Annotated in this window: 51 protein-coding genes and 1 pseudogene (1 of these 52 only partly in view); 28 read left to right on the top strand and 24 right to left on the bottom strand. The window is 54.5% G+C overall.

Going from position 1 to position 57275, the window contains the following annotated elements; translation table 11 throughout:
* Positions 1–94: 94 nt before the first annotated feature.
* Both TU92_RS09405 and ompC read right to left on the bottom strand, forming a co-directional pair.
* On the bottom strand, positions 95–901 hold the full coding sequence (locus TU92_RS09405) for a 5'-nucleotidase, lipoprotein e(P4) family (RefSeq protein ID WP_112166505.1): 807 nt from the start codon (positions 899–901) through the stop codon (positions 95–97).
* Positions 902–1113: 212 nt separating this feature from the next.
* Entirely contained in the window at positions 1114–2223 is a 1110-nt protein-coding gene (gene ompC / locus TU92_RS09400) for a porin OmpC (RefSeq protein WP_112166503.1), read from the bottom strand.
* Between the two features lie 323 nt (positions 2224–2546).
* Here ompC and dinG point away from each other — a divergent pair, with 323 nt between their 5' ends.
* The gene (gene dinG / locus TU92_RS09395; protein ID WP_112166501.1) at positions 2547–4721 is read left to right on the top strand and encodes an ATP-dependent DNA helicase DinG; all 2175 of its coding nucleotides are present in this window, start codon (positions 2547–2549) and stop codon (positions 4719–4721) included.
* Positions 4722–4749: 28 nt separating this feature from the next.
* Positions 4750–5712, top strand: coding sequence for a DNA-binding protein YbiB (gene ybiB / locus TU92_RS09390; protein ID WP_112166499.1), 963 nt, complete (start codon positions 4750–4752; stop codon positions 5710–5712).
* A 139-nt stretch (positions 5713–5851) separates the two neighbouring features.
* Here ybiB and nfo read toward each other — a convergent pair whose 3' ends face one another.
* Both nfo and TU92_RS09380 read right to left on the bottom strand, forming a co-directional pair.
* Positions 5852–6718, bottom strand: coding sequence for a deoxyribonuclease IV (nfo, locus tag TU92_RS09385; protein WP_112166498.1), 867 nt, complete (start codon positions 6716–6718; stop codon positions 5852–5854).
* An 89-nt stretch (positions 6719–6807) separates the two neighbouring features.
* On the bottom strand, positions 6808–7908 hold the full coding sequence (locus tag TU92_RS09380) for a YeiH family protein (protein ID WP_112166495.1): 1101 nt from the start codon (positions 7906–7908) through the stop codon (positions 6808–6810).
* A 203-nt stretch (positions 7909–8111) separates the two neighbouring features.
* On the opposite strand from TU92_RS09380, the gene yieE reads away from it, so the two are divergent.
* The 6 genes from yieE to cirA all read left to right on the top strand — a co-directional run bounded on the left by yieE (position 8112) and on the right by cirA (position 16135).
* Positions 8112–8984, top strand: coding sequence for a DNA-binding transcriptional regulator YeiE (yieE, locus tag TU92_RS09375; RefSeq protein ID WP_112166493.1), 873 nt, complete (start codon positions 8112–8114; stop codon positions 8982–8984).
* A 131-nt stretch (positions 8985–9115) separates the two neighbouring features.
* A complete protein-coding gene (locus TU92_RS09370) occupies positions 9116–10606 on the top strand; it encodes an amino acid permease (protein ID WP_112166491.1) in 1491 nt (496 codons plus the stop codon).
* A 232-nt stretch (positions 10607–10838) separates the two neighbouring features.
* Positions 10839–12002, top strand: a complete 1164-nt coding sequence (locus tag TU92_RS09365) for an ABC transporter substrate-binding protein (RefSeq protein ID WP_112166489.1) — start codon at positions 10839–10841, stop codon at positions 12000–12002.
* A gap of 45 nt (positions 12003–12047) precedes the next feature.
* Positions 12048–13130: a FecCD family ABC transporter permease gene (locus TU92_RS09360; protein ID WP_112166487.1), complete on the top strand. Its 1083-nt coding sequence runs from the start codon at positions 12048–12050 to the stop codon at positions 13128–13130.
* Positions 13130–13966, top strand: coding sequence for an ABC transporter ATP-binding protein (locus TU92_RS09355; RefSeq protein WP_112166485.1), 837 nt, complete (start codon positions 13130–13132; stop codon positions 13964–13966). The genes TU92_RS09360 and TU92_RS09355 overlap by 1 nt, the downstream gene beginning before the upstream one ends.
* A gap of 195 nt (positions 13967–14161) precedes the next feature.
* Entirely contained in the window at positions 14162–16135 is a 1974-nt protein-coding gene (gene cirA, locus TU92_RS09350) for a catecholate siderophore receptor CirA (protein ID WP_112166483.1), read from the top strand.
* Between the two features lie 85 nt (positions 16136–16220).
* Here cirA and TU92_RS09345 read toward each other — a convergent pair whose 3' ends face one another.
* Entirely contained in the window at positions 16221–17153 is a 933-nt protein-coding gene (locus TU92_RS09345; RefSeq protein ID WP_112166667.1) for a LysR family transcriptional regulator, read from the bottom strand.
* Between the two features lie 102 nt (positions 17154–17255).
* Here TU92_RS09345 and TU92_RS09340 point away from each other — a divergent pair.
* Both TU92_RS09340 and TU92_RS09335 read left to right on the top strand, forming a co-directional pair.
* A pseudogene (locus tag TU92_RS09340) lies at positions 17256–17691 on the top strand (DMT family transporter).
* A gap of 3 nt (positions 17692–17694) precedes the next feature.
* Positions 17695–18147 (top strand): DMT family transporter, encoded by a 453-nt coding sequence (locus tag TU92_RS09335; RefSeq protein ID WP_112166481.1) that lies wholly within the window; start codon positions 17695–17697, stop codon positions 18145–18147.
* Positions 18148–18164: 17 nt separating this feature from the next.
* Here TU92_RS09335 and TU92_RS09330 read toward each other — a convergent pair whose 3' ends face one another.
* Together TU92_RS09330 and parS are read right to left on the bottom strand one after the other, a co-directional pair.
* A complete protein-coding gene (locus TU92_RS09330; protein ID WP_112166479.1) occupies positions 18165–18623 on the bottom strand; it encodes an RES family NAD+ phosphorylase in 459 nt (152 codons plus the stop codon).
* Positions 18620–19084, bottom strand: coding sequence for a type II RES/Xre toxin-antitoxin system antitoxin (gene parS / locus TU92_RS09325; protein WP_244207738.1), 465 nt, complete (start codon positions 19082–19084; stop codon positions 18620–18622). Before parS ends, TU92_RS09330 begins: the two co-directional genes overlap by 4 nt.
* 347 nt (positions 19085–19431) lie before the next feature.
* Here parS and TU92_RS09320 point away from each other — a divergent pair, with 347 nt between their 5' ends.
* Positions 19432–20319: a nucleoside-specific channel-forming protein Tsx gene (locus TU92_RS09320; protein ID WP_112166477.1), complete on the top strand. Its 888-nt coding sequence runs from the start codon at positions 19432–19434 to the stop codon at positions 20317–20319.
* A gap of 187 nt (positions 20320–20506) precedes the next feature.
* On the top strand, positions 20507–22102 hold the full coding sequence (locus TU92_RS09315) for an ABC-F family ATPase (protein WP_072158016.1): 1596 nt from the start codon (positions 20507–20509) through the stop codon (positions 22100–22102).
* A gap of 66 nt (positions 22103–22168) precedes the next feature.
* Here TU92_RS09315 and moeB read toward each other — a convergent pair whose 3' ends face one another.
* Positions 22169–22930, bottom strand: a complete 762-nt coding sequence (moeB, locus tag TU92_RS09310; RefSeq protein WP_112166474.1) for a molybdopterin-synthase adenylyltransferase MoeB — start codon at positions 22928–22930, stop codon at positions 22169–22171.
* A 2-nt stretch (positions 22931–22932) separates the two neighbouring features.
* Positions 22933–24174 carry a molybdopterin molybdotransferase MoeA gene (moeA, locus tag TU92_RS09305; protein ID WP_112166472.1) on the bottom strand — a complete coding sequence of 414 codons (1242 nt, stop codon included), beginning with the start codon at positions 24172–24174 and terminating at the stop codon, positions 22933–22935.
* A 247-nt stretch (positions 24175–24421) separates the two neighbouring features.
* Between moeA and TU92_RS09300 the strand changes: the two genes are divergently transcribed.
* On the top strand, positions 24422–24655 hold the full coding sequence (locus TU92_RS09300) for a DeoR family transcriptional regulator (RefSeq protein WP_056769160.1): 234 nt from the start codon (positions 24422–24424) through the stop codon (positions 24653–24655).
* Positions 24656–24725: 70 nt separating this feature from the next.
* Here the strand turns inward: TU92_RS09300 and tsgA (TU92_RS09295) are convergent, their stop codons facing one another.
* Positions 24726–25922: an MFS transporter TsgA gene (gene tsgA, locus TU92_RS09295; protein ID WP_112166470.1), complete on the bottom strand. Its 1197-nt coding sequence runs from the start codon at positions 25920–25922 to the stop codon at positions 24726–24728.
* Between the two features lie 9 nt (positions 25923–25931).
* On the bottom strand, positions 25932–26765 hold the full coding sequence (gene xapA / locus TU92_RS09290) for a xanthosine phosphorylase (RefSeq protein ID WP_112166468.1): 834 nt from the start codon (positions 26763–26765) through the stop codon (positions 25932–25934).
* A gap of 159 nt (positions 26766–26924) precedes the next feature.
* Between xapA and TU92_RS09285 the strand changes: the two genes are divergently transcribed.
* Positions 26925–27845 (top strand): LysR family transcriptional regulator, encoded by a 921-nt coding sequence (locus TU92_RS09285; protein WP_112166466.1) that lies wholly within the window; start codon positions 26925–26927, stop codon positions 27843–27845.
* Positions 27846–27881: 36 nt separating this feature from the next.
* On the opposite strand, the gene tsgA (TU92_RS09280) is transcribed toward TU92_RS09285, so the two are convergent.
* Complete coding sequence (gene tsgA, locus TU92_RS09280) at positions 27882–29081, bottom strand: MFS transporter TsgA (protein ID WP_112166464.1); 1200 nt, start codon at positions 29079–29081, stop codon at positions 27882–27884.
* 279 nt (positions 29082–29360) lie between these two features.
* On the opposite strand from tsgA (TU92_RS09280), the gene TU92_RS09275 reads away from it, so the two are divergent.
* The 5 genes from TU92_RS09275 to gsiD all read left to right on the top strand — a co-directional run bounded on the left by TU92_RS09275 (position 29361) and on the right by gsiD (position 35813).
* Entirely contained in the window at positions 29361–30362 is a 1002-nt protein-coding gene (locus tag TU92_RS09275; protein WP_112166462.1) for an isoaspartyl peptidase/L-asparaginase family protein, read from the top strand.
* Positions 30363–30370: 8 nt separating this feature from the next.
* Positions 30371–32227 carry a glutathione ABC transporter ATP-binding protein GsiA gene (gene gsiA / locus TU92_RS09270; protein WP_425272529.1) on the top strand — a complete coding sequence of 619 codons (1857 nt, stop codon included), beginning with the start codon at positions 30371–30373 and terminating at the stop codon, positions 32225–32227.
* A gap of 70 nt (positions 32228–32297) precedes the next feature.
* Positions 32298–33854 carry a glutathione ABC transporter substrate-binding protein GsiB gene (gsiB, locus tag TU92_RS09265; protein WP_112166458.1) on the top strand — a complete coding sequence of 519 codons (1557 nt, stop codon included), beginning with the start codon at positions 32298–32300 and terminating at the stop codon, positions 33852–33854.
* Positions 33855–33963: 109 nt separating this feature from the next.
* Positions 33964–34884: a glutathione ABC transporter permease GsiC gene (gene gsiC, locus TU92_RS09260; RefSeq protein ID WP_112166456.1), complete on the top strand. Its 921-nt coding sequence runs from the start codon at positions 33964–33966 to the stop codon at positions 34882–34884.
* An 8-nt stretch (positions 34885–34892) separates the two neighbouring features.
* Positions 34893–35813 carry a glutathione ABC transporter permease GsiD gene (gsiD, locus tag TU92_RS09255; RefSeq protein WP_112166454.1) on the top strand — a complete coding sequence of 307 codons (921 nt, stop codon included), beginning with the start codon at positions 34893–34895 and terminating at the stop codon, positions 35811–35813.
* 161 nt (positions 35814–35974) lie between these two features.
* Here gsiD and fghA read toward each other — a convergent pair whose 3' ends face one another.
* Both fghA and ptrR read right to left on the bottom strand, forming a co-directional pair.
* Positions 35975–36832, bottom strand: coding sequence for an S-formylglutathione hydrolase (fghA, locus tag TU92_RS09250; protein ID WP_112166452.1), 858 nt, complete (start codon positions 36830–36832; stop codon positions 35975–35977).
* Positions 36833–36843: 11 nt separating this feature from the next.
* Positions 36844–37803 (bottom strand): putrescine utilization regulator PtrR, encoded by a 960-nt coding sequence (ptrR, locus tag TU92_RS09245; protein WP_244207737.1) that lies wholly within the window; start codon positions 37801–37803, stop codon positions 36844–36846.
* Positions 37804–37992: 189 nt separating this feature from the next.
* On the opposite strand from ptrR, the gene TU92_RS09240 reads away from it, so the two are divergent.
* The 7 genes from TU92_RS09240 (at position 37993) to mglC (ending at position 46530) form a co-directional block, all read left to right on the top strand.
* Positions 37993–39120, top strand: coding sequence for a YbfB/YjiJ family MFS transporter (locus TU92_RS09240; protein ID WP_112166450.1), 1128 nt, complete (start codon positions 37993–37995; stop codon positions 39118–39120).
* Between the two features lie 125 nt (positions 39121–39245).
* Complete coding sequence (gene folE / locus TU92_RS09235) at positions 39246–39911, top strand: GTP cyclohydrolase I FolE (RefSeq protein ID WP_112166448.1); 666 nt, start codon at positions 39246–39248, stop codon at positions 39909–39911.
* A gap of 113 nt (positions 39912–40024) precedes the next feature.
* A complete protein-coding gene (gene yeiB / locus TU92_RS09230) occupies positions 40025–41179 on the top strand; it encodes a DUF418 domain-containing protein YeiB (protein WP_112166446.1) in 1155 nt (384 codons plus the stop codon).
* 269 nt (positions 41180–41448) lie between these two features.
* Positions 41449–42492, top strand: a complete 1044-nt coding sequence (gene galS, locus TU92_RS09225) for an HTH-type transcriptional regulator GalS (protein ID WP_112166444.1) — start codon at positions 41449–41451, stop codon at positions 42490–42492.
* A 250-nt stretch (positions 42493–42742) separates the two neighbouring features.
* Entirely contained in the window at positions 42743–43741 is a 999-nt protein-coding gene (gene mglB / locus TU92_RS09220; protein ID WP_112166442.1) for a galactose/glucose ABC transporter substrate-binding protein MglB, read from the top strand.
* 227 nt (positions 43742–43968) lie between these two features.
* On the top strand, positions 43969–45501 hold the full coding sequence (gene mglA / locus TU92_RS09215) for a galactose/methyl galactoside ABC transporter ATP-binding protein MglA (RefSeq protein ID WP_112166440.1): 1533 nt from the start codon (positions 43969–43971) through the stop codon (positions 45499–45501).
* Between the two features lie 18 nt (positions 45502–45519).
* On the top strand, positions 45520–46530 hold the full coding sequence (mglC, locus tag TU92_RS09210) for a galactose/methyl galactoside ABC transporter permease MglC (RefSeq protein ID WP_112166438.1): 1011 nt from the start codon (positions 45520–45522) through the stop codon (positions 46528–46530).
* 134 nt (positions 46531–46664) lie between these two features.
* Here mglC and sanA read toward each other — a convergent pair whose 3' ends face one another.
* The 9 genes from sanA to TU92_RS09165 all read right to left on the bottom strand — a co-directional run bounded on the left by sanA (position 46665) and on the right by TU92_RS09165 (position 55504).
* On the bottom strand, positions 46665–47588 hold the full coding sequence (gene sanA, locus TU92_RS09205) for an outer membrane permeability protein SanA (protein WP_112166436.1): 924 nt from the start codon (positions 47586–47588) through the stop codon (positions 46665–46667).
* Between the two features lie 217 nt (positions 47589–47805).
* The gene (locus TU92_RS09200; protein ID WP_112166434.1) at positions 47806–49503 is read right to left on the bottom strand and encodes an NAD-dependent malic enzyme; all 1698 of its coding nucleotides are present in this window, start codon (positions 49501–49503) and stop codon (positions 47806–47808) included.
* 169 nt (positions 49504–49672) lie between these two features.
* Positions 49673–50557 (bottom strand): cytidine deaminase, encoded by an 885-nt coding sequence (cdd, locus tag TU92_RS09195; RefSeq protein WP_112166663.1) that lies wholly within the window; start codon positions 50555–50557, stop codon positions 49673–49675.
* Positions 50558–50827: 270 nt separating this feature from the next.
* The gene (locus TU92_RS09190; RefSeq protein WP_112166432.1) at positions 50828–51562 is read right to left on the bottom strand and encodes an arginine ABC transporter substrate-binding protein; all 735 of its coding nucleotides are present in this window, start codon (positions 51560–51562) and stop codon (positions 50828–50830) included.
* A gap of 234 nt (positions 51563–51796) precedes the next feature.
* Positions 51797–52465 (bottom strand): arginine ABC transporter permease ArtM, encoded by a 669-nt coding sequence (gene artM, locus TU92_RS09185; RefSeq protein ID WP_112166430.1) that lies wholly within the window; start codon positions 52463–52465, stop codon positions 51797–51799.
* Positions 52465–53181, bottom strand: coding sequence for an arginine ABC transporter permease ArtQ (gene artQ / locus TU92_RS09180; RefSeq protein ID WP_112166428.1), 717 nt, complete (start codon positions 53179–53181; stop codon positions 52465–52467). Before artQ ends, artM begins: the two co-directional genes overlap by 1 nt.
* Positions 53182–53193: 12 nt before the next feature.
* Complete coding sequence (gene artJ, locus TU92_RS09175; RefSeq protein ID WP_112166426.1) at positions 53194–53925, bottom strand: arginine ABC transporter substrate-binding protein; 732 nt, start codon at positions 53923–53925, stop codon at positions 53194–53196.
* Between the two features lie 48 nt (positions 53926–53973).
* Complete coding sequence (gene artP / locus TU92_RS09170; protein ID WP_112166661.1) at positions 53974–54702, bottom strand: arginine ABC transporter ATP-binding protein ArtP; 729 nt, start codon at positions 54700–54702, stop codon at positions 53974–53976.
* A 220-nt stretch (positions 54703–54922) separates the two neighbouring features.
* Positions 54923–55504 (bottom strand): lipoprotein, encoded by a 582-nt coding sequence (locus TU92_RS09165; RefSeq protein WP_112166424.1) that lies wholly within the window; start codon positions 55502–55504, stop codon positions 54923–54925.
* 176 nt (positions 55505–55680) lie between these two features.
* Between TU92_RS09165 and TU92_RS09160 the strand changes: the two genes are divergently transcribed.
* Positions 55681–56007 carry a heavy metal-binding domain-containing protein gene (locus TU92_RS09160; protein ID WP_112166422.1) on the top strand — a complete coding sequence of 109 codons (327 nt, stop codon included), beginning with the start codon at positions 55681–55683 and terminating at the stop codon, positions 56005–56007.
* Entirely contained in the window at positions 56004–56852 is an 849-nt protein-coding gene (locus tag TU92_RS09155; RefSeq protein ID WP_425272528.1) for an N-acetylmuramoyl-L-alanine amidase, read from the top strand. The genes TU92_RS09160 and TU92_RS09155 overlap by 4 nt, the downstream gene beginning before the upstream one ends.
* A gap of 18 nt (positions 56853–56870) precedes the next feature.
* On the opposite strand, the gene TU92_RS09150 is transcribed toward TU92_RS09155, so the two are convergent.
* Positions 56871–57275, bottom strand: the 3' end of a protein-coding gene (locus TU92_RS09150) for an NAD-dependent epimerase/dehydratase family protein (RefSeq protein ID WP_112166420.1). Its footprint extends 630 nt past the window's final position; only the last 405 of its 1035 coding nucleotides appear in the window; its start codon lies off the right edge, out of view — the gene reads right to left on this strand; the stop codon is at positions 56871–56873.

Here is a 57275-nt window from a genome sequence, read left to right as displayed (position 1 = left end):
CCTTCGCAGGGGGAGGAGCAAACCAGCTCGGTTTCGGCGCAGAAAGTGATGTGTTCACGGCAACCGGATAAATCTGCCAGCTTTCTAAAAGCGATTATTTCCCGCTCCACGCCTTCAAATTCTGATCCCTGACCGATAATTTCTGCTCCGGCGTCAACTTATTGTAGTCCTTCGCCAGTCCGCTCTCCCAGTCACCGTACAGCGGGTTAGGCAGAACGATGTATTGTGTGCCGAACTGCTGGTGATTCTGGTTCACGAAGGCGCGACGCTGGGCGTTATCTTTGTGATAAGTCGCAGCGCCGAAGTCGTTCAGGTTATCACCAACGAATAAGACGATGTGATAACCGGCGGCTTTGATGGAGTCAAAACGCACCTGCTTGTTTGAAGTATCAGAGCTCAGCAACATGGTTTGGTCATTCGCGCCGGTGAAGCCCAGACGGTTCATGTTGTCCAGCGTGGCGGCGTATTCACTGGTTTTACGGTTGGACACATAGAACATCGTGCCGCCGTGGGAGTTCACGTAATTAGCAAATTCCACTGCGCCAGGAATTGCGGTCGCCTGACGTGCTGCGGTCCACTCTGACCAGGTTTTGCTGTCGAATGGCTTGTTCGCTTTGACTTGCCACGCACTGTACGCGCTGTTATCAAGCATGGTTTCATCCAGATCCACCACCACGGCTTTCTTCTGGCCTGCCAGCGGCTGTGCCTGATCAAACGCCATTTTCGCGGTGTTGAATGCCTGATAGGTCAGCGCCTGATATTCACCTGACTGCTGGAACCAGTTCAGTGCCATCACCGACTGATCGTTCAGTTTTTGCTGAGCATCCGTTTTCTGCTGCGCACAGCCGCTCAGAGCCAGCATGATTAAGGCACTGGTGGTACAAAGCGAAACTTTATTCATTGGTTATCCCTGTTTTTGTTAAGAGAAGTTCTCATTCGTAAAATTCTCTGAAACTTTAGCAGATTCAGCGTGATGCGAAAGCGAAAAAGGCGAATTACGCGAGATGTGCCGTAAAACAACAAAAACAAAAAAGGCCGGAGGGTGAGTCCGGCCAAAAAAATCAAGACAGAGAATAAAACATCGAATAATAATGAGGTGTAATTTGACTTAAATCAGAACTGATAAACCAGGCCAACAGCGGTGACGTCGTCGTTATTCAGACCCAGTTTATTATCGTCATCCAGTTGGTTGATTTTATAATCAACATAGGCTGACATGTTTTTGTTGAAATAATAGGTTGCGCCCACGTCGAAATATTTAACCAGGTCAACGTCGCCGATGCCTTCAATATCTTTCCCTTTAGTCTGAACATAACCCAGAGAAGGGCGCAGACCGAAGTCGAACTGATATTGTGCTACTGCTTCAACGGTCTGGGTTTTATTAGCAAAACCGCTGCCTGCCGGTGCGCCTGCAATACCAGCCGGAACGGTAATAGCAATCATATTACGGGTTTCAGCATACATAGCGGCTAAATAAACACCGTTTGCATCGTATTTCATACCGCCAGTCCATGCGTCGGCTTTATCGCCTTTGCCATAGGCTGAGTTGCTCTGGCCGGTGGTGCGGTCAGAAGAAGCGTATGCGCCACCGAAGCTCACGCCGGTATCGCCCAGTGCGTAGGTGGTGGAAAGTGCATAACCGTCGCCGTTCGCCGTGCTGCTGCTGCGACCGTCGTTTTCGTTTTTACCCTGATACTGGAGCGCTACGTTCAGGCCATCAACCATGCCGAAGAAGCCACGGTTACGGTAAGTGGCCACGCCGTTGGTACGGCCGGTCATGAAGCGGTCAGCCTTGGTGTAACCGTCGCCGCCGAATTCAGGGAACATATCGGTCCATGCTTCGACGTCGTACAGTGCGCCGTAGTTACGGCCATAGTCGAAGGAACCGTACTGGCCGAATTTCAGACCCGCAAAGCCCAGACGGGTTTTGGTGCCGGTGGTGCTTGGGGATTTGCTGTCGGATTCGGCATGGTTGGCCATGACGTTATATTCCCACTGGCCGTAACCGGTGATCAGGTCGTTAATTTGCGTCTGACCTTTAAAACCGAAACGGACATAACTCTGGTCGCCATCGTTGCCCGGCGCATCAGAGAAATAATGCAGACCTTTTACTTTCCCGTACAGGTCGAGTTTATTGCCGTCTTTATTATAAATTTCTGCTGCGTGTGCGCCTGATGCAATCAATAAACCAGGAATTAAAAGTGCCAGAATATTACGTTTCATGAATTTTTACCCTGCATTCTTATTTAAAAGCTTTTGGTGGAAAGCTTTATATGAAGTCTTGTGGAAAGACGCTAATCATCATTTTTGCTATGCATTCCGTGTGAGCTCGGAATTTTCTCAGCGAAGGTTTTTTACCGTAGATTTGTGATCAATTTATGACAAACAGAAATGAACTTTTCTTTTTTTTACAAGTCCTCCATTTTTTAAACGGAAAGTGACAGGGGGAAAATAGTGCTGCCGGGCGATTTCGGGCTGCGTCTACAGCCGGTCTGTGGGACAATAGCCGCCACACTTCGGTCACGACCCCCAACAAAAAGAGATGCATGGCGCTTTCCCCCGCAGTAAAAAATCAGATCAGCCAGTGGTACAAAGCCCTGCAAGAACAAATCCCGGATTTCATTCCCCGTGCTCCGCAACGACAAATGATTGCAGAGGTGGCGAAGGCGTTCTCGGGGGATTCTGCAAGGCATCTGGCCATTGAGGCGCCGACCGGCGTCGGGAAAACGCTGTCCTATCTCATCCCCGGCATCGCCGTCAGCCGCGAAGAAGAAAAGCCGCTGATTGTCAGCACCGCCAACGTTGCGTTGCAGGATCAGATTTACAGCAAAGATTTACCGCTGCTGAAAAAAATCATTCCGGATCTGAAATTTACCGGCGCGTTTGGCCGTGGCCGCTATGTCTGCCCGCGTAATCTGGCGGCGATGAGCAATGAAAATGCGCAGGGCGATCTGGGCCTGTTTCTCGGCGACGAGCTGGCGCCTTCCAGTGGTGAAGAACAGAAGCTGTGCAAAACGCTGGAAACCGCGCTCTCGCGCTACGAGTGGGACGGGCTGCGCGATCATTACAAAAAAACCATCGACGATCCGCTGTGGATTAAAATCAGCACGGACAAAGCCAACTGCCTCAGCCGCAACTGCCATTATTTCCGTGAGTGCCCGTATTTCGTGGCACGCAAAGAGATAGAAAGTGCTGACGTGGTGGTCACCAACCACGCGTTAGTGATGGCCGCGCTGGAGTCCGAATCGGTGCTGCCACCGGCGAAAGATCTGCTTCTGGTGCTCGATGAAGGGCATCACCTGCCGGAAGTCGCGCGCGACGCGCTGGAAGTCGATGCCGAAATCACGGCGGTGTGGAACAACCTGCAACTGGATAATTTTGTGCGTCAGATTGAGCAATGTCTGTCGCTGTTCACCCCAAAAAATCCGCCGCCGCTGACCAACGCCGAGCGTCTGCACAATCACTGCGCAGAGATGCGTGAACTGCTGCTGCTTATTGAGCAATCGGTCAGTCAGTATCTGCCAGCGGATGAACCGGAAGCGGAATACCGCTTTGAGCTGGGCGCACTGCCGCCGGAGCTGACCGAACAGTGCAGCCGCCTGTTCAAACTCACCGACGGCCTGCGCAGTCTGGCGGAATACATGGTGAACGATCTCAGCGAGAAGACCGGTAAGCACGATATTATGCGTCTGCACCGCGCGATCCTGCACATGAGCCGTATGCAAAGCTATCTCGAAACCATGAGCAAACTGTGGCGGCTGGCGGCACTGGATAAAGCCTCCAATGCGCCGATTGGTAAATGGGTCACGCGGGCATATTTCGATAACCAGACGCATCTGGTGTTCCACTGTGCGGGCATCCGCGTCAGCGATCAGCTGGAAAAAATGCTGTGGCGCAAGGTGCCGCACGTGGTCATCACCTCCGCCACTTTGCGCTCTCTGAACAGCTTCTCCCGCCTGCAGGAAATGAGCGGCCTGAGCGAAAAAGCCGGTGATCGATTTGTCAGCCTGGATTCGCCGTTCAATCACGTCGTGCAGGGAAAAATTGTCATCCCGCAGATGACGCTTGAACCAGTGATGGCCAACGAAGCGGCGCATTTGCAGGAGATGGCTGATTTCTTTCGCACCGAGCTGGCGAAAGGGCTGCATACCGGCCAGCTGGTATTATTCGCCAGTAACCGCGCCCTGCAACAGTTTGTCTCCCTGCTGCCGGATTTGCGCCTGATGCTGCTGGTGCAGGGCGATCAGCCGCGCTACCGGCTGGTGGAAGAGCACCGCAAACGCGTTGGCGAAGGCACCACCAGCATACTGATTGGCCTGCAATCTTTCGCCGAAGGGTTGGATCTGAAAGGCGAATTGCTGACGCAGGTGCATATCCATAAAATCGCCTTTCCTCCGGTCGACAGTCCGGTGATCCTGACCGAAGGCGAATGGCTGAAAACGCTGAAACGCTATCCGTTTGAAGTGCAAAGCCTGCCGAGCGCATCGTTTAATCTGATCCAACAGGTTGGCCGATTAATTCGCAGCCACGAATGCACCGGTGAAATCGTGATTTACGATAAACGTTTACTGACCAAAAGCTACGGTTCGCGCCTGCTGGCTGCGTTGCCGGTGTTCCCCATTGAGCACCGCGAAATGCCTGAGCCGGGGTCAGTTAAGCGGCCAGATAGGCTCAAAACGGTAAAGAAAGATCCGGTTCGCCGCCGTGCGCGCCGCCGCTAATGATTTGGACAGATAAGGTAACGGTACGATGGATTACACCAAACTCATCAAAGAAGTCGGGCGCGGAAAAAATCACGCCCGTGATTTAGACCGGGATCAGTCGCTTGCGCTGTATCGCGAGATCCTCGCCGGTGACGTGCCGGATTTACAGCTCGGAGCTTTGCTGATCGCGTTTCGTATTAAAGGCGAAGCGGAAGAGGAAATGCTCGGTTTTTATCAGGCGATGGAAGAGCGCGTCATGCGCCTTCAGGCACCGGCGGATCGCCCGCTGCCGGTGGTGATCCCGACCTATAACGGTGCGCGCAAGCAGGCAAATCTCACCCCGCTGCTGGCCATTTTGCTCAGCCGCCTCGGCCTGCCGGTCGTGGTTCACGGCGTCGATGAAGATCCGACCCGCATTACCAGCGCCGAGATTTTCCGCGCGCTGGGTATCGAAGCCGCACACACCCAGGAACAGGCACAGCAGCAACTCGACGCAGGCACCGCGCCGGTATTTATCCCGGTTTCTGTACTGTGCCCGCCGATCGATAAACAACTTTCGCTGCGCTGGCAGATGGGTGTGCGAAACAGCAGCCACACGCTGGCGAAACTTATCACCCCGTTCATCGGGCAGGATTCCCTGCGATTATCGAGCGTTTCGCACCCGGAATATATTCAGCGTGTTTCTTCCTTCTTCCGCCAGATCGATGGCCGGGCCTTGCTGACGCAGGGCACCGAAGGGGAAGTGTATGCCAATCCACAGCGGTTCCCGCAGACTCATCTGATTGTTGCAGGCGAGCAGCAGGTGCTGGCTGAAAAGGAAGAAATATTCGGATCCGATACGCCGGGAACGAAAGATGTCGCGGCGACGGCGGCGTTTATTCAGGCATGTCTGAATGGCGAGCGGGATATCCCGACGGCGATTCTGACACAGGCAGCCTGCGTGCTGGTCGGTTGTGGTGTTTCAGGGGATATGATGGAAGCACGGCTGCTGGTTGATCAATTGTTTTAATCCCAGACCGGAGATTGGGGCGGGGTATTAAGGTCAAATGAATATGTTGAAGCGTGCTTTAACAAAGGTGTTGCCAGCCATACCTCTTCCCGCTCCCCCTTAGCAGGGGGAGGCCGGGAAGGTGCATTCTTTATTGCGATCACGCCGCGGCGTCATCCGCCTCAGCAGTCTGCTGCGCCTTCAACCACGCGATTTCATCCGCCCAAATTTCCGGGTTCACCGTCTCCAGAATCATTGGGATCCCATCAAATCTCGCATCCCTCATGATCCAGCCAAACACGGTATTCCCTATGTTGCCTTCGCCCAGACTGTGATGGCGGTCGACGCGGCTGTTAAATTCGCTTTTCGCATCGTTGAGATGCATCCCGCGCAGATACTCGAAACCGACCACGTCGCTGAAATGACGGAACGTGTTTTCACACTCTTCGACGGTGCGCAGGTCGTAGCCGGCGGCGAAAGCGTGACAGGTATCGATACAAACGCCGACGCGGCTTTTGTCTTCCACGCCGTCAATGATTTTTGCCAGATGCTCAAAGCGGAAGCCCAGGTTGCTGCCCTGACCGGCGGTGTTTTCGATGACCGCCGTGACGCCTTTGGTTTGTGACAGTGCGATATTCAGCGATTCGGAAATACGCTCGAGGCATTTATCTTCGTCGATCTGCATCAGATGGCTGCCCGGATGGAAGTTCAGCAACGAAAGCCCAAGCTGTTCGCAGCGTTGCAGTTCGTCGAGGAACGCCTCGCGGGATTTCTCCAGCGCTTCTGTGACCGGATGGCCGAGATTAATCAGATAGCTGTCGTGCGGCAAAATCTGGTTGCTCTGGTAACCGTATTTTTCACAGGCGGCTTTGAATTTTTCGATGACGTCTTCCGGCAACGGTGCGGCTTTCCACTGACGCTGGTTCTTGGTGAAAAGCGCAAAAGCCGTGGCTTCCAGCTCGTGCGCCCTCAGTACGGCCTGATCCACGCCGCCTGCCGCACTGACATGTGCTCCGACAAACTTCATTTTTGCTCCTCAGTTATTCATCGCGTTAATAGGTGGATGATAGCGCCTCCGCGAAGGAGGCGCAGCACTGAAGTGTAAAACCCGCAACATCAGCCAAAAAGATGTTGCACCAGTTGGTTGATCCCCGCGCCGCCGGCAATCAGCCAGACGAACAGAATCGCCGCCAGCAGCATCGGTTTCAGGCCTGCCTGACGCAGCGCGCTGATGTGTGTGGTCAGACCAAGCGCCGCCATTGCCATGGCCAGCAAAACGGTATCAAGCGTGATAAGCGCCGGGATCCAACTGTGCGGCAGAATATCCAGCGAGTTAAATGCCGTCACCAGAATAAACAACAGGGCAAACCATGGGATGGTGATGTTGCGCATCCCGGATGCCTGACCGTCTTCCTGTACACCTTTGCGACGGGCGATCCAGCCGGACAACAGCAGCAGGAACGGCGCCAGCATCATCACGCGGATCATCTTGGCGATCACCGCCGCGTTTTCCGCCTCGGGGCTGACACCCTGACCGGCGGCCACCACCTGCGCGACCTCATGCACCGTCGAACCGGTGTAAATCCCGAACTGTGACGCCGTGAAGTTCAGCCAGTGATAATGCGCGTTTAGCTGCCACAGCCACGGATAGAGGAAGATGGCCGCGGTGCCGAAAATGACCACCGTCGCGACGGCGACTGTCACTTTCTCAGCTTTCGCATTGAGCACCGGCTCGGTAGCCATCACCGCCGCAGCGCCACAAATACTGCTGCCCGCGCCGATTAACATCGACGTGTCGCGGTCTAACTTAAATACCCGCTGTCCGAGCCAGCAGGCGAGGGCGAAAGTGGAGCACAGCATGGTGGCGTCAATCAGGATACCGGTCGCACCGACATCGGCGATCTGCGCGAAAGTAAGGCGCAGGCCGTAAAGGATAATGCCCAGACGCAGCAGGCGTTGTTTCGCCAGCGTCACGCCTTCGTCACACCAGGGTTTCGCCGCCGGGTAGACCGTGTTACCAACCACCATGCCGATGACAATGGCCAGCGTCAGCGCGCTCAGACCCAGATGGTTCAGTGAGGGAAAATCGCTCAGCCAGACCGCCAGGGCGGTGATCGCGCCGGTCAGCACTAGGCCGGGCAGCAGGCGGCTGAGCCACGTTGTTTGCGGGCGGTCGTGTTTCGCCTCGCCAGGATGATTGAGCTGAAATGTCTTCATCGTCCGTTTCCTTGTGAGTGAGAGACAACAGGAGTGATGAGACAAGGCTACGCCGCCCTTATATAAAAATGAAATTGATTATAACTTTATAACCTATCACTAAAACTGGTATAAGAAGGAAGGTTGAAAAGGGCGGGCTGACCAAAGGTCTATACTGATAATAGAAAGCGCGCCGTCAGGCGTGTGAAGATAGCGGGACATTTATGCATATTACATTGCGACAACTTGAAGTCTTCGCCGAGGTGCTGAAAAGCGGTTCGACCACGCAGGCATCGGTTGTGCTTTCATTATCACAATCTGCCGTCAGCGCGTCGCTGGCCGACATCGAAAGCCAGCTCGGCGTGCAGCTGTTTGACCGCGTCGGAAAGCGGCTGGTGATCAACGAACATGGTCGCCTGCTGTATCCAAAAGCGCTGGCGCTGCTGGAGCAGGCGGGTGAAATCGAGCGTCTGTTCAATCACGATAACGGCTCGCTGCGCATAGGCGCGAGCAGCACCATCGGTAACTACATGCTGCCGGCGATGCTGGCGGAATATCGTCTGGATTTCCCCGACACGCCGCTCGAACTCAACGTCGGTAATACTAACGACGTGATTAACGCCGTCGCGGATTTCCGCGTCGATCTGGGTCTGATTGAAGGGCCGTGTCAGATGCCGGAGCTGATTACTCAACCCTGGCTGGATGATGAGCTGGTGGTATTTGTCGCACCCGAGAATCCGCTGGCCAGTCAGCCGGTAACGCTCGAAGCGCTGGCTCGCGAACCGTGGATTTTACGCGAGCGCGGATCCGGGACGCGCGAAGTGTTGGATCACCTATTGCTGCCGCAATTGCCGGATTTCAATCTGGTGATGGAGCTTGGGAATTCTGAAGCGATCAAACACGCAGTGCGCCACGGGATAGGTATCAGCTGCCTGTCACGGCGCGTCATTGCCGAGCAACTGAGCAGCGGATCCTTGGTGGAAATCCGCCTGCCGGTCCCGCCGCTGGTACGCAAACTGTACCTGATCCATCACCGCCAGAAACACATCTCCAGCGCGTTATCGCGGTTTTTAACCTACTGTCGGGAATCGCAATAACAGTCTTTCGCTAATGATCGGCGGCCAGTTATGAAGGTGTCTTATAACAGGTCGTTCCTGCTATTCAGAGCGGCAGGTTTTGCTACAATCCGCGCTTAAATTTTAGAATGACGAGCGGATATAGGGAAAACATGGCTCAACAACCTACAAAAACTACGCAGGTGGCACCCACACTGCGTCGCGAGCTGAAGGCACGTCACTTAACGATGATCGCCATTGGCGGCTCAATTGGTACAGGGTTATTCGTCGCCTCGGGCGCGACGGTGTCACAGGCAGGACCGGGCGGCGCGCTGCTGTCTTACGCACTGATCGGCATCATGGTGTACTTCCTGATGACCAGCCTCGGCGAACTGGCCGCGTTCATGCCGGTCTCCGGTTCCTTCTCCACCTATGGCTCCCGCTATGTAGAAGAAGGCTTTGGTTTCGCGCTGGGCTGGAACTACTGGTATAACTGGGCGGTGACCATTGCGGTGGATCTCGTGGCCTCGCAGCTGGTGATGAACTACTGGTTCCCGGACACGCCGGGCTGGATCTGGAGCGCCTTGTTCCTCAGTTTGATCTTCCTGCTGAACTACATTTCCGTTCGCGGTTTCGGTGAAGCCGAATACTGGTTCTCACTGATCAAAGTGGTCACTGTCATCATCTTTATCGCCGTCGGCGTGCTGATGATCACCGGTATTATGCGCGGTGGTGAAACGGCGGGCTGGCACAACTGGGCTATCGGCGATGCGCCGTTTGCAGGCGGGTTTGCCTCGATGATAGGCGTGGCGATGATCGTCGGATTCTCCTTTCAGGGGACTGAGCTTATCGGCGTCGCGGCGGGCGAATCTGAGAATCCGGCCAAGAATATTCCCCGCGCGGTGCGTCAGGTGTTCTGGCGTATCCTGCTGTTCTATATTCTGGCAATTCTGGTCATCAGTCTGATCATTCCTTACACCGACCCGAATTTGCTGCGTAACGAAGTCGGCGATATCTCCGTCAGCCCGTTCACGCTGGTCTTCCGCAACGCCGGTCTGCTGTCCGCCGCCGCGGTGATGAACGCCGTGATCCTGACCGCCGTGCTGTCCGCCGGTAACTCAGGCATGTACGCGTCCACCCGTATGCTGTTCACGCTGGCCAGCGAAGGCAAAGCGCCGCGTATGTTCGCCAAACTGTCGAAAGGCGGTGTGCCGCGTAACGCGCTTTATGCGACGACCGTCGTTGCCGCGCTGTGCTTCCTGAGCTCAACCTTCGGGAATCAGACCGTCTACCTGTGGCTGCTTAACACGTCAGGCATGACCGGCTTTATCGCCTGGCTCGGGATTGCTATCAGCCATTATCGTTTCCGTCGCGGCTACGTGTCTCAGGGACGTGATCTGAAAGACCTGCCGTATCTGTCTGGTTTCTTCCCGTTCGGTCCGGTATTCGCCTTTGTGTTGTGTCTGATTATTACACTCGGCCAGAACTATCAGGCCTTCCTGAAAGACACCATCGACTGGTACGGCGTCGCCGCGACCTATATCGGCCTGCCGCTGTTCCTGATCATCTGGTTCGGTTACAAGCTGACGAAAGGCACGAAAGTGGTGAAATACAGCGAAATGGAATTCCCAAAATACGTCGAAACCAAAAGTAACGACAAATAACGGAATTTGCGTTTTTCACGCGGTCATCAAGGCGGAGCTTCGGCTCCGCTTTTTTTATGCCTTTACTTCCTTTTCCTTCGCCCGGCAGCGTAATGCTTTGTTACCTCAGTCTTGTTTCACTGCGCGCCATCCATCTGTACCCTTTATGGGTTATGTAAACTGCATTGATAATCGTTATCATTTCTTTTATTGTTAGCGCCTCTTCAGGGAAACGTAAAGGAATCGGAAGAAGATGAATTATCAGCAGAATTTGGTAAGCACTCGCGTTGCAGGAGGCATTTTTGCACTGGCAATGGGCGTCATGAGTTTTGGTGCGCAGGCCGTCACGGTGACCGATATCGCCGGGCGAACCGTCACGGTGCCGGATGATGTTCAGCGTGTGGTGCTGGGAGAAGGGCGTTTGTTCTTCGCTGTTTCCCTGCTGGAAGGGCAGAAACCGTTCGACCGCATTGTTGGCTGGCAGGGCGATTTCCGCAAATTAGATCCGCAAACCTATGCCACCTATCAGGCTAAATTCCCGCAGATCGACAAAATCCCGCTGATTGGTAACACCAGCGCCGACAGCATCAGCCCTGAAAAAGTGCTGACGCTCAATCCGCAGCTGGCGATTTTTGGTTTGTCGGGGCACGGTCCGGGCAAAGAAAGTGCGCTGGTCACGCAGTTGCAAAAAGCCGGTGTGCCGGTCGTCTTTGTTGATTTCCGCACCTCACCGCTGAAAAATACCCTGCCGAGCATGGAATTGCTGGGCAAAGTCCTGAACCGCGAAAAGCAGGCGCAGGATTACATCGCGTTTTATAAAGACAACATCAAACGCGTTACCGATGTGACCCAAAACATACCCGAGCAGGATAAGCCAAAAGTGTTCATCGAACTGCGTGCGTCTACCGCTGATGAATGCTGCCGTTCTGCCGGAAAGGGCAACATGGGTGATTTTATCGATCAGGCGGGCGGTGTGAACATCGCCAAACCGCTGCTGCCGGGGCCGCTGGGACTGGTCAATCTTGAAAAAGTGATCGCCGCGCAGCCGGACGTTTATCTGGTCAGCGGTGGCGGCAAACCGGCGAAAGCGGGCGATTCGGCACCGACCGGTCTGGTGCTTGGCGCGCAGACCACGCCGGAGCAGGCCCGCGCCAGTCTGACACCGCTGTTGCAGCGTAAAGGCATCAGCACGCTGAAAGCGGTGGAAGAAGGCCGCAGTTTTGGCATCTGGCACAATTATTACAACTCGCCGTATAACGTGCTGGCGGTTCAGGTCTTTGCCAAAGCGTTTTATCCGCAGAAGTTTGCGGATCTCGATCCGCAGCAAACCCAGAACCAGCTCTATAAGCAGTTCCTCGCCGTGGAGCCGACGGGCACCTACTGGACGGACGCAGTTAAACCGGAAAGCGGGAAGTAAGTTATCCTGCTGTAAGTTTTTACGTTGATGAGATTGAAGCAAAACATGAGTGCAACCACCGAACCTGCGCTGACGGCGAAAGCCAATGCCGACAACAGCGTTATGGGGCAATACCAGAATATCGTACGCCGCCGTTTGTTCATCATGCTTGTCCTGGTGCTGGCGATTGTCGTCTCACTGGTGATTGATTTCGTGATGGGGCCTTCGGGGTTGTCACTCAGTACGCTGTGGAAAACCTTGTTTGATGCGGCCGCCGCCGATCCGGGCACGCGGGTAATCGTCTGGGATATTCGCCTGCCGTATGCGCTGATGGCGATTGCGGTGGGAATGTCTCTTGGCCTCGCCGGTGCCGAAATGCAGACCATCCTCAATAACCCGCTGGCCAGCCCGTTTACGCTCGGCGTGTCGTCCGCAGCCGCCTTTGGCGCCGCGCTGGCGATAGTCCTTGGCATCGGTATTCCGGGCGTGCCCGATCAGTGGTTTATCTCCGCTAACGCCTTTATCTTTGCTCTCCTCGCCGCGCTGATGCTCGATGGCATCACCCGCTGGACGCGCGTCGCCAGCTCAGGCGTGGTGTTGTTCGGTATCGCGCTGGTCTTTACCTTTAACGCACTGGTTTCGCTGATGCAGTTCATCGCCACCGAAGACACCCTGCAGGGTTTAGTCTTCTGGACGATGGGCAGTCTGGCGCGTGCATCATGGGTGAAACTCGGGGTAATGATGTTCGCTTTCCTCATTTTGCTGCCGTGGTCGATGATGAGCGCGTGGAAGCTGACGGCGCTGCGTCTGGGTGAAGACCGCGCAGTCAGTTTTGGTATTGACGTGCGCCGTCTGCGCCTCGGCACGCTGCTGCGCATCAGTATTCTTTCCGCACTGGCAGTGGCGTTCGTAGGGCCGATTGGCTTTATCGGTCTGGTCGCGCCGCACATAGCTCGCCTGATGTTTGGTGAAGATCACCGCTTTTACCTGCCGGCCAGTGCGCTGATCGGCGCGCTGGTGCTGTCGATGGCTTCTGTTGCGTCGAAAAATCTGGTGCCCGGCGTCATCATTCCGGTCGGTATTGTCACCTCGCTGGTCGGCGTGCCGTTCTTCCTGAGCATTATTCTTCGTCATCGGGGGAACGTCTGATGTCTGTTATGCTGGAAACCCCTTCTCAGGAACTCCTGAATGCCGCCACGCAAGGGCTGCAAATCCGCGATTTCAACGCCGGTTATCCGAAGCGCCGGGTTATTCGTGACCTCAATGTGCCGATGCTGCCGCGTGGCAAAATCACGGTACTGCTGGGACCGAATGGCAGCGGTAAATCGACGCTCCTGCGTTCGCTGGCGGGGCTAAACCGGGCGGAAGGGCAACTGATGCTCGATGGCCACGATTTGATGCCGATGCCGTTCGCCCGCCGTGCCGAGCAGGTGGTATATCTGCCGCAAACTCTGCCTGCCGGTGTGCATCTTCACGTATTGGAATCGATTATCGTTGCCCAGCGTGCGTCTGGTGGAAAAGGCAAAGCGGCGGAAGGTACCGATAAAGTGATGACGCTGCTGCGACAGCTCGGCATCGAACATCTGGCGCTGAGCTACCTCGACCAGCTCTCCGGCGGGCAGAAACAGCTGGTCGGTCTGGCGCAGTCTTTAATCCGCCAGCCCTCGTTGTTACTGCTCGACGAACCGCTCAGCGCGCTGGATCTGAATTATCAATTCCACGTGATGGATCTGGTGCGGCAGGAAACACAAAAACGCAATATCGTGACCGTGGTGGTGGTGCATGACATCAACATCGCGCTGCGCCACGGTGATCGTGTTTTGATGCTCAAAGACGGGCATCTGATCGCCGATGGCGAACCCGAGGCGGTGATCACCGCCGACAGTCTGGCGCGCGTTTACGGCGTGCGCGGACGTATTGAACGCTGCTCGCAGGGAACGCCGCAAATCCTCATCGACGGACTGGTAGGCGACCCTTCGATCTAAATCGTAGTCAGATGAAGTACTAAAAAACGGACGCAGCCAAAGTAGCAGCGTCCGCCTTTCACATTGTGAGCCTGAAACTAAAAACAAAATCCTGATCATCCGGGCGATTTCGTTCGCACTTTTTTTACCGGATTGACGGAAATGCATTGCAACGTCCCGCACTGACGGGGTTGTTTTATCTCATGGAGAGAAGAAATGGTTAAGGTTAAATTCACACCGGCAATCAAAGCCGGGTTAGTCGCACAGCTGTTTGCCGCCGCGTTTCCTGTGATGGCAGAAGACACAACCGAAGTAAAAGAAAAAGAAGATCAGATGGTGGTAACCGCCTCCGCCGTCGAACAAAACCTTAAAGACGCGCCGGCGAGTATCAGCGTGATCACCCGCGAAGATCTGCAAAAGAAGCCGGTGCAAAATCTCAAAGACGTCCTCAAAGATGTGCCGGGGGTGCAGATCACCAACGAAAGTGACAACCGACAGGGCGTCAGTATCCGTGGTCTGGGCAGCGGTTATACTCTGATTCTGGTGGATGGTAAGCGCGTGAACTCCCGCAACGCCGTCTTCCGTCATAACGATTTTGATTTAAGCTGGATCCCCGCCGAATCCATCGAGCGCATTGAAGTGGTGCGCGGGCCGATGTCCTCGCTGTATGGCTCCGACGCGCTGGGCGGCGTCGTCAACATCATTACCCGTAAAGTCGGCAAAGCCTGGCACGGAACGGTGAGCGCCGATACCACCGTGCAGGAACATCGCGATCGCGGCGATACGGGCAATGGCAACGTGTTCGCCAGCGGCCCGTTGATTGACGACCTGTTAGGCGTGAAGGTCTACGGCGCGCTGGGCAAACGTGAAAAAGATCAGGCCAGTTCCGCAAGCGGCAGCACCGGCCAGCCGCGCATCGAGGGTTACACTTCGCGCAACGCTAACGTCGAATTTTCACTGACGCCGGATAAAGATCAGGACATCACCTTTGGCTACGGCATGGACCGTCAGGACAGGGATTCCGATACGCTGGATAAAAACCGTATTGAGCGCGAAAACTACTCGCTCGGGCATAACGGGCGCTGGGGATTAGCCAATACCGAACTGCGTTTCTACGGTGAAAACATCGAGAACAAAAACGCCGAAACGATCACGTCGAAAAACAACTCTCTTGACGGCAAAGTGGTTATTCCGTTGGGCGAATACAATCAGCTGATGACGTTCGGCGGAGAATACCGCAACGATAAGCTGGAAGACGGCGTGAACATGAAAAACGGTGGCAGCACGCAGGCCAATCAGTACGCGCTGTTCCTTGAAGATGAATGGCGGATTTTCGAAAGTCTGGCGCTGACCGGCGGCGTGCGTATGGATGACCACGAAAATTACGGCGTTAACTGGAGCCCGCGTGCCTATCTGGTTTACAACGCCACTGACACCGTGACGCTCAAAGGCGGCTGGGCATCGGCTTTCAAAGCGCCATCGCTGTTACAGCTTAGCCCTGACTGGCAAAGTGCATCCTGCCGCGGCGGTTGTAACGTAGTCGGCAGTAAAGATCTGAAAGCGGAAACCAGCGAAAGCATCGAGTTCGGCCTTTACTACGCCGGGGAAGAAGGACTGCTGGAAGACGTTAACGCCAGCGCGACGGTGTTCCAGAACGACATTGATGACATGATCACCGTTATTCGCACCGCCAATAAAAACCTGGCACCGACTTACCAGAATTTCGTCGGCTTCGACGCCAGCGGCAATCCGATCTTCAAATATTACAACGTGAACAAAGCGCGAATTCGCGGTCTGGAAACGGAAGTCAGCCTGCCGGTCGCCGAGGCATGGAACCTGAAGCTGAACTACACCTACAACGACGCCCGCGATCTGAGCAACGGCGGCAACAAACCGTTATCCGATCTGCCGTTCCACACCACCAACGCCACGCTCGACTGGAAACCGTGGGACGCCTGGAGCTTCTACCTTTCTGCCAACTACAAAGGCAAAAGCCGCACCGTCACCGACGGCAACCCGACGCCGGGCGGCTACACTGTCTGGAACACCGGCGGGTCGTATCAGGTGAATAAGGCCGTGAAAATCCGGGCCGGGGTGTTGAACCTCGGCGATAAAGATCTGAATCGGGACGATTATAGTTATAACGAAGATGGACGGAGATATTTCGCCGCTGTCGATTATAGTTTCTGATTTGCAGGAAGCCGCTGTAAGGGCGGCTTAGTAAAACAGTGCTAGGACAGCTCCCTCTCCTGCGAAGGGGGGGGAGCTGTCACCTTCAATGTTCCCAATACGCTGGTGCGCCAAATTTCTCCACCAGAAAATCAATCACCGCCCGCACCTTAATCGATGTTCTCCGGCCATTCGGATACAACGCCGCGATCGTCTGTGGCTCCGGTGATGTCGACACCTGATACGATTTCATCACACTCACCAGCCTTCCCTCCCGCAGGGCATCGCCAATAAGCCATGTGGGAAATACCACCAGCCCCATGCCGTCGATGGCCGCCTGCGTCAGCGTTTCTGCGTTATTACTGGTAAGCACGCCACGCAAGCTGTAAGAGCGCCATTCCTGATCTGATTCGCGGAAGTACCAGCGCTGTGAACCGGCGAATCCTTTGAAGACCAGACAGCTGTGCGAAGCAAGGTCAGCAGGTGTGGCGGGTGTGCCCGCCCGTGCCAGATAGGCCGGGCTGGCGGCGAGGCGGAAATTCTGTTGCCCGAGCGTGCGTGCCTGCATCGTGGAATCGGCCATGACCCCGATGCGGATCAGCAAATCCACGCTGTCCTGCAAGGGATCAATAAAATCATCAGTTTGCATCAGTTCGATATTCAGTCGCGGATAGTGGGCACTCAGTTCATGCAGCCAGGGCGCAATGTGCCGCTGGCCGAAAACGACGGGGGCATTGATACGCACCAGACCGCCCGGTTCGCTGTCCTGCTCCTGCAAATCCAGCGCCGCCAGATCCAGCTGTGCCAGCACCTGACGGGCATGATCGGCTAGCAATTTGCCCGATTCAGTCGGGCTGACAGCCCGCGTATTGCGATAAAGCAGTTGCGTTTGCAGTGCCTGTTCCAGCTGTGAAATGACGCGGGATACCGTTGAAGGGGACATCGCTTCGCGACGCGCGACTTCTGAGAAACTCCCCTGATCCAGTACTGCGACAAACAGGCGCAGGGACTGGATGTTGATCTGGTTGAAGGTCTTCATCTGTGCAATATCCGCAAAGGTATTTTCCTTATTGTGCTGTTTTTCGCAAAGAAGTACCACGCTATAGTCGCCGCTTCTTAGAATAGAGTGAGCAAGCTAATAATGAATCTGATGTTAATTCCGCTGGTCATTCTGGCGGGCATGGGGCTTTCGCTGGAGGCCGGTCTGCTCGGGCCGCTCGGGACAGAAAGTGGGGCACCTGTGGGCCACGCTGAGCATATTTGGCGTCGGGGCGGTGCTGACCGGTCTGCTGGTGCTGTTTTTCAGCCCGCGTAATGCGCCGTCGTTTACGCAACAGCCCGGCTGGCAGCTGCTCGGCGGGGTGCTCGGGCCGGTGTATGTGGTCGTACTGACGCTGGCGACGCCGGTGATTGGCATCGGTATGACGATGATCGCAATTTTGTCAGGGCAGGTGGCGAAAAGCGTGCTGATTGACCATTACGGCTGGTTTGGCACACCTCATAAGAAAGTCGGCGGCGAGCGTTTACTGGCTTTGCTGTTTATCGTCGCAGCCCTTGTTTTGATTGCCTGGAGTTAACCGATGTCTGAACTGATTATGATTATTCTGGCGATCGTCGCGGGCGCGGCGCTGAGTATGCAGGCGGCGGTGAACGGTCAGCTTGGCGAGAAAGTGGGCGTGCTGAAAAGCGCCTTCCTGACCTTCAGCGTGGGCGCGGCGATTACCGCAGTGCTGATCCTGTTTCTGCAAACGCCGCAACAGGCGACCTTGCTGACCGTGCCAAAATGGCAGCTGGCCGGGGCATTATTCGGTGTGCCTTACATCATCATTATGGTGACCGCTGTTCCGCGTGTAGGAACGGCTGTGGCGACGGTGGCCGTGATTCTGGGACAGCTGGCGATGGGGATGCTCATCGATAATTTCGGCTGGCTGGATAATCCGCAGATCCCGCTATCGTGGCATCGTCTGGCGGCGATCCCTTGTCTTATCATTGCGCTGGCGCTTATCTACCGCAGCAACAGGAAAACAGAGTAATCCCTCATGACCCGCGTTTATTGCAGACGCGGGTCAAATATCATCGGCTCGCGTTCTACCGAGGCCAGTAAATCCCCAAACGCCGGATGCTGCGGATTGAGTAAAACGTTGTACTCCGATGGCACGATAACAGACGGCACTTTCAGCCCGACATAGTCACCCTCCACCAGCCAGACCTCTCCCTGACGCTGCGTACTGTCTGGCGGAGAAGGGCTGCGCCAGTCTGCCGCCAGTTCTGAGACCTCCAGCGTATCGAGCAAATCGTCCGGCACTTCGATGCTGAGCAGCGTGTAGGATTGCATCAGCATACTGGAGTGGATGTGCACCAGCATTTCCAGAATCGCCAGTGACTGGCTACCGGCCAGATAAACCACCGGTCTGCCGGGCGGATTCCATCGGCCACCATAAATCTGAGCGCCGGTGCCCGACCACGCGGTGCCCAGATGTTTTGTCTTGGTGATACGGAACAGCTTCAACTAAATACCCCGTATTCAAGACGTCCGATCAGCCGGTTGACCTCCACGGCTCCCGCTTCTGACGAAAGCAGTTCCAGCGGACGTGAGCCTGCCAGCGCCGGAGCAGGGCGGGTTATCCATTCCAGCGCCGCCATACGGTCGCCTTCAAATAAATCTGTGGCTGCATCAATGGTGCGAACCAGACGCGCGACGCGTTCACTCTCATCGCTTTTCAGTAACCCGTTCCCTGCTTTTCGCCGCGCAAAATTGCGCTCGTTAATGCCCATGACTTCCAGTAATACCATCTTCGGCCATCCCAGCTCATCGTTAAGACGACTGATACTATCAACCGGAAATCCCTTTTGTATGGCATTTATCAAACTGATGCCGCTGCTTGCGGGAAGCCCCGCAGACTGCCAAAGCGGCGTTGCAGGTTGTTGCAAAGGGCTGGAAGACAGCCCGGAAAATTTCGTGTTCATCATGTGTGCCTCCGCACCGTTAATTGTCATGATTATAGCATGACAAATAACGATTGATGAATAATCACACAGGTGTTTTTTTCACTCTCTGTCGGGTGAATGAAATCGTTCTGAAACATATATGTGATCGATGTCACATTGAGGATGTATCAGAATGAAACACAAATTGACAAACCTTGACCAAATCTATTTATTAGCTAAGAAAAGTTAACTCTTGTAGGAAGTCGCTGGTAATTGCATGTTCTTTGAACTATATGCAGCAATCGGTTGCGGATCACAGTTTTAGGGTTTGATATATGCAACGTCTGAAAGTGGCAAGGCGTTGTTCCTCCCCCGCTTCTGGTAAAAATATGAAAAATAAAATTATTGCAGCAGGCGCTTTGATGGCTTTGTCCTACAGCGCGACCGTGCTCGCTGATGATAGCAAGGGCGAATTTGTTTCCGACTGGTGGCACCAGAGTGTAAACGTTGTAGGTAGCGCCGATACCCGTTTCGGACCGACAATTCGTAACGACGTTTATCTCGAATATGAAGCGTTTGCGCACAAAGACTGGTTTGATTTCTACGGCTACATCGATATCCCTAAAACCTTCGGTGCGGGTAACGGCAACGATACCGGTATCTGGGATAAAAACGGTTCACCGTTGTTTATGGAGATCGAACCTCGCTTCTCTATTGATAAGCTGACCGGCACTGATCTGAGCTTTGGTCCGTTCAAAGAATGGTACTTCGCCAACAACTATATCTACGATATGGGCCCGGACAGCGATAACCGTCAGAACACCTGGTACATGGGTCTGGGCACCGATATCGACACCGGTTTGCCTATGAGCCTGTCTCTGAACGTGTATGCGAAATACCAGTGGGAAAACTACAGCGCGGCCAACGAAAACAGCTGGGACGGATACCGTTTCAAAGTGAAATATTTCGTTCCGTTGACTGAAATGTGGGGCGGCAACCTGAGCTACATTGGGTTCACCAACTTTGACTGGGGCTCTTCACTGGGCGACGACGATTTCCGTGACCTGAACGGCAAAAAAGCCCGTTCTAACAACTCTATCGCCTCCAGCCATATCCTCTCGCTGAATTACACACACTGGCATTACTCGTTCGTGGCGCGTTACTTCCACAACGGCGGCCAGTGGGCTGACGGCGCTGAGCTGAACTTTGGTAACGGTAATTTCGATGTGAAATCTACCGGCTGGGGTTACTACGGCGTGATCGGTTACAGCTTCTGATATCCGAAGTTGTATTGGAAAACCCGGCTGAGGCCGGGTTTTTTTATGTTTATTCTTCTGACATTTTCCCGCGCATGACGAATTTTTTTACTATCGAGTGAAATTTGTACACAACGAGAGGCGATCCCGTCGCGCCGTTGTGGCATAATGCGCGCCAAATCACATTTCCCAATTAAGAGCGAGCGTTGTGCTAAGTACTTACAACATCACCATGCAATTCGGCAGCAAGCCGTTATTTGAAAACATTAACGTGAAATTTGGCGGCGGTAACCGTTATGGCCTGATTGGCGCGAACGGTTGTGGCAAATCCACTTTCATGAAGATCCTCGGTGGCGACTTAGTGCCTTCAGCGGGTAACGTCGTACTCGACCCGAACGAGCGTCTGGGTAAATTACGTCAGGATCAGTTCGCCTTCGAAGAGTTCACCGTGCTGGACACCGTGATCATGGGCCACAACGAACTGTGGGCCGTGAAAGAAGAGCGCGACCGCATTTACGCGATGGCGGAAATGAGCGAAGCCGACGGCTATAAAGTGGCCGATCTGGAAGTCGAATACGGTGAGATGGACGGCTACAGCGCTGAATCCCGCGCGGGCGAGCTGCTGCTCGGCGTCGGCATTCCGGTAGAACAACATTACGGCCTGATGAGCGAAATCGCGCCGGGCTTTAAACTGCGCGTATTGCTGGCGCAGGCATTGTTCTCTGACCCGGAAATTCTGCTGCTCGACGAACCAACGAACAACCTGGACATCGATACCATTCGCTGGCTGGAGCAGGTGCTGAACGAACGTAACAGCACCATGATCATCATTTCGCATGACCGTCACTTCCTGAACATGGTTTGTACGCACATGGCGGATCTGGACTACGGCGAACTGCGCGTGTATCCAGGTAACTACGATGAATACATGACCGCGGCAACGCAGGCCCGTGAACTTCTGAGCGCCAACAACGCCAAGAAGAAAGCGCAGATTGCTGAACTGCAATCCTTCGTTAGCCGCTTCAGCGCCAACGCCTCAAAATCTAAACAGGCGACGTCACGTGCCCGTCAGATTGATAAAATTCAGCTCGACGAAATCAAAGCGTCAAGCCGTCAGAACCCTTACATGCGTTTCGAGCAGGACAAGAAATTGTTCCGTAATGCATTGGAAGTGGAAAAAATCACCAAAGGTTTCGATAACGGTCCGCTGTTTAAAAACCTTGGCCTGATGCTGGAAGTTGGCGAGAAAGTCGCGATTCTGGGCGCGAACGGTATCGGTAAATCGACCCTGCTGAAAACGCTGGTCGGTGAGCATGAGCCGGAAACCGGTTCAGTGAAATGGTCCGAAAACTCTAAAATCGGTTATTACGCGCAGGATCACGAATATGAATTCGATGACTCCATGAACGTATTCGACTGGATGAGCCAGTGGAAATCCGAGAAAGATGATGAACAGGCCGTACGCGGTGTTCTGGGTCGTCTGCTCTTCGGTCAGGACGATATCAAGAAGAAAGTGAAAGTGCTTTCCGGTGGTGAGAAAGGTCGTATGTTATTCGGGAAACTGATGATGCAGCGTCCAAACATCCTGATTATGGATGAACCAACTAACCACCTTGATATGGAATCCATCGAGTCACTGAACATGGCACTGGAAATGTATGAAGGCACGCTGATCTTCGTTTCCCACGACCGTGAATTCGTGAGCTCACTGGCGACCCGTATCCTGGAAATGACGCCGACCCGCGTTATCGACTTCTCCGGCAACTACGAAGATTATTTACGTAGTCAGGGCATTAATAGTTAATCAGTGCTGATGCCAATAAAAAGTCCGCGAAATTAGCGGACTTTTTTTATACCTAAAATCAGCGGATTAATGACTACCGCACACCTCGCAATGCGGATCTTTCATCAGTTTCATCTCGCGAAATTGCATCGTCATGCCATCAAACATCAGCAGTTTTCCGCGAGGAGTGTCTCCGAATTTTGTCAGCAGCTTGATGGTTTCCATCGCCTGCAAGCTGCCGATGGTGCCGACCAAAGGTGCCATGACGCCTGCCTCGACGCAGGTCAGCGCATTTTCCCCGAACAACCGGCTCAGGCAGCGATAGCAGGGCTCCTGCGGCTGGTAGGTGAAGACGCTGAGCTGCCCCTCCATGCGGATAGCCGCGCCGGAAACCAGCGGTTTTTTTTGCGCAAAACATTCACTGTTTAGCTGATTTCGCGTCGTGACGTTGTCGGTACAATCGACCACCACATCACAGGCGGCGATCAGGTCGCTGAGCAATGCGTCATCCGCCTGCGCGTTCACCTGATTCAGCCGGATATGCGGATTGATTGCCGCCAGCGCTATCGCAGCAGATTCCACTTTCGACATGCCGATCCGCGCATCAGTGTGCAGCGTCTGGCGTTGCAGATTGGAAAGCGAGACGGTGTCGAAATCCAGCAGCGTCAGCGTGCCGGTACCGGCGGCGGCCAGATATTGCGCCGCCGCGCAGCCTAATCCGCCCAGCCCGACAATCAGCGCATGGCTGGCTTTCAGCAGTTCCTGACCATCAAAATCAAACCCTTTCAGGACGATCTGGCGGTTGTAACGCAAGGTTTCGGCGTCCGTCAGTTCCGGCAGCGTCGTCATATTCAGCTCCGCAGCAGGGCGTTGAAGGGTTCGATTTCGACGATTTCACCGGCGGCGACATTATCGCGATCACGCTCAAGCACGATAAAGCAATTGGCCTGACTGAAGGAGCTGAAGACATGCGAACCCTGATGCCCAGTGGTGCGCACTTCCAGCTGGCCTTGTGCGTTGGTGCTGTAAATGCCGCGCTGGAAATCGAGACGTCCCGCCGATTTTTTCAGTGGCGTGACAGCGACAGCCTGCAAACGCGGCGGGAACTGCCACGCGGTGTGGCCAGCCAGTTGGGCGATAAACGGCTGCACCAGCTGATAGAACGTCAGCGCCGCAGAGACCGGATTGCCCGGCAGGCCGCAGAACCAGCTGTTTTTCAGCTTACCAAAGGCGAACGGTTTGCCCGGTTTCATTGCCAGTTTCCAGAATCCGATCTCGCCCAGCTCATCGAGCATTTGTTTGGTGTAATCGGCTTCGCCGACGGAGACGCCTCCGCTGGAAATCACCAGATCGGCAAACGCGTTGGCTTCTTCAAAGGCTTTGCGCAGCGCCTGCGGATCGTCGCGAATGATGCCCAGATCAAGCACTGTGCAGCCCAGCTGTTCCAGCATCAGGCGCACTGCAAAACGGTTGGTGTCGTAAATCTGACCTTCCTGCAACGGCGTTCCTACCGGTTGCAGTTCGTCGCCGGTCGAAAACACGGCGACTTTCAACGTTTTCCACACCTGAACCTCGGTCACACCCAGCGAAGCCAGCAGCGGCAGCTCTGCCGCGCCCAGACGCACGCCCTGCGACAATACGCTGTCGCCTTGTTTGATGTCGTCACCGGTCAGGCGGATGTTCTGGCCTGACGTGACCGCATGCGTGAAACGCACGCCTGCATCCGAGACTTCCGCCTGTTCCTGCATGACAACCGCGTCCGCGCCTTCTGGCACCGGTGCGCCGGTCATGATGCGGATGCAGGTCCCGGCAGGCCATTCGCCGTGGAAAGGCGCACCGGCAAAGGCCTTGCCTGAAACCGGCAGTACCGCGCCGTCGTGCAGATCGGCACAACGCACGGCGTAACCGTCCATCGCAGAATTATCAAAAGGCGGAACGAATACCGGCGAAAGCACCGGTGCGGCGGTAACGCGTCCAGCGGCGGTATCGAGCGCCACGGATTCGGCATCCTGAGCGGTTTTTGGCGGAATGTGGCCGCGCATTTTATCCAGCGCTTCCTGAAGTGAGATTAAACCGGCTGTATTGAATTCCATGAAAATTCCTTAGTGATTACGTCCCGGCGGCGCGGGTGATTTCACCGGAGGCCGGGCGGAAAAATAGAGCATGCGCACAGTATGACAGAGAAACGGGACGAACCAAAAATCGCTGTAGGCGTAAAAACTTCGCGGGGATTGTCGAAAAATTGAGATCGATCCCAAAATTAACAATGTAACGCAGGTATCATGTTTACCGTTATTTGTGATATCCGTCACACAACTGTCATACAAACAGGAATAACCGGTGCTTAAAAAAAATCGCCATCAGGCCATCCTTCAGCTGGTTGAACAGCATGAAGTGTTACAGGTTAGCGAACTGGCACAATCGCTGGATGTGAGTCTCGAAACCATTCGCCGCGATCTCAGTGAAATGCAGGATAAAGGTTTGATCCTGCGTCGCCACGGACGCGCCCGCCGTCTGGTTGCTCAGCCTCAGACATCCTGGCTCAACAGTTTGCAGCGCTGCCCTCAGATGTAACCGGGCAGTAAGAATAAGAAAAGGGAAGGCTCCGTGGAGTCTTCCCTTTTTTATGCGCCAATGTCCGTGCTTATTGCGCCGGTTGTTGCTCAAGCGCTTCGGCCTTACTGTTGACGGAGGCGAAAATCAGCGCCACCAGCAGGAAGACGTAGGAGATAGTCGCAGTATTCAGCGCCCAGAACAAACCGTACTGGCTGTACACCAGCGACGACAGGGTAGAGAAAATCAGCGTACCGATCGTGCCGATGGTCAGCAGCGCGGAGGTGAGCGTAGGCGGCGAGTTTTTCACCTGCAGGCTGCCGTAGCTCATGATGCCGGAGAACAGGCCAGAGTTGCAGAAGCCGAACAGGCCAGCGCAAATCAGGATAAGTGTCGTATTCCCGCTGTTGGCGGCAGTCGCCAGACAGGCCAGCCCGACAAACGTGGAGATCAACAGGTAAGTCCGCAGTTTTACGAAGCGTACCGTAAACTGATTTACAAACAGGCCGATGGATTTCACCGTCCAGTAGGTGGTGATGTAAAACGCAGCACTGTCAGCGGCCATGCCGAAATGTTCTTTCATCCAGCTTGGCAGCCACATGGTGAAAATCGGCTCAGCCAGCAGGAAGGCAAACAGCGCGAAGCACAGCACCCAGACGGACATACCCCAGCGCTGCTGCTCATCTTTCTTCATCGAAGTGGCGTTTTCTGATTGCGGTATCGACGGGAATTTCTGCCCGACGCACAACACAATCATCATCAGACTCAGCACCGCCATCACACCGTACATCGCCAGCCAGCTCGCGCCGTGCTGGAACAGATAGCCGAGCAACAGGGATAACACCACGCCTGCCAGCGCAAAGAAGAAATCGGTGAGGATTAAGTTCGCCGAGCGTTTTTTCGGATCTTCATTTATGCGCACCACCAGATAGCTGCCGATGGACATCATGATCCCAGAGGCTGCACCAATCAGGAAAACGCCGATGCCGAACATGGTGATGGTCGGCACCAGAAACAGCGTGATACAGGTCAGCACGGAAACCGCCGAGCCGGTAATAAGCTGTTTGCCCAGATTGAATTTTCGCATCAGTACGCCGCTGACCATGATCGGCAGGAACAGACCAATATTCATCAGTGTGAACATCTGACCGATAAAGCCCGGATCTTTACCAAACGCCTGTGACACAGGGCCGATGACAATCCCGAGCGTGGAAACCAGCGCGCCGGTAAAGAAGTAACTGAGCCAGGAGATCATATTGATCCGCTGGCGGTTGAATGTCTGTTCCATCACGGTTCCTTATTTTGCAGCCGCTGACAGGTCGGCGAAGAACGCACGGATCAGTCGGGTGAAATCGCCCACGGCCAGTTTGGCGCAGCTCAGGGTTTGTTCGTGGGAAAGCGGGGTATCGGAAAGGCCCTCGGCGAAGTTAGTCATCGCAGAAATCGCCAGCACTTTCAGGCCACAATGGCGGGCAGAAATCACTTCCGGCACGATGGACATCCCGACCACGTCGCAACCTAAAGTCTGCATCATGCGGATTTCAGCCGGTGTTTCGAAGTTCGGGCCGGTGTAGGCAGCGAATACGCCTTCCGCAACGTCGATGTCCAGTTTGCTGGCTACCGCGTGGAGTTTAGCGCGCAGGTCTTTGTCATAGGCGTTGGCCAGGCTGAAGAAGCGCGGCCCGAAACGGTCATCGTTCGGGCCCGCCAGCGGGGATTCCGGCATAAAGCTGACGTGGTCGGTGAGGGCAACCAGGCGGCCCGGCGCCACTTCTTTACGCATCGAACCGGCTGCGTTGGTCGCCAGCAGGAATTCACAACCAAGCAGTTTAAAGGTGCGCACGGCGCTGGTCATTACGGACATGCCGTGGCCTTCGTACATGTGGCCGCGGCCTTTCATACACATCACCGGAATGCCTTCCAGCGTGCCCAGCACCAGCTCACCGGCGTGGCCAACGACGCTGCTTTGCGGGAAACCCGGCAGCTCGCTGTAAGGAATGGCGATGGCGTCGGCCATGTCGTCACACAGCGTACCGAGGCCGGAACCTAAAATCAGCGCGGCCCGAGGAATAAAGCCCGGTGCGCGCTGGCGGATAATTGCTGCACAGTCAAAAGCGTTGTTATTGAGCATGATCACTTCTCTCATTGTTCACAGTAGGTAGGGGGTGCTGGCAATGCTAGGGTGAGCGGCTGTTCAGGTCTAATACCGATGTTCTGGTGGATTTATAGCGAAAACCTATAAATCCAACAGATTCATATTTATGGATAAATCGATGTTTCGGAGACAAACATGACGCGACCCTTTACCGACTCGGTATTCGATCTCGGCCAGATAAATCTGCGACTTTTGCACTATTTTCGCGTGGTGGCGGAAGAGCTGAGTTTCAGCAAGGCGGCGGTGCGTTTGAATATGTCACAGCCGCCGCTCAGCCTGCACATTAAAGAACTGGAAGTGATGCTTGGCACGCCGCTGTTTCTGCGCACCACGCGTTCCGTCTCTCTGACCCCTGCCGGTGCGGCGCTTATGCGCGAAGCCGGGCTGATGCTCGACAGCATCAACCGTTCCCTGCATCAGGTGAGAAAAATCGGGCGCGGCGAGGTCGGGCACATTCAGTTCGGCACGGTCGGCACTGCCGCGTGGGGGCCGCTGATGCCTGCGCTTAACCGCTTCGGTCAAAGTGCGCCGGAAATCAGCTGGTCGATTACCGAACTGACGCCGGTGCAGCAAATCGACGCGCTGCAACTGCAAAGGATTGATATCGGTATCTGGCGCGAAGCCAGGGTGTCACTGCCGCAGGGGCTATCCAGCAAGCTGATGGGGCGGGAGAACGTCGCGCTGGCGATTTCAGAACAGCATCCGCTGGCGGCTAAAAACAGCGTCGTACTGGGCGAGCTGGCGCATGAGGATTTTATTCTGATGCCGATGAACAGCTCCAGCCTCGGCGGTTATCTCTATTCGATGTGCCGCCAGCACGGCTTTCTGCCGCAGGTGAAACATCAGGTGAACGAGCCGCAAACTGCGCTGGCGCTGGTGGCAAACGGTTATGGCATCACGCTGTTGCCGGAAAGCTACGCGCGGATCCACTGGCCGGGCGTGCGGTTCTGCGCGCTGAGCGAAAGGTTACCCGTCGATTTATATGCGATTTATCAGACGGATTCGGTGACACCGGCGGCGGCACGTTTTCTGGATTCACTGGGCGGGGAAGGATGAAGCAGCAGAGCCGAAGCCCTGCTGTAAGCATTGAATTTAGTGAGCGGAAACTTCGTGGTTAATCTTCTCGGCCTTACTTTTCAGGCTGGCAAAAATCACCATCAGCACCAGCAACGCGTAGGAAATGGTGGCGATGTTCAGCGCCCAGAACAGACCGTACTGGTTGTAGATGAAAGAAGAGAACGACGCGAAAATCAGCGTGCCGACGGAGCTGGTGGTCAGCAGCGCGGAGGTCAGCGTTGGCGGGGAGTTCTTGACCTGCAGGCTGCCGTAGCTCATCAGACCGGAGAACAGGCCGGAGTTACAGAAACCAAACAGACCGACCGCAATCAGCACCATCAGCTCGGAGTTGCTGGTGGTCAGCACGCTCAGGCTGGCCATACCCACTACGACAGACACCAGCAGGAAGGTGCGCAGTTTCACGAAGCGGACGGTGAACTGGTTGAGGAACAGGCCAATCGCTTTCACCATCCAGTAGGTGGTGATGTAAATTGCGGCGCGGTCGGTTTCCATGCCGAAATGTTCATGCAGCCAGCTTGGCATCCACAGCGTGAAGACCAGTTCGGTAAATACGAATGCAAACAATGCGATACACAGGAAGAATACCGCAATGCCCCATGGCTCCTGTGCGACGCTGCTGTTTTTCTCGGTTTTTACCGGTTGTGCCACGGTCGGGAATTTCTGGCCTGCGCAGAGCAGGATCATCAGGAGACTAAGCACGCCCATGATGCCGTACATCGCCAGCCAGCTTGCGCCATGTTTGAACAGGAAGCCCAGCACCAGTGAGAGCGTCATACCGGAAAGCGCGAAGAAGAAGTCGGTGAAAATCAGGTTCGCCGAACGCTTTTTCGGATCATCATTGATGCGCACCACCAGATAGCTGCCGATGGACATCATCAGGCCCGCCGTTGCGCCAATCAGGAACACACCCACGCCAAACAGCGTGATAGACGGCACGATAAACAGCGCGATACACACCAGTACGGAAACGAAGGAGCCGGTCATCAGCTGTTTGCCCAGATCAAACTTACGCATCAGGATGCCGCTGACCATAATTGGCAGGAATAAACCGATGTTCATTAAGGAGAACATTTGCCCGATGAAACCCGGATCTTTGTTGAAGGCGGTTGCCACTGGCCCGATAACGATACCGAGAGTGGAAACCAGTCCACCGGTAAAGAAGTAACTGAGCCAGGAGATCACATTGATCCGACGGCGGTTATAAACAGTTTCCATCACTGAATCCCTAAAAAGAAAAAATATAAAAAAAGCCGCAGGAAGCTTAGCCAGAGGTGCTTTTATCCACGGTTAGGACGTTTATTATTCCCGTTATTTAGTCATTTGTCTTGGATGTTTATTCGATCCCCTTATTTAATTTTCTCAAACAATCTAAGCAATTAGCGCTGTATCAGTGGTTTTACATTTCTGCTTTACATACTGTAGCGGGCTAAATATAGTCAAAAACAGGTCCGCATTTCTCTTTACATAAATACAACAACACAGGGTGCAGTGCTAATGAGTTCTTCTACTGATAATTCAGCGGCTTCCGTTTCGAACAAGAAGCGCCCGGTCATTGCGATTCATGGCGGCGCCGGGGCGATTACCCGTGCGTCGATGAGTGCCGAAAAAGAACAACATTATTTAGCCGAGCTGGAACGCATTGTTTCCAGCGGGCAGGCCATTCTTGCCGCAGGGGGCAGCGCGCTGGATGCGGTGACGGAAGCGGTGCGATTACTGGAAGAATGCCCGCTGTTTAACGCCGGAAAGGGCGCCGTTTTTACCCATCAGGGCACCCACGAATTAGACGCCTGTATTATGGATGGCCGCACGCTGGACGCCGGTGCCATCAGCTGCGTCAACCATATCCGCAACCCGATCCTCACCGCCCGCAAGGTGCTTGAAGTCAGCCCGCACGTGATGTTTACCGGTGCAGGCGCAGAAACCTTCGCCCGCGAGCAGGGACAGGAAATGGTCGGGGCGGAATACTTCTTTACGCAGGAGCGTTACGACCAGTTGCAGCGGGCCATTGCCGCCGACAGTGGTGTGCTGCTCGACCACGACGGCGCATCGCAAAGCGGCGACCCGCTTGATCCTGAACGCAAATTTGGCACCGTCGGTGCCGTGGCGATGGACGCGCTGGGCAATCTGGCAGCGGCGACCTCCACTGGCGGTATGACCAACAAACAGGCCGGACGCGTAGGTGATTCCCCTATCATCGGCGCAGGCTGCTACGCCAGCAACCATACGGTGGCGATTTCCAGCACCGGCACCGGTGAAGTGTTTATGCGCACGGTGGCGGCCTATGACGTGGCGGCCCTGATCGAATACGCCGGATTATCGCTGGAAGAAGCAACCCACAAGGTCGTGCAGGAAAAGCTGCTGCCCCTCGGTGGGATCGGCGGAATGATTGCTGTCGACCGCTTTGGCAACGTGGCGCTGCCGTTTAACAGCGAAGGCATGTACCGCGGATTTGCCCGCGTCGGCGATGCCCCCAGCGTCAGCATCTACCGTTCATGAAGAATGTCATGAATCCCTCTCTTATCCTTCCGCCCGAGAGCGTTCTGGCGGTCAGCAACCTCAGCGTGCAGTTCACGCATGAGGGGCAGGTGATCCCGGCAGTCAATAATCTCAGTTTTCAGGTGCGACGCGGCGAAACGCTGGCGATCGTAGGCGAATCGGGTTCGGGTAAATCGGTGACTTCGCTGGCGCTGATGCGTCTGGTAGAGCAGGGCGGCGGGCAGATTTCGCAGGGCGAGATGCAGTTTCGTCGACGTAACGGCGAAATTGTTGAACTGATGGCCGCCTCGCAGTCGCAAATGCGCAGCCTGCGCGGTGCCGATATGGCGATGATTTTTCAGGAGCCGATGACCTCGCTCAATCCGGTGTTTCCGGTGGGCGAGCAAATCGCCGAATCCATCCGTCTGCATCAGGATAAAGATCACCGCGCCGCCCGTGCGGAAGCGCTGCGGATGCTGGATTTAGTGCGCATTCCCGAAGCGAAAAATATCCTCGACAGTTTTCCCCACCAGCTTTCCGGTGGAATGCGCCAGCGCGTGATGATTGCGATGGCGCTGTCTTGTAAACCTGCGCTGCTGATTGCCGATGAGCCTACCACCGCGCTGGATGTGACCATTCAGGCGCAAATCCTGCAGCTTATCCGCGTGCTACAAAAAGAGATGCAGATGGGGGTGATTTTTATCACCCACGACATGGGCGTGGTGGCCGAAATCGCCGACCGCGTGCTGGTGATGCACAAGGGTAACAGCGTGGAAACGGGTGACGTGGCGTCGATTTTCCATTCGCCGCAACAGCCTTACACGCAGGCGCTGCTGGCCGCCGTGCCGAAACTCGGTTCGATGAAAGGCAAACCGCTGCCTGCGCGTTTTCCTCTGCCCGAACAGTCTGAAAGCGATCCGCAACTGGTGCAAAACACCCTGACGCCGGGCGCGCCGCCGATTTTGCAGGTAAAAGATCTGGTCACCCGGTTTGATCTGCGCAGTGGCATTTTCAACCGCGTCACCCGACGCATTCACGCGGTGGAAAAAGTCAGTTTTGATTTACATCCTGGCGAAACGCTGGCGCTGGTCGGTGAATCCGGCTGCGGAAAATCCACCACCGGCCGCTCGTTGCTCAAGCTGGTGAAGAGTCAGGGCGGGACGATCACCTTTAACGGCCAGCCGCTGACCGACGTGAGCGGCAGCGCGCTGCAACATCTGCGACGCGACATTCAGTTCATTTTTCAGGATCCGTACGCTTCGCTCGATCCGCGCCTGACGGTGGGGTATTCGATCATGGAGCCACTATTGGTGCATAAAATCGCCAAAGGCCAAGAGGCGGAAGACCGCGTAGCGTGGCTGCTGGAAAAGGTCGGACTGCTGCCGGAACACGCGCAGCGATATCCGCACGAATTTTCCGGCGGGCAGCGGCAGCGGATTTGTATCGCGCGTGCGCTGGCGCTCAATCCTAAAGTGGTGATTGCCGATGAGTCTGTCTCGGCGCTCGACGTGTCGATTCAGGCACAAATCATTAATTTACTCATGGATTTGCAGAAAGAATTTGGACTGGCCTTTCTGTTTATTTCGCATGACATGGCCGTGGTGGAGCGTATCAGCCATCGCGTGGCGGTGATGTATCTCGGACAGATTGTGGAAATCGGCCCGCGTCGCGCAGTGTTTGAAAATCCTCAGCACGCCTATACCCGCAAACTGATGGCGGCGGTGCCGGTGGCCGATCCGGCGCACAAGCGAAAAGAACAGGCGCTGCTGGTCGATGAAATCCCAAGCCCGATCCACGATTTAAACGATGAACCGCGCGTGGCCCCGCTGGTACAAGTGGCGGAAGGACATTTTGTGGCACGGCACGCGATTGCCGGTGTGTACTGATTTTTGTGGCCGCTCATTTTGAACGGTCAATCTTGTAAGACAAACGGGTAAGACAGGAAAAGGAACTGACATGAATCAGCAGAAACGTAAAGGTAAGAACGTTGTCCGTCAGGCCGTGTTCGCTGCCGCTGTTTTCGGTTCGCTGGCGTCCGCCTCGGCGTGGGCAGCCAAAGACGTCGTGGTCGCCGTAGGCTCTAACTTCACCTCGCTCGATCCTTATGACGCCAATGACACGCTGTCGCAGGCGGTGGCCAAATCCTTCTATCAGGGACTGTTCGGCTTCGATAAAAATATGAAGCTGGAGAACGTGCTGGCGGATAGCTACACGGTAAGCAAAGACGGTCTGGTGTACACCATCAAACTGCATCCGGGCATTAAGTTCCAGGACGGCACCGATTTCAACGCCGCTGCGGTGAAGGTTAACTTTGACCGCGCCAGCAACCCGGACAGCCATCTGAAGCGTTATAACCTGTTCAAAAATATCGCCAGCACCGAAGCGGTGGATGACACCACGGTGAAAATCACCCTGAAAGAACCGTTCTCGGCGTTCATCAATATTCTGGCGCACCCGTCTGCGGTGATTATCTCTCCGGCGGCGCTGACCAAATACGGCAAAGAGATTGGTTTCCATCCGGTCGGCACCGGCCCGTATACGCTGGAACAGTGGAACCAGACTGACTTCGTGAAAGTGAAGAAATTCGATGGCTACTGGAAGAAAGACGAAACCAAACTCGACACCATTACCTGGCGTCCGGTGGTAGACAACAATACCCGCGCGGCAATGCTGCAAACCGGCGAAGCGGATTTCGCCTTCCCGGTGCCTTACGAGCAGGCCGCCTTGCTGGAGAAAAATCCGAAGCTGGATCTGGTTACCGCACCCTCGATCCTGCATCGCTACATCAGCCTGAACGTCACGCAAAAGCCGTTTGATAACGTCAAGGTGCGTGAGGCAATCAACTACGCCATCAACAAAGATGCGTTGATCAAAGTGGCGTTTGCCGGTTATGCCGTACCGTCCGAAGGGCCATTGCCACAGGGTATTGAGTACGCTGCGAAATTCAAACCCTGGCCTTACGATCCGGCCAAAGCCAAAGCGTTGCTGAAAGAAGCGGGCTATCCGGATGGTTTCACCACCACACTGTGGTCGTCGCATAACAACAGCACCGCGCAGAAAGTTTTGCAGTTTACCCAGCAGCAACTGGCGCAGGTGGGTATCAAAGTGAACGTGACTGCCATGGATGCTGCGCAGCGTGCGGCGCAGGTTGAGAACGTCGGGCAGAAAGAGGCGGGTGTGCGCATGTTCTACACCGGCTGGTCTGCCTCAACGGGCGAAGCTGACTGGGCGCTGTCACCGCTGTTCTCCACCCAGGCGGCTCCGCCTAAACAATTCGGCACGGCGTTTTACAGCAATGCGCAGGTGGATAAAGACCTGACCGACGCGCTGAAAACCACCGACAAAGCCGAGAAAGCCAAACTGTACGCCGATGCCCAGAAACAAATCTGGACCGACGCGCCGTGGGCCTTCTTAGTGACCGAACGTCTGGTGTCAGCGAAAAACAAACGTCTGAGCGGTTTCTATGTGATGCCGGATACCGCGTTCAGTTTTGATGAAGCGGATGTGAAATAATACGCGATGAAGTTTTCAGGGCGTGAAGCAGGTTAGCTGCGCGCCCTGAACTCGTGTGTTCCTGCGACGGAACATGGATATCGTATCGTGCAATCACAGACAGCGAATCATGCTTAATTATTTTCTAAAACGACTGCTTGGATTGATCCCGACACTGCTGATTGTGGCCGTGCTGGTCTTTTTGTTTGTGCATCTTTTACCGGGCGACCCGGCGCGGCTGATGGCCGGTCAGGACGCCGATGCCAGCGTTGTGGCGCTGGTGCGTCAGGACCTGGGGCTGGATAAGCCGCTGTATCAGCAGTTCCTCACCTTCTTTGGCAATGCGCTGACCGGCGATTTCGGTCATTCGATGGTGTCGAAACGTCCGGTCATCGATGAAATCAGTTCCCGCTTTATGCCGACTTTCTGGCTGACGCTGACCAGCATGGTGTGGTCGGTGATTTTCGGGCTGGTGATCGGCGTAGTGTCAGCCGTCTGGCGCAACCGCTGGCCGGATCGTCTCGGCATGGCGCTCGCCGTTTCCGGTATCTCCTTTCCCGCTTTTGCTCTCGGCATGTTGCTTATGCAGGTGTTCTCCGTCCAGCTTGGTTGGTTGCCGACCGTGGGCGCCGACAGCTGGCAGCATTACATTCTGCCATCTGTCACGCTGGGTGCGGCCGTGGCGGCGATCATGGCACGCTTTACCCGCGCCTCTTTTGTCGAGGTCATGCAGGAGGATTACATGCGCACCGCGCGGGCGAAGGGCGTTCACGAAGGCATGGTGGTGATAAAACATGGCCTGCGTAACGCGATGATCCCGGTGGTGACCATGATGGGCTTACAGTTTGGGTTCCTGCTCGGCGGCTCGATTGTGGTCGAAAAAGTCTTTAACTGGCCGGGGTTAGGGCGGTTGTTGGTGGATTCGGTCGAGATGCGCGATTACCCGGTGATTCAGGCCGAAGTGCTGCTGTTTTCGCTGGAGTTCATCCTGATCAACCTGCTGGTGGACATGCTGTACGCCGTGATTAACCCTTCCATCCGATACAAGTGAGCAAACGCATGAAAAACTGGCGGCGAAATGCCGTACTCGCAGGTCTGCCGATGGTGACGGCAGAAACTGCTACATCACAGGCGGTAAGGACACCGTGGAAGGCGTTCTGGCGTCGTTTTCGCAGGCAGCATATTGCGATGATTGCGGGCGCTTTTATCCTGCTGCTGATAGCCGCCGCGATTTTCGCGCCGTGGCTGGTGCCGTTTGATCCGGAAAACTATTTCGATTACGACCGTCTGAACGAAGGCCCGTCGATGATGCACTGGCTCGGAGTGGATTCTCTCGGGCGTGATATTTTCAGCCGTATCCTGATGGGCACCCGTATCTCACTGACCGCCGGGGTGCTCTCGGTCGTCCTTGGCGCAGCCATCGGCACGGTCTTCGGGTTGCTGGCGGGATATTACGAAGGCTGGTGGGATCGCATCACCATGCGCATCTGCGACGTCCTGTTTGCCTTCCCTGGCATCCTGCTGGCAATCGCCGTCGTCGCCGTGATGGGCAACGGCATGTCGAACGTTATCATCGCCGTCGCCATCTTCAGCATTCCGGCGTTCGCGCGGCTGGTACGCGGCAACACGCTGGTGCTTAAGCAACAAACCTACATCGAATCCGCCCGAAGCATCGGTGCGTCCGACACCACAATTTTGTTCCGGCATATCCTGCCGGGTACGTTGTCCTCGATCGTGGTGTATTTCACCATGCGTATCGGGACGTCAATCATCACCGCTGCGAGCCTGTCGTTCCTCGGCATGGGCGCCCAGCCGCCGACACCGGAGTGGGGGGCGATGCTCAATGAGGCGCGTGCCGATATGGTGATGGCTCCGCATGTGGCGATCTTCCCCAGTCTGGCGATTTTCCTGACTGTACTGGCGTTTAATTTGCTGGGGGATGGATTGCGGGATGCGCTGGATCCGAAATTGAAAAGTTAGCGTTTGGGGAGAATCCCCCATATTCCGTCGGTTGTTTGGAACGAGGAATATGGATGATTATTTTATATTGAGTGAGCGTTAGTTCACTCCTAATGCAGAAGCCCGATTATAACTCATCGGGCTTCGCGGTCCCTCAAGGGGAAAGGGTGGAGCTTAAAGGCTCATGCCTTCGGGTGCAAATACCCCGAGTGGAACCGTAAATGTTCTTCCACAAACGACGCAATCGTAAAGTAACTGTGATCGTATCCCGGCTGCGCGCGAAGCGTCACCGGCCAGCCGCGCTGGCGGGCGATTTCTGCCAGTTTTGACGGCTGAAGCTGATCCGCCAGGAACTGATCGCCATCACCCTGATCGATTAAAATCGGGAACGGAGTCTGATCCGCAGGCAGCGAACTCAGCAGGTGACAGCTGTCGTATTGCAGCCACTGACTTTCGTCATCACCCAGATACGCACTGAACGCTTTACGCCCCCAGGGAACCTGTGCCGGATTGACTATCGGCGCGAAGGCAGACACCGAACGAAAACGCTGGGGATTACGTAACGCCAGCATCAGCGCGCCGTGGCCGCCCATCGAGTGGCCGGAGATCGACTGGCGATCGCTGACCTTGAAATGACCGTTGATAAGCGCTGGCAGTTCATCCACCAGATAATCGTACATCCGGTAATGTGCCGCCCATGGAGCCTGGGTGGCGTTGAGGTAAAAACCTGCGCCCTGACCGAGATCGTAACCGTCATCGTTAGCGACGCCTTCACCGCGCGGACTGGTATCCGGCATCACCAGCACCAAACCGAGTTCGGCGGCGACGCGCTGCGCACCGGCTTTGGTCGTGAAGTTTTCATCATTACAGGTGAGACCTGACAGCCAGTACAGCACCGGCGGTGGGGTGTCATCTTTTGCCGGTGGCAGATAAATACTGAACGTCATGCTGCAGTTCAGGCTTGCCGAGGTATGACGGTAGCGCTGCTGCCAGCCGCCAAACATCCGGTGCTCTTCGAGTAGTTCAATCGAGCTGCTCATCAACACTTTCCTTACGGGTTAAAATGAATATCGGTACGGATGGATTTAGTGTCGTGCATCAAATCCACTTCTTCGGGGGACAGAGGGTGTTTGAGTAACGGGATCACGCCGTCATTTTGGACAATGATCTGTTCTTTCAGCGCCCGGACGTTGGGGCTGAATGCATCCCGACGCCAGATAAGCCAGGTGGCGGTATCGGCAAATTCCTCCGGGATTTCGTGGATTTGGACCCGTTCGTGACCAGGCAGTTGCTCAAGCACCGAGCGCGGAACCATAGCGATCCCCGCACCGCTGGCGACGCACGCCATCATGGAGTGGTAGGACTGAATCTCCATGGTGTTGGCCACCGGAACGTTCATCTGTTTAATCCACGCCTGTAAACGCTGGCGATAGGAACAGCTCGGGCGGAAGGCAAAAACGGTGTGGCCGCTGCGCCCGGCGGGCGGTTCAAGCGGTGATTCATTGAGCGGGCTGATCACCACCATGCGCTCGCGGTAGGAGATGCAACCATTGAGATCGTCAAAATCGATCGGAGCATCCACCAGCGCCGCTGCAAGACGACCGGCCCGCACGCTGTCGATGATTTCGCCGGAGGTACCGGTGACCAGTGAGAGCGCCACTTGCGGAAACGCCTGATGATAGGCGGCGAGCAGCGAAGGAAGACGCGTCGCGGCTGTGCTTTCCATCGATCCCAGCGCGAAATTCCCGGCCGGTTCGCCCGCGTGGGTGATGCTCATTGCTTCATCGCTCAGCGCCAGAATGCGCTCGGCGTAATTAAGGAAGTTATGGCCCATCGCAGAAAGGCGAATGCGTTGTTTCTCGCGGATGAACAAATCCGTGCCCAGTTCGAGTTCGAGCTGGCGCAGGCGGGTCGTCAGGTTCGACGGCACGCGGTGTAACTGCTCCGCCGCGCGCGCAAGCGATCCGGTTTCTGCCACGCAGCAAAACATTCGCAACTGGGTGAGATCCATGATGAGTTCCTGCGTTCTCTTATCGTAAACAACTTGGTTTGTATTATTCAGTTTTCGTGATTGTAACTTTCCTGCATCCTGTGTGACAACTTTCTTTTTGGAAAGATGCTGTTATCAGCGATCGGCTTTGAGTATGTTTACTCATTGTTTCTATTATGTTGCGTCGCGGTTTCTCTCATCGGAGCGGTTATGGCTTTTCGTATTGCGCTAAGTGGTTTTCTGGCCTTTGTGGTCGCAATGGGTATCGGGCGCTTTGCCTTTACGCCGCAGGTTCCTTTAATGATAGCTGAACATCAGTTCACGCTGACCGGTGCGGGTCTGGTGGCGGCCTTCAACTATCTCGGCTATCTGTGCGGTGCGTACGATGCAATGCGCGCGACGAAGCACCTCGAGCGACGCCTGTGGCTGGGCGTGTGGGGCGGCGTAGTACTGACCTTGCTGTCGGCGGTGATTTCCGGCGAAGTGCTGCACAGCGTAGTGCGTTTTCTGATCGGCTGGACCAGCGGCTGGGCGATGGTGATGGTCGCGGCATGGTGTAACGAGCGGCTGGCGCATTACGGTCGTCCGGCGATGAGTGCGGCGGTATTTGCCGGACCGGGCGCGGGGATTTTCCTCAGCGGTATGCTGGCAGTCGGTATCCACAGTTTGCAGCTCAGTTCTGCGCAGGCGTGGTGTGTGTACGGCGTACTGGCGCTGATTTTCGTGGCGATTATCACGCCGAATCTGCCGCGCAAAGGGGATTTGCACCGATCGCACGTCGCGGCCGAACCACTGGTGATGACACCTGCACTCAAACGCTTAGTGTGGAGCTACAGTCTGGCGGGCTTCGGGTATATCCTGCCCGCAACGTTTCTTTCGCAGATGGCTAACGCACGTTTTCCAGACAGCCTGTTTGCGCAGTTTGTCTGGCCGGTGTTCGGCGGCGCGGCGGTGATTGGCATTGTGATCGGTATTCTGACCCGTCACTGCCTGACCACGCACCGGCGTCTGGCGCTGACGTTGTGGATCCAGGCGCTCGGTATATTGTGTGCCGAAGTGGTACCGGGCGTGAGCGGACTGGTGCTGGGCGCATTGCTCACGGGCGGTGGGTTCCTCAGCGTGGTCCAGCTGGCGTTACAGTGCAGCCGCGAGCTGGCTCCTCATCACAGCCGGTATATGGCAGGGCTGCTGACCACCGGCTATGCGGTTGGGCAGTTGTGCGGACCGGTCCTGTCGGCCATTTCCACTGCGCTGACTCACCGTCTGGAGCCTGCACTGTACGTCGCTTTTGTCGGATTTATTATCGCGGGGACTTTGGTGTTCAGGCATAAACGATAACTTGCAGCTATTTCATCCATCATGAAACACAATCACTGGATTCTGTTTCCGCTCTCCACTACAGTAAGCCACCTCACTTTGGCGTGATCTGCGTCAAAGTGATTACATCTGCCGGAGAAGAATGAATGCCTACCCTGAGTAAAGAAGCCATTTTGGTTCACGAGGCCCTGTTAGCCCGTGGTCTGGAAACCCCCTTGCGTGAAGCTCTGCCTATCGACAATGAAACGCGCAAGCAGCGGATCCAGGAACACATGACCGGTATCATGCAGCTTCTGAATCTGGATCTCTCCGACGACAGTCTGGCGGAAACGCCAAACCGCATCGCCAAAATGTATGTCGATGAAATCTTCTCCGGGCTCGATTACGCCAACTTCCCAAAAATCACCGTCATCGAAAATAAGATGAAGGTCGATGAAATGGTCACCGTGCGCGATATCACCCTGACCAGCACCTGCGAACACCATTTCGTGACCATCGACGGCAAAGCGACCGTGGCGTATATCCCGAAAGATACCGTGATCGGTCTGTCGAAAATCAACCGCATCGTGCAGTTCTTCTCGCAGCGTCCGCAGGTTCAGGAGCGTCTGACCCAGCAAATTCTGGTGGCCTTGCAGACCCTGCTCGGCACCACCAACGTGGCGGTGTCGATTGATGCCGTGCATTACTGCGTGAAAGCGCGTGGTGTGCGTGACGCGACCAGCGCCACCACCACCACGTCTCTGGGCGGATTGTTCAAATCGAGCCAAAATACCCGTCAGGAATTTTTAAGAACGGTCAGACACGCCAGTTAAGCGATGACGTTTTAACCGGGCAGAAAGTTTGATATTGCGGCACCTTCAGGGTGCCGTTAGTCTGTCTGGAGCCCGCAACTTTTTGCACCTTACCGTTAACAGGAACGTCTGGTATGCGCTCACGTATTGCCACGCTCGACTTTGCCCGTGGCCTCGCCATTTTTGGCATTCTTCTGCTCAATATCAGCGCCTTTGGGTTACCCAAGGCGGCTTATCTGAATCCGGGGTATGCCGGCGTGCCATCGACGTCTGATACCTGGACATGGGCGGTGCTCGATGCGGTTGCGCAGGGCAAATTCCTGATGATGTTTGCGATGCTGTTTGGCGGCGGCCTGTATTTACTGCTGCCGCGCGGCAAGCACTGGATCCAGGCAAGACTGTCATTACTGTTGTTTTGCGGGTTTCTGCACGCCATTTTCCTGTGGGATGGCGATATTTTACTGTCTTATGGGCTGATTGGTCTGGTGTGCTGGCGCATGGTGCGGGAAGGGCGAAGCAGCCAGTCGCTGATTTCGACCGGTATTATCCTGTATATGATTGGCGTCGCCGTGCTGGCGATGCTTGGCCTGATTTCATCCCCGTCGCCGGGTACGTTCTGGGTGCCTGGCCCGGCGGAAATACAATATGAACAATTCTGGAAGCTGAAAGGCGGTTGGGAAGCGATTCAAAACCGGCTGGATTTATTGTCCTCGAGCCTGCTGGCGGTCGGTGCGCAATACGGCTGGGAACTGGCGGGCGCGATGTTGATAGGTTCCGGGCTGATGCGCAGTGGCTGGCTGAAAGGCGAATTCCGCGAGTCGCATTATCGTAAAGTGGCGGCGGCACTGTTACCGCTTTCATTACTCATTCAAATCCCGGCGATTTATATGCAGTGGAAGACCGGCTGGGACTATCGCTGGAGCGGTTTTTTGTTACAGGTGCCGCGTGAAATCGGTTCGCTGATGCAGTCCGTCAGCTATCTGGCGCTGTGTTACGGCTTCTGGTCGGTGATTTCTGGCTGGCGCCTTGTGCGCTGGATCTCGCAGGTTGGCCGCATGGCATTGACCAACTATCTGCTCCAGACGCTCATCTGCACCACATTCTTCAACGTACTCGGCTTCTTTATGCACTTTGACCGCTTACAATTGCTGGCGCTGGTGCCGCTGGTCTGGGCAGGTAATTTGCTGTTCACGCTGGTCTGGTTACGGTATTTCCGGCAGGGGCCGGTCGAATGGATCTGGCGCAAACTCACACTCAAAGCCTCGGGCGTCGAACTCAAATCTGCCTGAGTTTTGCACCGTCACATCATTCTAAATGATAGATTTGGGATGAACGTTGCATAATTGTATGTAAACGTTTTCTTTCCTGTGACGAGATTCACGCAGGCGTTTCCACAAAATGATTAGGATAGCGGTCGTGCCAGTCTGACGACCACTACTCTAATAAGGAAACGCCATGAGCACTTCACCTCGCTTCTCTTTCTCTGCGTTATTTACCTCCTGGGTGATTAATTTCCGTATTCCTCCTTATCAAAGCCTGGCAGATCACGGAGCGACAAATGGTCACCATTCGTGATGTCGCACGTCTCGCAGGGGTTTCAGTCGCCACGGTTTCCCGGGTTCTGAACAATCCTTCTATTGCCAGTAAAGAGGCGCGCGAGCAGGTGTTACGCGCCGTCGAAACCTTAGGTTACCGGCCTAATGCCAATGCGCAGGCGCTGGCAACGCAAAGCAGCGACACCATCGGTGTGGTGGTGATGGACGTCTCGGATCCTTTTTTTGGAGCACTGGTGAAAGCGGTGGATACCGTCGCCCAGTTGCATCAAAAATATGTGTTGATAGGTAACAGCTATCATATTGCTGAAAAAGAAAGGCATGCCATTGAAGTACTGATTCGTCAGCGCTGTAACGCACTCATCGTGCATTCCAAAGCGCTGGGCGATGACGAGCTTGCGCGCTTTATGGATCAGGTTTCGGGCATGGTGCTGATTAACCGCGTCATTCCGGGCTACGAGCACCGCTGTGTCTGGCTAAACAACGTCAGCGGCGCGGAAATGGCGACCCGATTACTGCTGTCGCAGGGGCATCAGCGCATTGGTTACATCGGTTCGAGCCATGCGATAGAGGATGATGTGCAGCGCCATCAGGGCTATGTGCAGGCGATGACGCAGCCAATGACGCAGTCACATCAGACGCATGACGCGCCGCCAGCCATCTGGCGCGCACAGGGTTCGCCGGATTTACAGGGCGGTGAGGCGGCGATGGTAGAGCTGCTGGGGCGCAATCTGCACCTCAGCGCAGTGTTTACTTACAATGATTCGATGGCCGCCGGTGCGATGGCGGTGTTGAAAGAGAACGGAATTAACGTCCCGAACGATTTTTCGTTGGTAGGATTTGATGACATACCGATCGCCCGTTACACCAGCCCGAAAATGACGACGGTGCGCTATCCGATCGTTTCCATGGCGACGCTGGCAACCGAACTGGCGCTAAAAGGCGCAGCAGAACAGTTATCTGAAGGTATTTCACACTGTTTTATGCCCACGCTGGTCAGACGGCATTCCGTTGCTCCGTGGCAAAATGTGGCACCCGTCACTTATTGATCAAATAACGCGATGTAACCGTTTTCAATCTGTGAGAACTTTCACAGTTTATTAACATCGCGACCATTATGATTCATTCGTTTTCGACATGATTCACTTTGTGTCCGGCTTACCGGACTGGTTTCACAGCGAGACAGGACGTTATAGGTCAAGGATGGCAGGCACCCACACACATGACGTGGAGCTGTACTGCTCCCACATGGATTTCCGGTGCCAAATTCTGTAACACCCTACATAACCGGAGATACAAATGAATAAGAAGGTCTTCACCCTGGCGACTCTGGCTGCAAGCATGATGTTTGGTTTTGCTGCGCACGCTGCTGATACTAAAATCGGCGTTACCATCTACAAATATGACGATAACTTCATGTCCGAAGTGCGCAAAGCCATCGAGAAAGATGCGAAAGCGACGCCGGACGTGCAGCTGCTGATGAATGACTCGCAAAACAGCCAGTCCACCCAGAACGATCAGGTAGACGTCATGCTGGCGAAAGGTGTAAAAGCCCTGGCCATCAACCTGGTTGACCCGGCTGCTGCTCCGGTCATCATTGAGAAAGCCCGCGGTGCTGGCATTCCTGTTGTTTTCTATAACAAAGAACCTTCCCGTAAAGATCTGGACAGCTACGATAAAGCCTATTACGTCGGTACTGACTCTAAAGAGTCCGGCATTATCCAGGGTGAGCTGATTGCTAAACATTGGAAAGCGACTCCGGCCTGGGACCTGAACAAAGACGGCGTGATCCAATATGTGCTTATCAAAGGCGAACCGGGCCACCCGGATGCTGAAGCACGTACCAAATACGTCATCAGCACTCTGAACGGCAAAGAAGGCCTGAAAACTGACCAGCTGCAACTTGATACCGCCATGTGGGATACCGCACAGGCGAAAGACAAGATGGATGCCTGGTTGTCTGGCCCGAACGCCAATAAAATCGAAGTGGTTATTGCCAACAACGACGCAATGGCAATGGGCGCAGTCGAAGCACTGAAATCTCACAACAAATCCAGCATTCCTGTGTTCGGTGTGGATGCCCTGTCAGAAGCGCTGGCGCTGGTGAAATCTGGCGCAATGGCCGGTACCGTGCTTAACGATGCCAACAACCAGGCGAAAGCGACATTTGATCTGGCAAGAAATCTGGCCGCCGGCAAACCTGCTGCTGAAGGCACCAACTGGAAACTGGAAAATAAAGTCGTTCGTATTCCTTACGTCGCGGTTGATAAAGACAATCTGTCTTCATTCGTGAAATAAGCGTACGACAAAAGAAGCAAAGACAGACAGCAATACAAAAACAAAGCTAAGCAGTGGCATAAATAATTGCGGTTAAGCCGTAAATAAAGACTAAGTATGACCTAACGTTAATGCTTATCTGACAGGACGTCATGTCGCCCTGCCGGTGGTGAGAGTACTGACCGCTGGCGGGGCTGACATCAGGTATTAATACACCCGTTTATTTTTATCTTTAGCCAGGTACAACTATGGCCGATAATTCGTTATCTGACACAACACAAAAGCCGGACGAATTCCTGCTGGAAATGAGTGGTATCAATAAATCATTTCCTGGAGTCAGGGCGTTGGATAATGTGAATTTAAAAGTACGCCCTGGATCTATTCATGCCCTTATGGGGGAGAATGGCGCCGGTAAATCCACATTATTAAAATGCCTTTTCGGGATATACAGTAAAGACTCCGGTACGATTCTTTTTCAGGGACAGGAAGTTAATTTTAAAAGTTCGAAAGAAGCGCTCGAAAAGGGCGTGTCGATGGTGCATCAGGAATTAAACCTGGTGTTGCAACGTACCGTCATGGACAACATGTGGCTGGGACGTTACCCGACGAAAGGTATTTTTGTCGATCAGGACAAAATGTACAAAGACACCAAAGCGATTTTTGACGAACTGGACATTGATATCGACCCGCGCGATAAGGTCGGTAAGTTGTCGGTTTCGCAGATGCAGATGATCGAAATCGCCAAGGCGTTTTCCTACAATGCAAAAATCGTCATCATGGACGAACCCACTTCCTCGCTGACGGAAAAAGAGGTGAACCACCTGTTCACTATCATCCGTAAGCTGAAAGATCGTGGCTGCGGCATCGTGTATATCTCTCATAAGATGGAAGAAATTTTTCAGCTTTGCGATGAAATCACTATTCTTCGCGACGGCCAGTGGATCATCACGCAGCCGCTGGAAGGCCTCGACATGGATAAAATTATCTCCATGATGGTTGGCCGTTCCCTGAGCCAGCGATTCCCGGATCGTCTGAATGTACCGGGTGAAGTGATCCTCGAAGTGCGTAATCTGACCTCGCTGCGTCAGCCTTCGATCCGTGATATTTCCTTTGATTTACACAAAGGTGAAATCCTTGGGATCGCCGGTCTGGTAGGCGCGAAACGCACCGATATTGTCGAAACGCTGTTTGGTATTCGCGAGAAAGTCGCCGGTACTATTAAACTGCACGGCAAAAAAATTAATAACCACAGCGCGAACGAAGCGATTAATCACGGCTTTGCGCTGGTGACGGAAGAACGACGTTCAACCGGTATTTATGCGTATCTGGATATCGGTTTCAACTCGCTGATTTCAAATATTCGTCAATATAAAAATAAAGTGGGCCTGCTCGATACGGCCAGAATGAAAAGCGACACCCAATGGGTGATCGATTCCATGCGGGTAAAAACGCCGGGGCATAAAACCAGTATTGGTTCATTGTCGGGCGGTAATCAGCAGAAAGTCATTATCGGGCGCTGGTTATTAACCAAGCCGGAAATATTGATGCTGGACGAACCGACGCGCGGGATTGACGTTGGGGCGAAATTTGAAATTTACCAGTTAATCACCGAGTTGGCGAAAAGAGAAAAGGGGATCATTATTATCTCCTCTGAAATGCCAGAGTTGCTGGGTATTACTGACAGAATATTGGTTATGAGTAACGGGCAGGTTGCGGGTATTGTTGACACAAAAAATACATCGCAAAACGAAATTTTACGCCTGGCTTCCTTGCATCTCTAATTTTTAAGGGTTCTTATTATGAAAGCATTAAATAAGAAAAGTTTGCTCACTTATTTAAAAGAGGGCGGGATTTATGTGGTGCTGTTGGTATTACTGGCGATTATTATTATCCAGGATCCCAGCTTCCTCAGTCTGGTCAACTTAAGTAACATTCTGACCCAATCCTCAGTGCGCGTCATTATTGCACTGGGCGTCGCGGGTCTGATTGTGACGCAGGGTACTGACCTGTCAGCCGGGCGTCAGGTTGGTCTGGCCGCAGTTGTGGCAGCTACCATGCTTCAGGCAATGGATAACGTGAACAAGGTGTTCCCGAATCTTGAAGTAGTGCCGATCCCGCTGGTCATTCTGACCGTGTGTATCGTTGGCGCGCTGATTGGTTTGCTTAACGGTATTATTATTGCCTATCTGAACGTCACCCCGTTTATTACCACGCTGGGTACGATGATTATCGTTTACGGGATTAACTCCCTGTATTACGACTATGTGGGGTCATCGCCGGTCGCCGGTTTTGATCCGGGCTTCTCGCAGTTTGCACAGGGCTTTATTCACCTGGGCGGCCTGAAGCTTTCCTACATCACTTTCTACGCCGTGATTGCTATCGCCTTCGTCTGGGTGTTGTGGAATAAAACCCGCTTCGGTAAAAACATCTTCGCCATCGGCGGTAACCCGGAAGCCGCGAAAGTTTCAGGTGTTAACGTACCGTTAAACCTGATCATGATTTATGCGTTGTCCGGTGTGTTCTACGCGTTTGGTGGATTACTGGAAGCAGGGCGTATCGGCAGTGCGACCAACAACCTCGGCTTTATGTATGAGTTAGATGCTATCGCGGCCTGTGTGGTTGGCGGCGTGTCCTTCGCCGGTGGTGTGGGCTCTGTGGCAGGTGTGGTGACTGGTGTGCTTATCTTTACCGTCATCAACTACGGTCTGACCTACATCGGCGTTAACCCGTACTGGCAGTACATCATCAAGGGCAGCATCATCATCTTCGCGGTGGCGCTGGACTCTTTGAAATACGCTAAGAAGAAGTAATCTTAGCAGCAGTTAAAATAAAAGGGTGCTTCGGCGCCCTTTTTGTTTTCTGAGGATATGCCGGGTTTAACGCCCTGGCGAAAGTGTTTAGCTTTTGCTTCTCCCCTGCGCAGAGAAAAGAGCTTTTCCTGCGATTACTGCCTGAAAGGATTCCTGCCGACCGGCTTCGCCGACTCAGGTTTTGCCGTCGGTTCCACATCTTGCGTTTCATCCTGCGCCGCATCGTTGGCTTCCTGTTCTGCCTTCATTCTGGCCGCTTGGTCAGCTGCAGCTTTATCGGCAGCGGCTTTGTCTGCGGCAGCTTTCTCAGCCGCCGCTTTGGCTTCTGCGACTTTCTTCTCGGCTTCCAGCTGCTGTTGCAACGCCAGAACCTGCTCCGGGGTGACCGCAGGGTAGCCCTGCGCATCATCGGGAACGTTGTGGATGGCCGGGATCGGGATCAGCGGCCCGAGGAAGCGCGGTTCGCGTTTGAGCAAATAGAGATCCGTCAGCGCACCGAGGCGGGCGAAGATTTCACGGCTGCGGACGCTGAGCATATTCTTTGGCGATGGCACGGCGAAACATTGCGCCTGAATACCCATGTGCAGCGCAATAAACAGCGCGCGCTCACAGTGGAAACGCTGGGTAATGATGATGAAATCGTTGGTGTCGAAAACCTTGCGGGTGCGCACGATGGAATCAAGGGTGCGGAAACCGGCGTAATCGAGCACGATGTCGCTGGAAGGAATACCGGCCGCGATAAGGTCGCGTCGCATGGTGCTTGGTTCATTGTAACTTTGCTGCGCGTTGTCGCCGCTCAACAGCAAATATTTCACTTTACCGCTGTTGTAGGCGTTGATCGCGCCCTGGATCCGGTAGAGGTAATACTGATTGATGACGCCGGTGCGGTAATATTTTGAGGTGCCCAGCACCACGCCGACCTGACGATGTGGCAACGATTGTACTTCGTCGTAGATATATGGCTGCGTGCGTAAACTGATCCACTGATCAAGCCCAATAGCGACTGCCAGCATCAGAATAACGATGCCGGTAACGCCAGCTATAATTCGCTTAATCATAGGTATCCCTGTTTATGATCGGATGGAAATCGGATCCAAGGCTACTTTACCTGTCAGGGTGACGCAATACGTTGAACTCTGCATCACCGGCCTTCGCGGGTTTTTTCAGCACTTTTCAGGGAATTACTTACCTAAATGCGTAGCGGACCGCAATTTGCGCCAAAAAAAAGACCAATGCGCAAGGCATTGGTCTCGATTGCAGCAGTTTTTGTCTACATCAGAATGACGTGCGTTTATACGTCCGGTACTGCGGTGCCCAGAAGTTGCGTTCGATAGCTTTCGACAACGTATCTTCTGATGTCACCATCGCCACACCCTGCAACTGCGCCGCTTTGGCGACTTCCATCGCGATGCATTTTGATACGCCCTGAATATCATCGACGTCCGGCAGCAGTGAGCCAGTGCCTTCGGTTGCCAGCGGCGAACATTCTGCCAGCGTGCGGCTGGCGGCCATCAGCATGCCGTCGGTGACGCGCGTGGCACCGGAGGCAATCACGCCCAGCCCGATCCCTGGGAAGATGAAGGAGTTGTTGCATTGCGCGATAGGGTACAGCTTACCTTTGAGGCTGACCGGCGCGAACGGGCTGCCGGTGGCGACCAGCGCGGCGCCGTCGGTCCAGTGCAGAATATCCGCAGGCGTGGCTTCAACGCGGGAAGTCGGGTTGCTCAGCGGCATCACCACCGGACGCGCGCAGTGCTTGTGCATCTCGCGGATGATCTCTTCGGTGAAGAGACCCGGCTGGCCGGATACGCCGATAAGCACGGTAGGTTTGGCGTGACGGACAACGTCCAGCAGAGAAATGCTGTCGTTTGCCAAATCCCAGTGAGCCAGCGCGCTGCTTTTTTGCGTCAGCTTGCTCTGGAAATCCAGCAAGTTAGGCAGTTTGTCGGTCAGCAGGCCGAAGCGGTCGACCATAAAGACGCGTGCGCGAGCTTCCTCTTCGCTCAGACCTTCGGATTTCATCTGCGCGACGATTTGCTCGGCGATACCGCAACCAGCGGAACCGGCACCGAGGAAGGCAACGGTCTGATCGCTCAGCTTGCCACCTGCGGCTTTGCTGGCGGCAATCAGGCTGCCCAGCGCCACGGACGCGGTGCCCTGAATGTCATCGTTGAAGCAGCACAGCTCATCGCGGTAACGGGTGAGGAGCGGCATCGCATTTTTCTGCGCAAAATCTTCGAACTGCAACAGCACGTTCGGCCAGCGAATTTTCACCGCCTGGATGAACTCATCGACGAAGGCGTCGTACTCTTCGCCGGTAATACGCGGATGACGCCAGCCCATGTACAGCGGGTCATTCAGCAGTTGCGGGTTATTGGTACCCGCGTCGAGTACGACCGGCAGGGTATACGCCGGGCTGATGCCGCCACAGGCGGTATACAGCGAAAGCTTACCGATAGGAATACCCATGCCACCAATGCCCTGATCGCCGAGGCCCAAAATGCGCTCACCGTCGGTCACCACCACCACTTTCACGTGCTGTTTAGTGGCATTTTGCAACATGTCATCAATGTGCGCGCGGTTCGGGTAGGAGATAAACAGGCCACGGGCGCGGCGGTAGATATCAGAGAAATGCTCGCAGGCCTCGCCGACGGTCGGGGTATAAATCACCGGCATCATTTCGCTCAGATGACTGTCCAGCAGACGGTAAAACAGCGTCTCGTTGGTGTCCTGAATGTTGCGCAGATAGATGTGCTTATCGATGTCGGTTTTGAAATTCTGGAACTGGCGATAGGCGCGGTCGGCCTGTTCTTCAATGGTTTCAACCGCTTCTGGCAGCAGGCCGTGAAGGTTGAAATTGTTGCGCTCTTCTTCGGTGAACGCGCTGCCTTTATTCAGTAAGGGGAATTCTAACAGGATAGGGCCGGCATGTGGGATATACAGCGGGCGTTTGCTTTCGTATTCAAGTTCCATGATTTTACTCTTCCGGGGGCTCAGAATGGTGTTTTTTATTTTTTAGAGACATGAGGGTAACAGAGAGGAAAAGACGAATTCAAATTACAAATGTAATGACAATGTTATGTAACTAAAAACTCCGCGAACGGAGTCTTTAGTGTTATCTGGATCACGTCACTGCGGTGATTTAGCAGGTCACCGTTTTTACTTCTTCACAGCCAATCGCTTTGAGCGTGGCGCGGGTGGCGTCATCTTGTGTGAGCAGCGCGCCGGTATTCTCGACCAGCACCGCGCGGCGCACTTTCAGGCAGTCTTCCCCGGACATGTTCAGCAGGATCAGTGCCGCCTGAAGCGGTGGCAGGCTCGGGTTGAACGCGGCGTTTTCGGCATAGCGACCGGCGAACTGCTTGCCGCTGTGCGTTTCCAGCGCGACACCGCTGTAAGACTTGCTGTATGGCGCGTGACTTTGATTGCAGGCATCCAGCGCCAGCAACGTCAGGGCATCGGCATTATCGAGCTGATAGCCGTGATCGACCTTGTCCATCAACAGTGTCGTGATGTCCAGATCTTTTGGGCCGAAGGAGTGCGGCAGGTAATCACCCAGCGTGGCGACGTCGCGATCCGGCAGATGGATATCCAGCTCGGTGCCGCTGGTCAGCTCGTTCATGAACTGACGGCAGTGGCCACACGGCGTGTAGTTTACGGTGATGGAAGCCAGCCGGGTTTCGCCACGCAGCCAGGCGTGCGTGACGGCAGACTGTTCAGCGTGGACGGTCTGCTGCATTGGCGCACCGGCGAATTCCATATTGGCACCGAAATACAGGTTGCCGGAGGTGCCGCGCGCAATCGCGCCGACGTGAAAATGAGAAATCGGAGTAACGGAGCAGGCGGCTGCAAGAGGTAACAGCGCAAAGGCCAGCGCATCGTCATCGAGTCCGGTCGCCTGTTTTACTTGCGCAACGTCTGCCGCAGTGAGCATTGCCGGGAAGTCATCATGTCGCAGAAAAGGCTCAAGGGCGGAGGACAGATTTTCAGGGAGTGCCGCAAAGGCGGTGTGAAAACGTGCGTGCATAAACATTCGATCTCGAAGTAGTTACGGTTTAACAGTGTAGAAGTCATTCCATGAACTAAGTGTGACGAATGTCACTTTTTTAATGAAATACGTGTGACGGCGTTACAAATTTGAGAGATGTCACGCATAAAAGCGACTTTTTAAAGCGTCACCAAAATCATTCGAGTTGCATCTGGACGGCAACTGAGCGACCCCCGGTCACATATTAATGTATGTGACCGGGGGTCGGGAGGGCGGCCAGTGCTGAGGCGGCGTGAAGGATGAAGGGGATCAGTTAATCGGGAACCACTTATCATTAATCTTCTTAAATTCACCGTTGGCTTTGATCCCTTCCAGCGCGGCGTTCAGTTTCGCCAGCAGCTCTTTATTCTCAGGACGCACGGCCATACCAACGCCGGTACCGAAGTATTGCGGATCTTTGATAAGCTCACCGACTTCGCCCAGATTCGGGTTGGATTTCAGCCAGCCATTCAGGACTGCCGTATCGCCCAGCAGGCCATCCAGACGACCGCTTTTCAGATCCAGAATCGCATTCTGATAGCTGTCGTAACCAACGGTGGTGATCTCAGGATGTTTTTCCATCAGGTATTTCTGGTGTGTAGTGCCGTTTTCCAGACCCACACGTTTGCCTTTCAGATCAGCCATTGATGAGAACTTGCCTTTCGGTCCGATGATCATGGCGGTGTTGGCATAGTACGGCTGGGTGAAAGTGACCTGTTTGCTGCGCTCTTCAGTGATGTCCATGCCGGAGATGATCACGTCAAAACGACGAAATTTCAGTGCCGGGATAAGGCCGTCGAAAGGCTGATTGGTGAAGGTACAGGTTTCCTGCATCTGCTTACACACCGCGTTGGCCAGATCGATATCGAACCCGACGATCTGGTTGTTGGCATCCATCGATTCAAACGGAGGATAGGTCGCAGAGGTACCAAAGCGGATGGTGTCCGCAGCGGTTGCGGTAAAAGCAGTGGCAGATAAAACGGCAGCGAGGATCAGCTTTTTCATGCAATACATTCCTGTTCAAAAAATGACATTCCCTTCACGGTTCAGTTTACTGATTTTATTAATGTAATCGGGTCACTGGCAGGAAGCGAAACCTGTCAAACAAAGTGCCATTAAATGAATTTGTATGCAATAAATTTGATTAAAAAATTATAAAATAGAATAAGCCGACAGCCAACAGACATAAAAAAGGGACGATTTCTCGTCCCTTCATGTGCGGAGTCTGCCAATGTGCAATCAGTTGCGGCGTTCGAACGCCAGCGCGCGGCGCTCTATCAGGCGCATCATCAAAGTCAGCAATCCGTTGACGCACAGATACACCAGACCGGCGGCACCAAACACCATCACGTCATAGGTCCGGCCATACATCAGCTGGCTATGACCCATCACGTCCATCAGAGTAATGGTGTAGGCCAGCGAGGTACTTTTGAAGACCAGCACCACTTCGTTGGAATAGGAGGACAGCGCACGTTTAAACGCATACGGCAGCAGAATACGCAGCGTCTGCGCTTTTGACATGCCCAGCGCTTCGCATGATTGCCACTGGCCGGACGGGATCGCCCGCACCGCGCCGGTAAACAGCTGCGTGGTGTACGCCGCACTGTTCAGCGCCAGCGCAAACATCGCGCACAGCCACGGTTGCGACAGGACTTCCCATAACCACGGGATTTCCCGGATCGACGGAAACTGCCCCGGACCGTAGTAAATCAGAAAGATTTGCACCAGCAGCGGTGTACCGGTGAACAGCGTGATATAGCCTTTCACGATCTGGCTGATGACCGGCAGTTTGAGCGTCAGGATCACGGTAAAAAGCATCGCCAGCACCAGTGCAACCACCAGTGCGACCACGGTCAGCGTCAGGCTGGTGTGCAATCCTTTCAGGACTTCAGGTAAATATTCCCACATCAGGAAGCACTCCGTTCAAAGCGGGTGGTACGCAGTTCGATTCGTTTGATCACGAACTGGCTGAACAGGGTGACAAGCAGATAAATGCAGGCGGCAATCACGTACCAGGTAAACGGCTCCTGAGTACGGGTCGCGATACTTTTGGTTTGCAACATCAGGTCGTTCACGCTGATAAGCGAGACCAGCGCGGTGTCTTTAAGCAACACCAGCCACTGATTACTCAGGCCCGGCAGCGCGTGACGCCACATTTGCGGCATGATCAGGCGAAAGAAAATGGCCGCCTTCTTCATCCCTAACACCTGACCGGATTCCCACTGGCCCTGTGGCACGGCTTTCAGCGCGCCGCGCAGCGTCTGCGAGGCATAAGCTGAATAGAGCAGGGACAGGGCAATCACGCCACAGACGAACGGGCTGACTTCGAAGTTTTCGATAGGCAACTTGATCGGAATGGCAAACAGCCCGAGGTTGATGCTAAAGCCATCGGCCAGCACCATCAGCAGTTGTGAGGAACCGAAATAGATGAACAGGACCACCAGAATTTCCGGCAGACCGCGCAGCACGGTAACCCACGCGGTGCCCAGCCAGCTAAGCGGCTTCCACGGCGCGGATTCCCAGACAGCGAAAATCATCGCCAGAACGAGGCCGAGGATCAGCGCACAAACGGCAAGGCCGACGGTCATCCCGGCGGCGCTTGCTAAAGGTTGGAATTCATTCATTGATAGGCAAACTTATTGCTGGAACCATTTTGAATACAGCGTCTTGTAAGTGCCGTCAGCTTTTACTTTCGCCAGTGCATCATTCAGTTTCGTCAGCAATTCAGTATTGTTCTGACGAACGGCGACGCCCAGACCGGTACCGAAGTAGGTCGGATCGGTGATTTTGTCACCCACGGCGGCAAGGTTTTTATTCTGCTTCAGCCATTCGTTGACCACGGCGGTGTCACCAAATACGGCATCCAGACGACCATTTTTCAGATCCAGGACGGCATTCTGATAGCTGTCATAAGGCACAGCGGTGATTTCCGGATGCTTATCCATCAGGTATTTCTGATGGGTGGTGCCGTTTTGCATCCCGACACGTTTACCTTTCAGCGACGCGACGTCGGTGAATGTGCCGGAGTGCGCGATGAACAGCGCGGAGTTGTCATAATACGCATTGGTGAACGCGACTTGTTTTTCGCGCTCAGGGGTGATGTCCATACCGGAAATCACAGCGTCAAAACGACGGAATTTCAGGCTTGGGATCAGGCTGTCGAATGCCTGGTTAGTGAAGGTACAGGTGGCCTGCATCTCTTTACACATGGCGTTGGCCAGGTCGACGTCAAAACCCTGGATCTGATTCTTGGAATCTACAAACTCAAACGGAGGATAAGACGCTTCCATCGCGAAACGGATGGTGTCAGCAGCGCTGGCTGACAAACTGACGGTAGCCAGAACCGCGGCAATTACTAATTTTTTCATCGCTAACTCCGTAGAAAACATCAATTGATGATTTTATAGACAAACAGATTAATGGGACAGGTAGCTGGCAAACTCTTTGGTTTGCGGCTGCTTGAACACAGAGGCGTCGCCTTGCTCCACGATGCGTCCATTTTCCATGTACACCACCCGGCTGGCGGTTTTACGCGCCACTTCCACTTCGTGGGTCACGATAACTTGTGTGATCCCGGTACCGGCCAGTTCTTTGATGATGCTGACGATCTGGGCAGTAATTTCCGGATCCAGTGCGGCAGTCGGTTCATCAAACAGCAAGACCTGAGGTTCCATCATCAGGGCACGGGCAATCGCCACACGCTGTTGCTGGCCACCGGAAAGGTGCAAAGGGAAACGATCGGCGTAGTCGGTCAGTCGCAGACGGGTCAGCAATTTTTTGGCACGCTCCATCGCGACATCTTTTGTCAGACCCAATACACGCATCGGGGCTTCCAGTAAGTTGTCGAGCACGGTGCGGTGTGGCCACAGATTGTATTGCTGGAAGACCATTCCGACGTTCTGACGCAGTTCGCGAACCGCTTTTTCATCCGGCTTGCGGGTGAAATCGAAGGTGTTACCGGCGATTTGCAATGTGCCTGAACGCGGCATTTCCAGCAGGTTCAGAACACGTAACAGGGAGCTTTTGCCTGCACCACTTGGCCCGAGTAAAACCAGAGTTTCACCGGCGGGGCAGTTGAGCTGGATGTCAAAAAGCGCCTGATGCACGCCGTAGAAGCAGTTGATGCTATTAAGTTGAATACTCATGCGCAAATAGTGAATAGCCATTGATGCCGCAGATGGTAACTTCCACAGCATAGTTATGCAACGATCGCGGCTTAAAAATTATCTGTCGCCGCAGGAATGCCAAAGTGTAGCACAAGATATTGTTGCATCACTGTGACGCAGATGTTGGTCAATGACGTTATTCATCATCAACCAACATTATGCATACGCTTTTTTAAGGTTTTTTCAGGAAACTAACCGGTTACTGATTTTCCAAAACCTGGCGCAACGTGCCGCTGGAGGCGAAATCCAGATCTGCCATATACCGGACGTCATCGACGGTCCAGCATTTGCCTTCACGCACCATCAGCACTTCATCTTTCCAGGTTGTGGATGCGCCTTTCTCTTTGTCATGGGTAAAGGTTATGCGCAGCGGGATGTTGCGGGCATCGGTGTTGGGAATGGTCGAGGCGCTGTCGACAGACGCAGACGTTGGGCCGTCAAACAGGCTGGAGAATACGTCGCCATCGCCGGAGCCGACGCCAGCTTTCTCGTTAGGAGACGCGGCGATATCGACTTTCGGCTGGGATTGCGCTTTCAACAACGCGTCATACAAACCGGTGCTCAGATAAGGGCGATACGCGGCGAGCTGGCTTGAGTTCGGTAAACCGCTGCCGCCTTGCTTGATGCGGAAGTCAAAAAACTGCTGGGCAACGCTGTCCGGGCCGCCATCGATGCACGGTGCCGTGCGGCTGCCGATATCCTTATACGCAGGTTCGACCGTGGTACAGGCACTGAGCATCAATGCCAAAGGGAGGGCGGCGGCAAGAATTTTCTTTTTCATTGTATTCCTTACTGAAAGATTGAACGTTTTCACCATGACTTTCTTTACCATACAGTATAAAAGCGATTTGGCTTAATGCATGGCGAAGAGAAAATGATACGTTTTTTGCCTGCGCATACTTTATGCTGTTCAGGCGCTTTTCTATGAACCCGGACGAGAACTGATAAGGAATACTCATGCAAATTACAACAACCCCAACGCTCGAAGGTTTTGTTATCGCTGAATACTGCGGCGTAGTGACCGGCGAGGCCATTTTAGGTGCCAATATTTTCCGCGATTTCTTCGCCGGTGTGCGCGATATCGTGGGTGGACGCTCGGGCGCTTATGAGAAAGAGTTACGAAAAGCCCGTGAAATTGCGTTCAGCGAGCTGGAAGAACAGGCCAAAGAGCGCGGTGCCAATGCGGTTGTGGGCGTGGATATCGATTACGAAACCGTTGGCAAAAACGCCAGTATGCTGATGGTCAGCATCTCCGGTACCGCAGTGATTGTGCATCGCAAATGAGATGTCCTGGTCTGAAAGCCGGTTTCTGTGCGGCGTTGTTGCTGATGCTGGTGGGATGTCAGAGCGTCAGCCAGCCCGCGGAAAACGCGCCATTCCGGTTGGAAACCACCCGGCAGGCACAGGGTGCGGATCAGCGGATCCGCTTTCTGGTGATCCACTACACTGCCGAAGATTTCCACAATGCATTAAATACCCTGACTGATGAGCACGTCAGTGCGCATTACCTGATCCCGGCCAAACCGCCGCTCGAACAGGGCAAACCGGTGGCCTGGCAACTGGTGCCTGAGGAAATGCGCGCATGGCACGCGGGGGCCAGCGGCTGGCGCGGACGGACCAATCTGAACGACACGTCCGTCGGTATCGAGCTGGAAAATCAGGGCTACAGCGTGTATCTGCTGGGCAAGAAATTCTATCCGTTCCCGCCTGCCCAGATTGATTTGCTGGCCGATCTCAGCAAAGAGATTGTGGCGCGATATCAGATAGAGCCGCGTAACGTGATTGGCCACAGCGATGTTGCGCCGCAGCGCAAAGACGATCCGGGGCCGTTGTTCCCGTGGCAGCAACTGGCAGAACGCGGCGTCGGCGCATGGCCGGACGCGGCACGAGTTCAGGCGAATCTGGCAGGGCGCAGCCCGCAACAGCCGGTGAGTCAGGCGTCGCTTCTGACTCTGCTGAATCAGTACGGTTATACGGTAACGGAAGGGATGACGCAGAAGCAGCAACGCCGGGTGATCGCGGCGTTCCAGATGCATTTCAGGCAGAGTGATTACCGCGGGAATGCCGATGCACAAACCGAAGCGATTGTGCAGGCGTTGTTGCAGCAGTTTCCGGACAGAGAGAGTTAAACCGGCTGGCCGTCGCGGTCAGTCGCGTTTCGGGCCGATGCCGTGTAAACCCTGAAGTTTACCGTGATCGCGCAGCCAGTCGGCGGTGCGGATAATCCCCTGATCGAGCGAAATCACCGGCAGATAGCCCAGTTCTTTCTGCGCGCGCTGTGTATCGAGCGTGAGGTCGAAATTCAGCTTCGCCACGCTGTAGTGGGTCAGCACCGGCTCTTTGTGCGAGCTTTTACTCATCCGCTCCATCCCGCGCGCCATCACATCCAGCACCGGATAAGGCACCGAGCGGATGCGGTATTTGATATCCAGTTGTTCCATCAACTGCTGCACCATGGTACGCAGCGGTCGTGGTTGCTGATTGGTGATATTGAAGGCGCGGCCTGACTCGGTGGTGTCAGTCTGCGTCGCCAGCCACATGGCGTGGACGGC

Origin of the sequence: Rahnella inusitata (genome assembly GCF_003263515.1) — a bacterium.
In the GTDB taxonomy this organism is placed as follows: Bacteria; Pseudomonadota; Gammaproteobacteria; order Enterobacterales; family Enterobacteriaceae; genus Rahnella; species Rahnella inusitata.
The sequence above is the reverse complement of the archived record's forward strand: the minus strand, read 5'-3'. Positions and strand labels throughout refer to the sequence as shown.

What these genes read in the sequence shown, in the direction of transcription:
- TU92_RS09335 (WP_112166481.1), top strand. Translation starts at nt 17,695, where the DNA reads ATGTCTGAACTGATTATGATTATTCTGGCGATCGTCGCGGGCGCGGCG.
- TU92_RS09240 (WP_112166450.1), top strand. Translation starts at nt 37,993, where the DNA reads ATGGCTTTTCGTATTGCGCTAAGTGGTTTTCTGGCCTTTGTGGTCGCA.
- mglB (WP_112166442.1), top strand. Translation starts at nt 42,743, where the DNA reads ATGAATAAGAAGGTCTTCACCCTGGCGACTCTGGCTGCAAGCATGATG.
- artQ (WP_112166428.1), bottom strand. Translation starts at nt 53,181, where the DNA reads ATGAATGAATTCCAACCTTTAGCAAGCGCCGCCGGGATGACCGTCGGC.
- moeB (WP_112166474.1), bottom strand. Translation starts at nt 22,930, where the DNA reads ATGACGACGCTGCCGGAACTGACGGACGCCGAAACCTTGCGTTACAAC.
- TU92_RS09370 (WP_112166491.1), top strand. Translation starts at nt 9,116, where the DNA reads ATGGCTCAACAACCTACAAAAACTACGCAGGTGGCACCCACACTGCGT.
- xapA (WP_112166468.1), bottom strand. Translation starts at nt 26,765, where the DNA reads ATGCTCAATAACAACGCTTTTGACTGTGCAGCAATTATCCGCCAGCGC.
- TU92_RS09405 (WP_112166505.1), bottom strand. Translation starts at nt 901, where the DNA reads ATGAATAAAGTTTCGCTTTGTACCACCAGTGCCTTAATCATGCTGGCT.
- yeiB (WP_112166446.1), top strand. Translation starts at nt 40,025, where the DNA reads ATGCGCTCACGTATTGCCACGCTCGACTTTGCCCGTGGCCTCGCCATT.
- tsgA (WP_112166470.1), bottom strand. Translation starts at nt 25,922, where the DNA reads ATGGAACAGACATTCAACCGCCAGCGGATCAATATGATCTCCTGGCTC.
- fghA (WP_112166452.1), bottom strand. Translation starts at nt 36,832, where the DNA reads ATGAGCAGCTCGATTGAACTACTCGAAGAGCACCGGATGTTTGGCGGC.
- TU92_RS09275 (WP_112166462.1), top strand. Translation starts at nt 29,361, where the DNA reads ATGAGTTCTTCTACTGATAATTCAGCGGCTTCCGTTTCGAACAAGAAG.
- cdd (WP_112166663.1), bottom strand. Translation starts at nt 50,557, where the DNA reads ATGCACGCACGTTTTCACACCGCCTTTGCGGCACTCCCTGAAAATCTG.
- artM (WP_112166430.1), bottom strand. Translation starts at nt 52,465, where the DNA reads ATGTGGGAATATTTACCTGAAGTCCTGAAAGGATTGCACACCAGCCTG.
- artP (WP_112166661.1), bottom strand. Translation starts at nt 54,702, where the DNA reads ATGAGTATTCAACTTAATAGCATCAACTGCTTCTACGGCGTGCATCAG.
- TU92_RS09380 (WP_112166495.1), bottom strand. Translation starts at nt 7,908, where the DNA reads ATGAAGACATTTCAGCTCAATCATCCTGGCGAGGCGAAACACGACCGC.
- ybiB (WP_112166499.1), top strand. Translation starts at nt 4,750, where the DNA reads ATGGATTACACCAAACTCATCAAAGAAGTCGGGCGCGGAAAAAATCAC.
- artJ (WP_112166426.1), bottom strand. Translation starts at nt 53,925, where the DNA reads ATGAAAAAATTAGTAATTGCCGCGGTTCTGGCTACCGTCAGTTTGTCA.
- TU92_RS09200 (WP_112166434.1), bottom strand. Translation starts at nt 49,503, where the DNA reads ATGGAACTTGAATACGAAAGCAAACGCCCGCTGTATATCCCACATGCC.
- parS (WP_244207738.1), bottom strand. Translation starts at nt 19,084, where the DNA reads ATGATGAACACGAAATTTTCCGGGCTGTCTTCCAGCCCTTTGCAACAA.
- TU92_RS09365 (WP_112166489.1), top strand. Translation starts at nt 10,839, where the DNA reads ATGAATTATCAGCAGAATTTGGTAAGCACTCGCGTTGCAGGAGGCATT.
- moeA (WP_112166472.1), bottom strand. Translation starts at nt 24,174, where the DNA reads ATGGAATTCAATACAGCCGGTTTAATCTCACTTCAGGAAGCGCTGGAT.
- TU92_RS09355 (WP_112166485.1), top strand. Translation starts at nt 13,130, where the DNA reads ATGTCTGTTATGCTGGAAACCCCTTCTCAGGAACTCCTGAATGCCGCC.
- TU92_RS09285 (WP_112166466.1), top strand. Translation starts at nt 26,925, where the DNA reads ATGACGCGACCCTTTACCGACTCGGTATTCGATCTCGGCCAGATAAAT.
- TU92_RS09320 (WP_112166477.1), top strand. Translation starts at nt 19,432, where the DNA reads ATGAAAAATAAAATTATTGCAGCAGGCGCTTTGATGGCTTTGTCCTAC.
- nfo (WP_112166498.1), bottom strand. Translation starts at nt 6,718, where the DNA reads ATGAAGTTTGTCGGAGCACATGTCAGTGCGGCAGGCGGCGTGGATCAG.
- tsgA (WP_112166464.1), bottom strand. Translation starts at nt 29,081, where the DNA reads ATGGAAACTGTTTATAACCGCCGTCGGATCAATGTGATCTCCTGGCTC.
- TU92_RS09155 (WP_425272528.1), top strand. Translation starts at nt 56,004, where the DNA reads ATGAGATGTCCTGGTCTGAAAGCCGGTTTCTGTGCGGCGTTGTTGCTG.
- ompC (WP_112166503.1), bottom strand. Translation starts at nt 2,223, where the DNA reads ATGAAACGTAATATTCTGGCACTTTTAATTCCTGGTTTATTGATTGCA.
- galS (WP_112166444.1), top strand. Translation starts at nt 41,449, where the DNA reads ATGGTCACCATTCGTGATGTCGCACGTCTCGCAGGGGTTTCAGTCGCC.
- gsiB (WP_112166458.1), top strand. Translation starts at nt 32,298, where the DNA reads ATGAATCAGCAGAAACGTAAAGGTAAGAACGTTGTCCGTCAGGCCGTG.
- TU92_RS09160 (WP_112166422.1), top strand. Translation starts at nt 55,681, where the DNA reads ATGCAAATTACAACAACCCCAACGCTCGAAGGTTTTGTTATCGCTGAA.
- TU92_RS09360 (WP_112166487.1), top strand. Translation starts at nt 12,048, where the DNA reads ATGAGTGCAACCACCGAACCTGCGCTGACGGCGAAAGCCAATGCCGAC.
- TU92_RS09190 (WP_112166432.1), bottom strand. Translation starts at nt 51,562, where the DNA reads ATGAAAAAGCTGATCCTCGCTGCCGTTTTATCTGCCACTGCTTTTACC.
- mglC (WP_112166438.1), top strand. Translation starts at nt 45,520, where the DNA reads ATGAAAGCATTAAATAAGAAAAGTTTGCTCACTTATTTAAAAGAGGGC.
- TU92_RS09165 (WP_112166424.1), bottom strand. Translation starts at nt 55,504, where the DNA reads ATGAAAAAGAAAATTCTTGCCGCCGCCCTCCCTTTGGCATTGATGCTC.
- gsiD (WP_112166454.1), top strand. Translation starts at nt 34,893, where the DNA reads ATGAAAAACTGGCGGCGAAATGCCGTACTCGCAGGTCTGCCGATGGTG.
- TU92_RS09345 (WP_112166667.1), bottom strand. Translation starts at nt 17,153, where the DNA reads ATGAAGACCTTCAACCAGATCAACATCCAGTCCCTGCGCCTGTTTGTC.
- sanA (WP_112166436.1), bottom strand. Translation starts at nt 47,588, where the DNA reads ATGATTAAGCGAATTATAGCTGGCGTTACCGGCATCGTTATTCTGATG.
- yieE (WP_112166493.1), top strand. Translation starts at nt 8,112, where the DNA reads ATGCATATTACATTGCGACAACTTGAAGTCTTCGCCGAGGTGCTGAAA.
- cirA (WP_112166483.1), top strand. Translation starts at nt 14,162, where the DNA reads ATGGTTAAGGTTAAATTCACACCGGCAATCAAAGCCGGGTTAGTCGCA.
- ptrR (WP_244207737.1), bottom strand. Translation starts at nt 37,803, where the DNA reads ATGGATCTCACCCAGTTGCGAATGTTTTGCTGCGTGGCAGAAACCGGA.
- mglA (WP_112166440.1), top strand. Translation starts at nt 43,969, where the DNA reads ATGGCCGATAATTCGTTATCTGACACAACACAAAAGCCGGACGAATTC.
- folE (WP_112166448.1), top strand. Translation starts at nt 39,246, where the DNA reads ATGCCTACCCTGAGTAAAGAAGCCATTTTGGTTCACGAGGCCCTGTTA.
- gsiC (WP_112166456.1), top strand. Translation starts at nt 33,964, where the DNA reads ATGCTTAATTATTTTCTAAAACGACTGCTTGGATTGATCCCGACACTG.
- gsiA (WP_425272529.1), top strand. Translation starts at nt 30,371, where the DNA reads ATGAATCCCTCTCTTATCCTTCCGCCCGAGAGCGTTCTGGCGGTCAGC.
- dinG (WP_112166501.1), top strand. Translation starts at nt 2,547, where the DNA reads ATGGCGCTTTCCCCCGCAGTAAAAAATCAGATCAGCCAGTGGTACAAA.